The sequence below is a fragment of the Aeromicrobium sp. MLTX1 genome (assembly GCF_046452335.1).
Taxonomy (GTDB): Bacteria; Actinomycetota; Actinomycetes; order Propionibacteriales; family Nocardioidaceae; genus Aeromicrobium.
Map to the genome: position 1 here is coordinate 57,458 of NZ_JBKFDN010000001.1, position 57,671 is coordinate 115,128.

Here is a 57,671-nt window from a genome sequence, read left to right on the forward strand (position 1 = left end):
TCAAGTCGTCTCATCGTTCGTCCTTCTCTGTGGAACTGCACCACGAACAGTCATGGAATGTCGTGTGATGCACATCTCAATTTGATCAGCATGCTGATTGTAGACCAGCATGCTGACATTCTGTCAAGGAGTCCGCGAGAATCCTTTCCTCGCGCCTCGACAGCGACGAGAAAGGCCCGCCCGCCGGTGCAGTTAACCGGCAGACGGGCCAGGGTCACGCGCTCTGAAATGAGGCGGGTAGCCCTGTTGCGACGGCGTCAACGCTCCTTGCGCGAGAGATCCGAGATCTCGCCCTCGACCTGCCGGGCACAGTCCCGAAGCATCGAGTCCAAGTCTGCGATCTGCGCATCAGAAAGCACCTGCGTGATGGTGCTGTTGATGCGATTGACCTCGGGATCCATCAAGGCGAGCGCCGCAAAGCCCTCTTCGGTCGCCCTCAGGGACAACGCTCGTTCGCTCTCCGGATTGGGATCACGGACCACGAATCCGCGGCGTTCGAGCTGGCTCACGATTCGCGTCATGGTCTGAGGACGAACGAAGCAACGCCGAGAGAGTTGAGCCAAGCTGAGGTGAGGACGACTCGCGATGATTCGAAGCGCCGTGTAACTCGAGAGCGTCATGTTCCACTGCTGAAGACGCAGGTTGCCGATTCTGGCGACGGCGCGCTCCAGCCGGACAACGGCGTCCACCACATAGGTTGCCCGATCCATCGCGGGCACGTCATTGGTTGCGCCTTCACTCTCGTCCATCGGTGCCTCCGCCTCCAGCTCTCGGTCACATTGGGCCCTCAACGCCCAGACCTACTCTGTCAGACGGTGGGCCAGCCACGGCGCAGCGCAGGGATTGCTGCGCTGCGCCGCCAGATCACAACTCCTTCTTGACGCGCCGGGCGAAGTCGTCCAACGACGGATCCCACACGCCATCCACGCCAGTGGTCAGCAAGAAGGCGTCCACTCCGAGTTCGACGTACTTGCGCATCGAGTCCAGGACGCGGTCGGGCGTCCCGACCAAAGCGCCAGAGTTCGCAAACCCGCCGAGCAGGCTGACGAGCCGCGTCCAGTAACAGTCGTCGTGCAGCTCCTCATCGGCCGTGGCCAGCTGCCTCTGTCGTCCGACCGAGTTATCCGAGGACGACGATCGCAAGATCGAGCCTGAGCCCTGCGCCTCAAGGATGCTGCGCTCTGCGTACCGCGCCTGCTCCCACGCTTGCTCGTCGGTGTCACCCAGGAATACCCGCAGGCTAAGCGAGAACTTCGGGCGACGACCGTGTCGTTCCGCTGCCTCGGCGACGCGCACGATTCGTTCCCGGGTTCCAGCCAAGGGCTCGCCCCAAAGCATGTAGAGATCGGCATGCTTGGCACCAAACTCCACCGCGTCATCACTCTCGCCGCCCATGAAGATGGGGACCTGCCCCTGGAAGGGCTTCAGCGATTGGCGGATGCCCGCTTCGGTGTAGAAGTCTCCGGCATGGTCAACGGCGGCTTCGGCGGTCCACGCCTCTCGCACCACGTCCAGGTACTCGGTAGCTCGAGCGTAGCGTTCAGCCTTGGGCGAGTAGTCTCCCTCGCGCTGCAGATCCTTGTCCGAGCCACCAACGACCACGTTAATAGCCAGGCGTCCCCCAGAAAGCACGTCCAGTGTGGCGAAGTACCGCGCTGCAGCAGCCGGGTCCATGACGCCAGGGCGGTGCGCGACAATCAGGGAAAGCCGGCTTGTCTTGGCCAACATGTACGGCGCGTAGGCGTGGTTGTGCGGCCACGTCGAGGAGTAGCCGACCAAGAGCCGATCGAGTGAATCTGCCGCCTCGTACGTCTCGGTTCGCCGCACCAACGCCTCGTCGTCGGCGTCACCGACGACCATCGGGTTGTCGACACTGAATACTTCGACCACGTCAAACACTCCTCGTTCATTGGACCTTTGCGCGCCCAGCGCACTCAGGGTTGTAAGCATGCGAATCTAGTCTTAGCATGCTTATACCATCTCAGCAAGGAGCACCATGCCCGTACTCACGATTCCCGAAGCGCACCAACTGGTCAGTCGTTGCATGCAGTCCATCGGTTACCCGGCAAGCGACGCATCAGACATCGCGGACCACCTGATCGACGCCGAGCTTCGTGGCTTCTCCTTTGGCGGCCTCCCCCGTGGGCTGTCGGTGATTGAACGCAGCCTCGCCACTGCGAAGCCGTTCGAAGCCGTCACAGTGTTGAAGGAGACTCCCATTTCGGCAACATTTGATGGCGGCGATCAGGTGGGATATGTCGTCGGCCTGCGGGCCACCGAGACTGCGATCACGAAGGCTTTGGAGCACGGGATCTCGGTCGTGGGCGCTCGAAACACGTGGTACACCGGCATGTTCACCTATTACCTGGAGAAGATCACGGCCGCCGGGCTCGTCGGAATGATCGCGGGTAGCAGCGGTCAGTTCGTCGCCCCGTTCGGCGGATCGGAAGGACGATTCGGAACCAATCCGATCGCGTTCGGATTCCCCTCTGCCGACGATCCGATCATCTGGGACATCGGCACCGCTGCGATCATGTACGGCGAGGTGGTCCTAGCTTCCCGTACGGGACAACCGCTGGCGGAAGGGCTCGCCTACGGCCCCGACGGCCATCCGACAACTGACGCGACAGCGGCTTTGGAGGGAGCCTTCACCGTCTGGGGCGGCCACAAGGGATCGGGGTTGGCCCTGGTGGTCCAGTTGCTCGGCATGATGACCGGCGCCTCCGAAAATCCGGAAGGAGTCAGTGACGTCGGATTCTTCGTTACGGCGGTCGATCCCGAGATTCTCACCTCACGTGAGGAGTACGCCGCCAGGGTCGCTTCGTACGCTGACCAGCTGAGGGCAACCCGTCCGATCGATCCGTCCCGACCCGTACGTGTCCCCTTTGAACGTTCCGCACGCCACCGTCGCGACGCCGTAGCACGAGGGATGATCGAAGTCGAGGACGTCGTCCTCAACGGACTTCTCAAGCACGCCAGCGGTCGACCTTCCTAGCCAACAGTCCGGTCCCAGCACCTCGGCGGAGTTCACCACGACTCCGTCGAGGTTCGCCTCGGACCTACGCCAAGGAACCCCGGACGTGTTCGAACACCAGGCTCGTCTCGGTCAGGGCGAACTCCCCGGAAGCGCTGAGATAATCGACAACGAACCTGCACTATGCATCCGGAGACTCGGCCGAGACCTGAATGAGAAAGTCATTCGCGCCAGCGAGCAAGAAGACGTTCAGAACACCGGGCAGCGCGCCGAGCGTGAGGCCACTCCCCCGATTCCAGCTCGAGCAGAGGGCTGAAGCCGAACCGCGATCATCGCCTGGATCGGAAGCCCGATCGCGGCAGGTTCAATATCAGCCTGAACCCCCGACCTCCAGCGAAATGATCGTCAAAGTCAAGGAACTAGTCGAGTCGGAGTACGGGTGCCTTGTGAGGAGGTCACCCTCTTCCCCTACCTCCACCTGGCTGCGGATCCGGAGTTGACCGCCGCACTGCTCGCATCGAAGGCAACGGGCATTTCCTACGAAACCGTCGAAAGCGCCGGTTCGTTTCCCGTTGTTCGGCCGTTATTCAAGTGTCGTCGACGTTCGGTTCCACCTCGCCATTCCCCACAGAAGTCGGCGGGCGCAGCAACGTCAGAAAAGTCTTCGCGTCGTCTCATGCTGCGGGTTCTGCGCGTTACGCGCAGGTATACGCTGAGCCAGCCGATAGCACGCATCGCACGAGAGCGAGGATCGTCCACGCGATGCCGTATAGCCCGGTGATGCCGAGTTTCATGGGCGTTCCAGAAGAACAGCGGGACGAGTAGATTGCCCCAGCCAGGTCCGCCTTCGACGGTCGGGCCGCAGAAGGCCATCGCGTGCAGGTAGGCGAGTCCGACTCCGAGACCAATAGGGGACGGCCCAGGGACGGCCGCGGGGTGAGCGGAGTCAGGCGACGGCGATGTTGGTGCGCTTAGAAGCGCAGGTACTGGTGGACAGTGACTGTGAGCCAGAACGACAGCACGAGCATGGAGGTCTCTTTCGGGTGCGTTGTGTCTTCACCGTCCGCTCCCCGCCAACGCGTTCGAAACCGACCTGCCGTGATCTGTGGATAAGCCGACTCGAACGGGATCTGTGGTTCACACAGACCTCCCCCGAGACGCGGTTCTCGGGTCTCGGCGCGACTCGAGATCGTCGGCTTCGTCGGCGATGGCGCGGGCGCGTTTGATTGCTTGCCGGGCTCGGACATGGTCGAGTTTCTGCACGTCGGTGCGCACGTCGCCGAGCACGGCATCGGAGTCGGTAGGGTATCTGTCGCGGTAGGCGGCGACGGTGCGCAGTTCTTCGACCCAGCGCTCCCGAGGTGCGCCTTTTTGGGGTGGTGTGCCGAGGCGTCGGAACCAACGCTCGCTGCTGGTGAGCGCGGCTTCGGCCAGAGCAGTCGCTCGGGTCTCGATGAGTTGTTGGCGCTGGGCGAGGGCTTCGGCCATGTCCGGTGCCATCGGTCCGGTGGCTTGCGGGATGATCCCGGCGATGAGTCGGCGATGACCGCGCCGGCGGGCCCGCGCTGGCAACGAACCGGCACGTTTGAGGCGCGAGATGAGGACCGCGCCGACGTCATCCGCGTCATCCAGGGACCGCTGGCCGATGAGTCGGGGAAGTTCGGTTCCGAGGTTCAGTCCGTTGGCCTCGGCGCGGCGCAATTCAGCGGCGAGAGGCCCGAAGGAGTCCGAGGTGAGGACTTCGTCGATCTGGCAAGTAGTGAGACCGGCCCGCTTGAGCAGATCAATCCAGCGGGCCCGTTGGGCGACGACCGCGATCGTCTCGTACTCGGCGGCGAGTTGGGCGATCGAGGCCCAGTGGTCCTGTTGGGCTGCGATCGCCTGGTGGGCGGAGAGCTCGGCGCCGCTGTGCTGCAGCACGCCGCAGAGAACGGACCGGCCGGACACTTCGGACTCTCCGTGCGGCGTGTGGCTCTCGTCAGGTTGGTCGAGGCCGACGTAGGCGGTGTTGGCGTCGCGCCCGCGGGTCATGGAGACGTAGAGGTTCTCGCAGGTCGTCGAGCTGGTGACCACGACGTGGGCGGTGTCGACGGTGACGCCCTGGGCGCGGTGGGCCGTCACGGCGTAACCGAGATCGACGTGCTCGGCGACATACGCCGCAGGCAGGGTGACCGACCCTCCGAGCCGGACGCCGACGCGTTCGACCCGAAGGGAGCCGTCGCGCCCGGCGGCTAGGACGCGCCAACGGTCGCCGTTGCGGACCCACCCACCACGAGCGGGCTGGAGGTGTCGGTCGTTGCTGCGGGTGATGATCAGGTCGCCGGCGGAGGCGTGGGTGCCGTCGCCGAGGCGCACGTCGCGGGCTGTGTCGGTGTCGTCGTCGAGGATGCGTTCGGCGCGGCCGCGGGTGTTCAGTTCGATCATCGAGCCGGTGGATTCGGTGACGAGGATGCTCTCTCGGCCACTCCGGACGTCGGCGCGCCAGGCGAGGTAGGCGGCGTCGATCATCTGTGCCGTGGTGCCTTCACGGACACGGTTGTGGCGGATGTAGGTGCCGAGCACCGACTGACGCCCGAAGCGCAGTTCGAGAGAGGCTCGTCTCTCCCAGTCATGGGTGAAGCGGTGGACCTCGGTGAGTTCCGGAGTGTCGTCCCGGGAGTCGACGAGGAGGCTGAATGCTCCCCCGGCGTCGATCGACTGCAGTTGCGCCCAGTCTCCGACGAGCAGGACCTTCGCGCCGGCGGCTTCGGCCAGTCCGGTGACCCGGTCTAGGGCGAGCGTTCCGGCGAGTGTGGCCTCGTCGATAATGATCAGCTGGCCTGGGTGAAATCGGGTCCTGCCGTGGTCGTTTTCGTGGAGCCATTTGGCGGTGTTCTCACACGCGATGCCCAGGTCGTCGGCGAGGACTTGCGCGGCGACGGCACTGGGTGCCAACCCGACCACGCTGTCCTCGCCGTGCTCTGCTTGCCAGGTGCGTCGTAGCGCGTGCATCGCGGTGGTCTTTCCGGCCCCGGCCGGGCCGATGAGCAGATCGACATGTCGGCCTGAGACGGCGATCTGCGCGAGCGTCTGCGCCTGCTCCTCGCTGAGCCGCGTGCCCCTGGACTTCCGGTGCGCGGGGCGTTCGATCACGTCCAGGCGGACGACGGGTCCGGTCGTATCGCGCGAGCGTGCAAGAAGTCGGTCCTCGGCGGCGAGGAGTTCAGTCGAGGTGTAGATGATCGAGTGGAGGGGCCGGAACCGTGAGGTGCCGTCGTCGCGCGTGAACATCGCCGGGCTCGACGTGAGCTCCGGAGGGGTGATCATCAGCGATCGATGTTCGGCCGCTTCGACGATCAGTCCGACGACCGCTTCGCGATCGGTCGCGCTCGCAAACCGCCATCCCATCGTCTGGCGGGAGGCCTCAGCCCACAGGTTCCAATGCCGCCACGTCGCACGCTTCTCGCTGACCGCGCCGACCACGGTCTCGCCCAGCAAACTGATCACGTCGAGGCTGACGTCATCGGCACGAAGCGTTCGCACCGACATCTGGGGGCCGACGACACGACGGGCCCAGCCCAGAGCGTTTTCAGTCAGGATCTCGTCGGCTCGGGCCCGCCACTCATCGGTCAGGTCGGCCAGCGAGCGGACCTGCTTCTCGGGTCGAGTGGCGAGGGTGGCTTGAGCGCGCAGCCGGATGACGGTCTTCCGTGACGGGCGCTTCCCGTGATGAGCGACATAGTCGTCAATGAGTCGGTCCTTCTCGAGCTCGATCGCGTGGGACCGGCTGGAAAACGCGCGGATGAGTCGCTCCGGCACGAGCGCGAGTTCCCAAGACGGGTTGCGGTCCTTGCCACGCGCGCGTTGCTCCCATTCGATCCCGAACAGGTGGGTGATCCGGTCGGCGAGGACGGCGTTGTAGTGCTCGGACATCGCGACCACACCTGCGTGCAGGGCGCGACTGTCCAGGCTGCGCCATTTCCCGTCGGCCGCGGTCTTGACCTTGTTCGAGATGACGACGTGGGTGTGCAGCTGCGGGTCGCCGAGCCGCGAGTCCCAGTGATCGAACGCGGCCGCGACGATCCCAACGATGTCGGCCTGGGCGACGGCGCCCTGAACCGCTTTCTGTCCCACACGTGTCGTGGCGATCTCCCGCTCGAGCAGGTCCATGACCTCGTCCAGGGCCGCACGGTGCGCCTCGACGATCAGCGCCTGGGTGCCCGCATCCGAAAGGCCCCACAGCACGGACACCGACTTGGGGACGCTGAACGTGACGTCGAAGCCCGCGATCGCGCGGCTCTCGCCTAGTGCTCGTTCTTCGGCTTCGATGCCGGCGATCGCCGCTTCGCGCTGCAACGCCGACAGCCCCGTGCTCAGCGCCGCGATCCGCGATGTCATGCGTTCTCGGACCGAGGCGAAGTTCCGGAACGGAAGGCCGAGCTGCTCCCCGGTGATGGGATCGCGTCCGGCGCCCATCAGCAACGCCAACTGCTCGGCCGCGACCGGGTCCCCGCTGGTCAACGTTTCGTCGCCGAGGGCGTGCAGGCCAGATCCCAGCCATCGTCCGGGCGGCGTCCCCATCTCGGTGTAGTACCGCGTCATCGGGGTGGAGACGGCGCGGTTCCCGTCTCCTGCGACCACGGACTTGAGCAAGTACCTGTAGCCGTCGCCGGCCGACATGACCTTCATCGACACCGTCACGGTGAGCGCACCTCCTGCGCGATGTAGGTGCTCACGATGAACCACAGATCCTGTTTTGGCCGAGTTATCCACAGGTTGCCGCGTACTGAGACCACCTCGGTTGCCAGACGTGTAACCCTCCAAACACCGGTCGCGAACACCCAGGCGGCAGGGGGTGTTCGGAAACCGCGGGACACCTACGCAGCAGGACATCGACTTCGGGAGGCGAAATGATCGATGAGACACAGTTGCATCTGGTCCTGCACCAGTGACTCAATGAATCGTGACGGCGTTCTCGCCGGTCGCTGGTGGTTGCTCCGCGCGCACCCGCCTCGGGCCGGATGCGGAGGGCAGACATCGGGGGCGGTGACGATGACACGCGCAGCACACCTTCTCGCTGCGGTCGGGATCTTGCTGGCCGCGCTGACCGGCTGTTCAGACGACCCTGCGCCGATACCTACCGCCTCGGCCTCACCGACGGTTACGGACGCGACGACAACTCCGCCCACTGAGTCGCAGATCGCAACGACTGCGGCCTCGCGGCTCATCGGCGAGTACTACGCGACCGTCGACGCGCTGAATCAGAACCCGGCGCGATCGATGGGCGAACTCCGACGCGTCGCGACGAGTGGGCAGCTCACCGCGCTGCAGCGAGCGATCGCGACCATGCGTCGCGACCGTGAACGCCAAGTCGGCCACACGCGAGTAGCGGAGATGACGGTCCAGTCGGTAAGCCTGGACAACTCCGACCCGGAAGCCGGCAACGTTCCGACGGTCGTGATCGACGTGTGTTGGGATGTCAGCGGCGCCGACGTCGTGGGACCCAGTGGCGATTCGGTCATCCCGGCGAACCGGCCGGACACCGGATGGACTCGCTACCTCGTCGCGAACTACGACTGGTCCGAGAACCCGGACGGCGCCTGGCGTGTCGCCGGAGGCGAGGACCTCGAGATGACGCCATGTTCACCCGCAGCCTGACCAAGGTCACCGCCCTCGTGGTTCTCCTGGGTTGTGTCACCACCCTTGTCCCTGCCGATGCCGAACCTGAGTGCACCCAGGTCAACCCGGTCAAAGGTGTGTGCTTGACGGTCGTGGAGATTCCCGCCGGGCCCGGAGAGCCCACCGATCCGCCCAAGGACTCGCCGAAGGACTCCGGCTCCGGCGCGAGCTGCTACTGGGACGGGAGAAAGAACGGAATCACCAAGCCACCACCCGGACCAGTGCCGTGCAGCACCGACTTCGGTTATTGGTCCAACGCGTCGAACTGCTACATCCGGTTGACTGACCCGCAGCCTGCTGCCGGTGACCCCGCTTGGCAGGGTCACGAACCCGGTGACGGGAACGTGTACGAATGCTGGCAACCGCAGACGGACCTCCAGGTCCAAATCTGGTCCGCTGCTCCCCCACCCAATTCCGGCGCCGCCCCGACCCCACGGGAAGTCGCCCAACTCGCCATCGACCGGATGAACCTGCGAGCGATCTCCATCGGCATCGTGCCCGAACCAGGTCGCGACCGCATCGGAATCGTCGGCATGCCCGTGTGGATGTGGGTAGCCAACGCCAACGAGAACACCTGGGGTCCGATACGTGCGTCAGCATCGGCGGGCGGGGTGACCGTCACCGCGGTCGCGCGGGTCCACCACATCGAGTGGGACATGGGTGACGGCATGGAGGTGACCTGCCGGAACCCTGGCACCGCTTACCAGGCCGCGTACGGCAAGAAACAGTCGCCGACCTGTGGCCACATCTATGAGCGGGAGAGCGCCGACCAGCCCGGCGACAAGTACACGGTCACCGCTACCTCGACATGGGTCGTGCGCTGGGAAGGAGCCGGACAGAGCGGCACCTTCCGCTTCGGTGGATTGCGGCGCTCGGTTCAGATCGCCGTGGGCGAGGCCCAGGTCCTCGTCCAGTAGTCACATCTCGGGGTGACGTCAATGAACGGGAACACGTTCGCACGGGAACGGCATCGCGACCGCCATCACGAATCGACCTCATCGGCCAGCATGTAGGCCTCCCCGATAGTTCCTCAACGGTGCCGCCGAATCGGCGGCACCGTCTGACCTGCGCAAACGCCGCCGATCGCGTCATCAAGCGCGAGGCCTGAACTTCCTGTCCCCAGCGGCACCGACGCCCTCGGCGAGGAAGCCGAGTTTTCGACGTGCAGCGACTGCGCGGTCGTAGACCGGCGCTCACCGCTCGCGACTCACGTTCATACACCCCACCAATGTGCACCCTGACGAGCGCCGGACGTGCGCGAACACCCATCGGTTGGCCACTGTCCTGGGAGGCCTTCTCCAGTGTTCGCGCAGGTCAGAGGCCGTTCGCAAACTTCCGGCAGAAATCTCCAGGACTCTCCACGCGAACACCCCGAACGCCCCCTTCTGGGGGCAGGAGGAGCGCACGGCACGGCGTCTGGTCGGCCGTTCGCCAGCGGGTACTTGTAGCTGCCCCCTTTTTGCCCAGTAGGGACGGCACGCAGGACCAGGCCTACGGGGCCACCGCGACTCGAGCGGCGACCTGCTGTTGCACCTGGGCATAAACGTCGACGTTCAGCTCGGGTGCAACCCAAAGGGAAAGGACGACGCCAAAGTCGACCCGTTCGCCTCGTAGGCCGCCGGCCTGACCCTTGCAGTTGACCGTCAACTCAAGGTCGGTGCCCTGCCCCACGCCAACAGCCGGGACTACTTCCCACTCGACGTGCTGGAGGGTGCCCCTCTTTGGCTTGTCGCCGACTGCGCCAAGTGCCGTACCAAGATTGCTGAGACCCTTCGGCTTCGAGAACTCCAGCACGGCGCGACGGTACTGCCGATGCCTCCAGTTGACGGGAGACAACCATGCGAGCGTCGCCGTCACTCGTTTGACGCCGCGCGCCTGCAAGCCGTTCGGAAGGGGAAGCGCCAGCGTCCGTGCCTCGTTCTCACCTATGTTGCCTACGAACAGAATGGAGGCTTCGTTGGGGTCACACCCATCAGCGAGGTGCCGGGCGAGAATGCCGTAACCATGAGCGGCGTGCCTCAGGCCGTCGTGCACGATTAGGTCGTCGGGAACGCGCGCCGCGTGCGTAACCATGGCCTTCGTGGCAACTGCGAGTTCCGAACGCGTTAAGTTGCGCCCAGCGAGATCCAGAACCGTGTCGACCGCGCGTGCGGCGGCACGTGAAACCGATGCGGCCGCCGGACTAGTACCAACGGTGAAGGCCTCGCCGCCAGCTGCAGCGGCAACCTTGATTCCCGGCCCAAGGGCCGATTGTGTCGCCGGGTGGATCTCGGTGGCACCACCCACCATCGGCAGCATGAATCGTGAGCGTCCTCCCGGAGCTATCACATCCGGTTTGACCGACCGGTGATGGCCGGAGCCCAGTCCGCTCGTCGGGCTCACAATAAGAGTCCCGTCAGCTGGGTCGAATTGGTAACCAGTGACCGGCACATCGCCGGCTCCGTCGTCGTTAAGTGCGCCAACCGTCACGGCATTGATCGCGTCAGCTGGAGCCAGAAGACTCCGGCGCGGGTTGGTGTGTGCTACGTGTGAGTTGACGGCCGCCGCCCGGTCCGCGCCCGTGAGATCGACCAATGCATCGGTGCCATCAGGCACCGTCAAAGTACCGTGATTCCCAGACGAGACGATGATGACGACTCCGTACCTGACACTCAACCAATCGAGGGTCCTGGCCCAGGACGACACCACGCCGTCGAACGGGGCGGCGGGATCTCCGACGGAGAGATTGACGACCACCACGGAAGGTGCCGTAGCGTCGGTAAATCCGTCGCCCTCGAAGAGTTCGCGGAAGACCCTCCTCATGAGATCCGGGGCCAATTCCGCGGAAGGGAGTTCCTCCCACTTCCCCAAGGTGTCTTGGGCTGGCGTAAGAATGGGACGGACGAGCACCGGGCGGGTCGCAGGGGCCTCGTTGAGGGAGAGGTCCCCCCATACACATACCGACGCCATGGCCGTTCCGTGCCGTCGCAGTCCCGTGTCCACGACGGTTTCGGCGGCCAGATCATCAGGGTCCGTCACGATGATCCGATCACGTAGCAACGCGTGATTTGCCACCGGCACACCGTCGAGGACGCACAGCACAGGGTCACCCGTGGGCGGTGCGGCTGTGGAGGTGCCACTTGGAGCGACTTCGTCGGAGATCGAGTACGACTGGGAGCTGACCCGGAGGTACATGACATGTGCCGACTTCACGGCCGTAAGAGCGTCGTAATCACCTGATGCGAGCGCCTGAAGAACGTCGAGCGGAACAGTGCACTTCATCCCGTGGTAACCAACGTCCGCGATCTGAGCCGCGGAGATTACGCGCCCGCCGCCCAGCTCGATCAGGGCAGTGACATCAGCCTCCGCCTGGTGGCGAGCGGTCTCGGCCCGCCGGTACCAGAGTTCAATCTCAATGGTGTGGTCGCCGGGGAGCATTCCCTTGAGTGCCTCTGCGACGTCACCGGCTCGCACACGGTCCGCGGGACCCCATGGGCGAACATCCTTCAGGTGCTCGAACAACCTCCGCAGGGGCGCATAACCCGTGTCGACCTTTCCAGTGTCCTGCCACTTCCGCCATTGGCGTAGGACATTCGCCTTTGCCTCCTCGCTGACACACACCGCGTGGAGGCACCCGCCGACCGGAAGATCTTGATTCTTCGTGGTTCGCGGGAAATCGGAGTCAGGCTCGTAATCCCGGGCAACATCGATGAGGATCTCCAGCCCAGCACGCACGGCAACGTCGCTCAGGTCTTCACGCTCGTCGATAGCTTCAAACACAACCACCAACTGCGGCTCGCTCGCCCCAAGCGATTGACTCAGAGTCGCCTGTTCGCTGAAGGCGTTGTCGAGATCGGTAAACCGACTCCCGAGGCGCTGACCTTGCGATGCTCGCGACGGCACCTCGACGGTCGCGCTGCCGCCTACATTCGGCTTGTATGTGACAGGAGGCCCGACTTGACCCCACAAGATGGGCCGGTCCGCGTTGAGAACCTCAGCCATTTGAGGCAGGCTTCGCTCGGGCCGCCCAGACTTGAAGAATGCGTTCGGTCACCCGTGCCGGGTCCGCGTCGAACCCGTCGAGAATCTGCCGGCGCTGCACGTCGGTGGCGAAGTCCTGTAGCTCGGCGTAGCTCACGTCTCTGAGACGGTCAGCGATCGTGCGCTCGGACTTCCCGAAGCTAACGCCAGTCCGGGCCGACCAGGCACGGAGCCACTCGACCTTTCCGTCGCGACTTGCCTTCGGCAAAGAGAGGCGCAGTTGCATCCGTCGCCACACGGCTCGATCGAGGAGTTCCGCGTGGTTCGTTGCTGCCACGACGATGACGTGACTTGGGAGCCGATCAACTTGGAGCAGCAGCGAACTCACGACCCGTTTGATCTCGCCTGTTTCGTGTGTGTCCCCGCGTTCCTTCGCAACAGCATCGAATTCGTCGAAGAAAAGTACACATGGCCTGATTCGGACTGCGGAGAAGAGGCTGTCCAGTCGGCTTGCCGTTTCCCCAAGGAACGACCCAATCAAGGCTTCATAGCGAACCGTCAGCAGAGGAACCGCAATCTCCGTCGCTATAGCTTCAGCGAGGGTCGTCTTGCCCGTGCCAGGAGGACCTTCGAGCAAGATGCGGTGTCGCGGCTCGACGCCATGACTGCGAAGAAGGTCTCGGCGGTGATGTTCCTCGATAACGTCGGCGGTCGCTTGCCTGACAGCGGAGGGAAGTACTAGGTCCGTCAGGCGACTCGAGGGTTCGGTCTCATGGAACAATCCCAAGGACTCCTGCGGGCGCGATAGGGGCGACACCGACGAGGCGGGGTTCTTTCGCCTCGTGAGCGCGTCGGCCAACTGTGACGCGAGAACGCCATGCTTCTTCGCGTTCTCTTCGGCAATGAGCGCCTCGGCTGCACGGCGGAACGCAAGCTCGTCTCCCCCAGCGCCGGATTGGACCAGCGCGAGGAGAAGATCACCACGCGCCATTGGTCTTCCTCTCGTCCTGCACAGTTTCGCAGACTCACGCCGCGACACGAGGGAGGGGCGAGCCGGCGTGGGGTTGTCGTCGGGGCCCAGCCTGTCATGGCACGACGACGTCTGCGTGAGAATCCGTCCGCCGGCCAGGTCAGTTGCGTAATACCGCCGCGTAGGACCTCTGTCATTTCAGACAGTCGCAGCAGCGATAACCCCATACCCCGAGCCGACGAGAAGAATGACCCACGAGAAGAGGGACCTGCGGACCCGCCGGAACCTGCGACGAAACTCCGGAGTTTCTATCTCGTCGATCAACTCTCGCACGTCCGCCCGTCGCCGCCAGCGCCGAACCGGATGCCACCACGAGATCTCGCTCCGCAACAGATCGCGAGCTTCCCAATGCCTGATGACCTCCTGCTCATCATCCCGGATCTGAGACAGAGCGATTGCTGCTTGGATGATCGATGCACCAGCAAGGGCGATCGCAGAGAAGATTAGAAAGGTGCTCACGGGCCACAGGGTTCCAGAAACCACCGACAGGCGTAGGGCCACCAGGTCAAGGCCGCGGCGTCGCGCCGTTCAGACACCTAGGCCGTCTGAGCGGGAATGCACTCTCGGCGCACCACTCGCAGCTGATGCTCGCGCAGCAGTCGTGGACTCCGCCGCCGTTCGAACACCAGAGGTCAGTGAGTTGCGCGACATTCCTGTCTCCCGGCCAGTGCCCAGTCTCTGAGATGGTTACTCGCGGGGAAACCCGCTCGCCGTGGAAGTATCCCGGGACGCCGTGAAGACCCCGGCGAGCGGTGCGCTTCCCCCAGACGCGCCGTATGGGGCCCGGAGCGGTCCCCTCCGTCCGCTCCGGGCCTATCCATTCGCACACTTCGACGACGTGCTCCGAAGCCCTGGAGTAGCGTGAAAAGGCGCGGCCCAGGGGAAGGGGCCGCCTGCTCGAAGTTTGGGGACTTCGGAGCACCGGACCGCTTCACCAGACGCAAGTCAGGTGAAGCGGTCTCTGTTCGCGTCGGTGCTCGGTCTCTCAAGGGCAAGAGGCACGAACGAAGCTCAGGGCGAACCGCTTTCCTCATCGATGAGGTCGTCGCGACGCGGCGAAAGAGATTCGAGGATCTCGGCAGTCACCGGATTCACGCGTTCGTCCCGTTCGATGTAGTGCTCCTTCGTAATCGCTGAAGACGTGTGGCCGAGCATCTCGGCCGCGAGCTCGGCACCGCCAGCGCGATCCAGAAATGTCGCCACCGTTCGTCGGAACGAGTGCGGAGTGACGCCCTCGATCCCAACCGTCTCAAGGATCGTGCGCAGACGTCGACGGACGTTGTTCGTCGTCAGCGGCGTGCCATTGCGGGTGAAGAACAGGAGGTGCTCTGGGTCATCGGCCGGCACGTCAGCGAGTCGTTGACGGATCGCCTCGGCCGTGAAGGCCGGCACCGCCATCGTGCGGACTGACTTCGCCGTCTTGGGGTGTGCTTGCCGAAACGTCGGCTGCCGCGGCGGTGACACGATCGTCCCGGACAGGCGGACCGTGGCGGGTCGGCGCGTGACGTCGACATCGCATCGCCTGATCGCCAGGACCTCTCCGATCCGCGCCGACGTCCCGAGCATGACTTCGATGATGAGCTCCAGCTGGCCGTCGGGCTTCGGCCCTGATAGCCCCGCTTCGCGCCGCCAACCCCGAACCGCCGCCCGAATGGCCTCGATCTCCTCGAACGTGGGCGCCGAAGTCTGGCGTGGAGGCTTCCTGAGTCGAGCCGTCTCTCTGACCGGGTTTCGGGCCAGCGCGTCGTACCGCACTGCGAGCCCGAAGGCGAGACTCAGCACCGTCTTGGCCTGCTTGGCCATGCTGTGGCTTCGAGTGGTCGCGAGCTTCTTGAGGAATCGATCCACCCGTCCGGTGCTGATCTCCCGCAGGGCCAGATGCTCGAACGCCGGCAGCACGAGCTGGCGCATGTTTCGCTCATAGAGCGCCCGGGTGTTCGCCGCCAGCTTGCCCTCCAGGTCGAGGTCCTCGAGCCACACCTCGACCAGCTGGCCGAAGGAGCTGTCAGGTGTGAGCTCCGCGTAGGCGTCTCGTCTGGTGCGCGTGGCGATTGACTCCTTGAGTCTCCGCTCAGCGGCTCGCCGCGTCTCCCCCACCGCCGAGATGAAGCGGACCTTGCCGTCGTCGTCGCGGTAACGCGTGCGAGCTTGGATGCGGCCGCTGGCGGTCTGCTGGTAGTTGATGTCGCCGAACGTTCCGACGGCCAGACGCGAGCGAGTCATGACAGACCCCCTGCGGTCAGCGGGTGACGGCGGGGCGGTGCGCCGTGCGTTCTCGCTGCTGCTGAAGCCAGTCGCTGACGTCGCTCACGAAGTACCGGACGTGTCGGCCGATCCGCACGGAGTCCGGTCCCGTTCCGTCCTGACGCCATTTGTACAGCGTCTTGACTGGCAAGCCCAGGTAGGCCGCCAAGTCCTCGATCCCCACCATCGGGTCGAGGCCGTCGATTCTCGTGTTGGTCTCCATACCCCGAAGGTGCGCCGCGCAGGTCGCAGTGCGAACTGGCGAGCAGCGCCGGAACATCGATGGCGACGCAGGAGGCGAGATCGCGCCTCTGGCGCTCAAAGCGTGCAGTAAACGTGCAGTTGATCAAATCTCAAAACTTTCGGGCCCGGAAATCCGTTGGATTTCCGGGCCCGATTGGTAGCGGGGGCAGGATTTGAACCTGCGACCTCTGGGTTATGAGCCCAGCGAGCTACCGAACTGCTCCACCCCGCGTTGCTCAGACAACTCTACCGGAGGGGGTGGAGGGACCCCAAATCGGGGTCCCTCCCCTCCTCGCCGTCCTCAAATGAGGTCGTCGGTCAGGTGGTTCGGCGTGCCGAACCGGTGCGCGGTGATGCTGACGGCCTGCTCGTGGACGAACGGGAGCAGCTCCACGTGGCCGGCCTCGGTGGGGCGTGCAGCCCAGATCGCGAGGTCGGGCTTGCCGCCGGTCTGCTCGGCCACCGTCGAGCGGCTGCCGCCGACGAGGCGGACGCGGCCGTCGGTGAGGCGCGAGGCCATCGCGGTCCACGTGGCGTCGTCCTCGACCAGCACCGAGACGCCGAAGGCGCGCAGGGCGGTGCGGACGGCGTCGGGCACCTCGAACGCGGACGAGACCTGCAGCGGAGCGCCGGACGTGAGGCCCGCGCCGATGACGCGCAGGCCGTCGGCCAGCTGGGCGTCGGCGGCCAGGCGGACGTGCACCCGCGTCGGCACGTGGCGCAGGATGTTCCGCTCGGCGAACAGGCCCGAGACGTCGCGCGCGACGCCGAGCTGCTCACGCCAGGCCACCGCGTCGCTGCTGAAGCCTCGCTCCAGGAACGCGAGGTCCTCGGCCGGCAGGTGCGCCTCGCGGGCCGCCTGCAGCAGTCGCTCGGCGCGCGCGTCGAGGCTCGCCTTGACGGTCGAGCGCGACCGCTCCCACTCGCCGAGGCCGAACAGGTAGTGCGGGCCGCCCGCCTTCGTGCCGGCGCCGATGGCCGACTTCTTCCAGCCGCCGAACGGCTGGCGCTGCACGATCGCGCCGGTCGTGCCGCGGTTGACGTAGAGGTTGCCGGCCTGGACGCCGTCCAGCCACACCGCGATCTCGGCCGGGTCGAGCGCGTGGAGGCCGGCGGTCAGGCCGTAGTCGACCTGGTTCTGGATCTCCAGCGCCTCCTCCAGCGTCTCGGCGGTCATGATGCCCATCACCGGGCCGAAGTACTCGGTCAGGTGCGTGGTCGAGCCGCGCTTCACGCCGACGCGGATGCCGGGCGACCACAGCTGTCCGGCGTCGTCCAGCTTCCTCGGCTCGACGAGCCACCGCTCCCCCGCGTCGAGCTGGGTCAGTCCGCGCAGCAGCTTGCCGCTCGCGGGCTCGATCAGCGGGCCCATCTGCGTCTGCGGGTCCGACGGCCAGCCGACCGTCAGGGACGTCACGGCGTCGACGAGCTGCTCACGGAAGCGCTTCGACGTGGCGACCGAGCCGACCAGGATCACCAGCGACGACGCCGAGCACTTCTGGCCCGCGTGGCCGAAGCCCGACGCGGCGATGTCCTTCGCGGCGAGGTCGAAGTCGGCCGACGGCGTGACGACGATGGCGTTCTTGCCGCTCGTCTCGGCCAGCAGCGGCAGGTCGGGACGGAAGCTGCGGAACAGCTCGGCCGTCTCGTAGGCGCCCGTCAGGATCAGCCGGTCGACGCGCGGGTCGGACACGAGACGCTGGCCGAGGTCGGACTCCTCCACGTGCACGAGCCTCAGCACCTCACGCGGCACGCCGGCCTCCCACAGCGCCTCGACCATCACCGAGCCGCAACGCGCGGCCTGCGGCGCCGGCTTGATGACGACGGCGGAGCCGGCGGCCAGGGCAGCGAGCGTGGAGCCCGCCGGGATCGCCACGGGGAAGTTCCACGGCGGGGTCACGACGGTCAGCCGCGACGGTACGAACGTGGCGCCGTCCACCGAGTCCAGCTGGCGCGCGAGGTGCGCGTAGTAGCGCGCGAAGTCGATCGCCTCGGACACCTCGGGGTCGCCCTGGTCGAGCGTCTTGCCCGCCTCGGACGCCATGACCTCGAGCAGGTCGGCGCGACGCTGCTCCAGGCGGAGTGCGGCGCGCTCGAGGATCTCGGCGCGCTCGGCGGCCGGACGGCGGCCCCACGTCTCGCCCTCGACGACGGCACCGGCGACGATCGCCTCGAGGGCGTCGGCGTCGGTCACGGTGTGCTCGGCGACGAGGTCCTTGCCGAGGGCGGAGTCGGCGACCTTCGCGAGGATCTGGCGACCCCACGAGCGGTTCGCCGGCAGCGACGGGTCGGTGTCAGGGGTGTTCTCGAACGGGGCGCCGACGGGCGTCTCCTCCACCGAGGCCAGGCGGTTCTGCTGGCGGTTCGGCGCGGGCACCGAGTCGTCGAGGTCGGCCAGCGAGGCCAGGAAGCGGTGCTGCTCCCGCTCGAACAGCTCGCTGCTGTCGTTCAGCTCGAACACGGCGGACATGAAGTTGTCGTGGCTCGCGCCCTCCTCGAGCCGGCGGATCAGGTAGGCGATCGCGACGTCGAAGTCCTTCGGGTGCACGACCGGCGTGTACAGCAGCAGGCCGCCGACGTCGCGGCGCACGACCTCGGCCTGGCTCTGCGCCATGCCCAGCAGCATCTCGATCTCGACGCCGTCGCGGACCCCGCGCTCGCCGGCGAGCAGCCACGCGTGGGCGAGGTCGAACAGGTTGTGGCCGGCCACGCCGATGCGCACGTTCCGGATGCGGTCGGGGTGCATCGACCAGTCCAGGACGCGCTTGTAGTTCGTGTCCGACTCCTGCTTCGACGACCACGTCGCGAGCGGCCAGCCGTGCAGCGAGGCGTCGACGCGCTCCATCGGCAGGTTCGCGCCCTTCACGACGCGCACCTTGATGCCCGCGCCGCCGCGGGCCCGACGCGCCGCCGACCACTCCTGGAGCTGGATCATCGCGCGCATCGAGTCGGGCAGGTAGGCCTGCAGCACGATCCCGGCCTCGAGGTCCTCCAGGCCGGGCGTGTCGAGGATCTTGGTGAAGACCGCGATCGTCAGGTCGAGGTCGTGGTACTCCTCCATGTCGAGGTTGATGAACTTCGGCGTCGCGGCGGCTGCGGCCTGGCGGTACAGCGGCATGAGGTTCTCGGCGACGTGGTCGACGGCCTCGTCGAACGCCCACGGCGAGTGCGGCGGCACGGTGGACGACACCTTGATCGACACGTAGTCGACGTCGGGGCGCGCCAGCAGGTCGTGCGTGCCCTTCAGGCGGCGGGCGGCCTCGCGCTCGCCGAGCACGGCCTCGCCCAGCAGGTTGATGTTGAGGCGCACGCCCTCGCCGCGAATCTTGGCGATGCTGCGACCGAGCTTCGCATCGGTCGCGTCGACGATGAGGTGGCCCACGAGGGAGCGCAGCGCGCGCTGCACGACCGGGATGACCAAGCGCGGCACGAAGCGGCCGGCGAACGCGCCGAGACGCACGGCGTTGCGCAGGTGCCACGGCAGGAAGGCCGGCACGTCCGAGGCGAGCACGGCGAAGTTCCTCGCCGCGATCCTCGGGTCCTCCGGACGGATCACGCCGTCGATGAAGCCGACGGTGAAGTCCAGGCCCTTCGGGTCCTTCAGCAGACCGGCGAGCTGCTCGCCCGCCTTGTCCGCGGGCACCCGGGCCGCTTCGGCGAGCCAGCGGTGTACGAGCGCGACCGACTCCTGGGCGAGCGCGTCGGTCGGTGGGGAAGCGAGATCGGGGGTCATGCCGCCAGTCTGAGTCGCCCAGCCGTTAAGGTAAAGCGATCTTTTGTGACGGGTATCGGTCAGAATCAGTGAAGGATGAACATGCTCGACGTACGCCGCCTCCGCCTCCTGCGCGAGCTGCAGATCCGGGGCACCCTGGCCAGTGTCGCGGCCGCCCTGCACCAGAGTCCGTCGTCGGTCTCGCAGCAGCTCTCGCTGCTCGAGCAGGAGGTCGGCGTCGAGCTGCTGAGGAAGGTCGGGCGCCGCGTCCAGCTGACCCCGCAGGCCGAGATCCTGGTCGAGCACACGTCGGCGGTCCTGGAGCGACTGGAGCTGGCCGAGTCCGACCTGGCGGCCTCCCTCGACGAGGCCACGGGCACGTTCCGGCTCGCCGTGTTCCAGTCCGTCGCGCTGGCGCTGATGCCCGCGACACTGTCGATCCTGGAGACCGAGCACCCGCGGCTGCGCGTCACGATGACGCAGCGTGAGCCCGAGTCGGCCCTGTACGAGACCTGGGCGCGCGAGTTCGACCTCGTCATCGCCGAGAAGTACCCCGGCCACAACACGCCGTGGCACCCCGAGCTGGACGCCGTCGACCTCACGACGGACGAGGTCCGCCTCGCCGTGCCGCCCGAGGGCAGCCGGTTCGGCGAGATCACGTCGATCGCGGAAGCCGCGCAGGCGCCGTGGGTCATGGAGCCGCCCGGAGTCGCCTCGCGCCACTTCGCCGAGCAGGCCTGCCGGGTCGCCGGCTTCGAGCCCGACGTCCGCTACGAGACCGCCGACCTGCAGGCCCAGATCAGCCTCATCGAGTCGGGCCACGCCGTGGCGCTGCTGCCCGACCTGCTGTGGCAGAACCGCACGCCGCCGGTCACGCTGCACCGGCTGGCGGGCCGGCCGCACCGCACGATCTTCACCTCGGCGCGCCGAGCCTCGGCCCACTCCCCCGGCGTCACGGCCACCCGCCAGTCACTGTCGCGCGCCGTGGCGGAGGGCCGCGCCTGACTCAGAGGTTCATGCAGAGGCGGCGTGCGTCGAAGATCGCCGCGTGCACGCCGCGGTTCGAGACGGCGTCGCCGATCCGGTAGAGCTCGAAGCCGCCGTCCACCTGCACGACCCGCTGGCGCTCGCCCTTCGCGAACGCATCGAGATCGACCTGGCCGCGGTTGGCCGAGCGCTCGCGCAGCTCGTCGTAGACCTCGCTGATCGCGACGGTGCCCTGCTCGACCACGACGAGGTCGGCGCGCTTCTCGATGCGCTCCCCGGAGTAGTCGTTGGCGAAGGTGGCCACCAGCTCGGCGCCCTCCTTGCGCACGCCCTGCAGGACGAGGTCGGGCGAGATCGTGACGCCGCCGTGGTAGAGCATCTTCATGAAGTCGGGGCGGACGGTGTGCACGACGTCGAGGCCGACCTCGGCGTCCGCCGTCACCAGCTCGATCCGGTTGCCCCGGCCCACCAGGTGCTCGACCGCCGACAGCGCGTGCTCGTCGCCGTGCTCGTCGTAGACCAGCACGGTCCTGCCCGTCACGGGGGCCCGTCCGAGGACGTCGGCGCTGGACACCACGTGCCGCTCGCCACCCTCGGGCAGCGTCGGGTCGGCCATGCCGCCGGTGGCCACGATCACGACGTCGGGGTCCTGCGCCAGCACGTCGGCGCCGTCCACGTAGGTGCCCGTCTTCAGCGTCGCCCCGGCCAGGCGGGCCTCGGCGGCCAGCCACTCGGAGATCGAGCGCTTCTCGGACTGGCGGTGCACCTTCGACATCGGGATCACCTGACCACCGAGGGTGTCGGACGCCTCGAACAGGATGACCTCGTGACCGCGCTCGGCACTGGCCCGAGCCGCCTCCAGTCCTGCGGGGCCACCGCCCACCACGACCACCTTGCGGCGCTCCGAGGACGGCGTGATGAGCTGCGGGATCGTCGCCTCGCGGCCGGTCGCGGGGTTGTGGATGCAGAAGGTCTCGGTGTGCAGGCAGAAGCTCGCGCCCACGCAGGGGCGCACGCGATCCTCCTCGCCGCGCTGGATCTTGTTGACGATGTGGGGGTCGGCGATGTGCGCGCGCGTCATGCCCACGAGGTCGACGTAGCCCTCGCGCAGAGCGTGACGCGCGGTGGCCAGGTCGGCCACGCGCCCGGCGTGGAACACCGGCACCGAGACGGCCTCGCGGATCCGACCGGCCACCGGCAGGTGCGCGCCCAGCTCCCGCCCGGTCGGCGGCATGATGTCGGCGAGCTCCTTGTGCGTGAAGCCTCCGCCGTACATCACGTTGAGGAAGTCCACGTGGCCCGATGCCACGGCGATCCGCGCGATCTCGGTCGCGTCGTCGGGCTCGATGCCGCCCTTGACGCCCTCGTCGCCGGGCAGGCGCAGGCCCACGAGGTAGTCGGTGCCGACCTCGGCGCGCACGGCGTCGAGCACCTCGAGCATGAAGCGCACGCGGTTCTCCAGCGCGCCGCCGTAGCGGTCGTCGCGCAGGTTCGAGCGGGGCGCGAGGAACTGGTCGAGAAGGTGACCGGCCAGGCCGGCGATCTCCACGCCGTCGAGTCCGCCCTGCTGCGCGCGGCGCGCCGCCGCGGCGTAGTCGGCGATCACCCGGGAGAAGTCGAAGTCCTCCATCGGCTTGGGGTAGCTGCGGTGCGCCCGCTCGCGGATGCCCGACGGGCTGAGCGTGGGCAGCCACGGACCCGACGTGTCGCGGCCGCGACGACCCAGGTGCGTCAGCTGCACCATGGTCGCGGCGCCGTGCTGGTGCACCCGGCGGGCCACGTCCTCGTAGAACGGCAGCACCGCGTCCGAGCTCGCGTCGATCGAGCCGAACGACGTCTCGGAGTCGGCCGACACGAAGCTCGAGCCGCCGAACATCGTCAGGCCGATCCCGCCCTTGGCCTTCTCCTCCTGGTACAGCGCGTACCGCAGCCCGGGTCCGTCCTCGCCCACGTAGCCCGCCGGCGCATGGGCCGAGCTGAAGATGCGGTTCTTCAGCGTCAATCCCTTGAGGACGAAGGGTTCGAGCAGCGGATCGGACATGGGGGGCCTTCCGGGTGGGGAGGTGAAGGAGGGAGCGGAGTACCGGGGCCGGGTCGTTCGGGGGCACGACCCGGCCCCGGTGGTCAGGGGTGACGCGGGGTGGGCGTCAGTCCGTGATGAGGGACTCGTCGGAGATGCCGGCGTCCTCGAGGTTCTTCTTCAGGTCGCCCGACGAGGCGTAGGTCGCCACGGTCTGGTTCACGGCGTCGCGCAGGCCGGTGTTGCCCTTGCTGATCATCACGCCGGTCGCGGGGACGGCCGTCGTCATCTCGATCTTCGGCGTCTCCTTCATGACCAGGTTCTTCAGCTTCGCCGGGTTGCCGTCGGCCTTCATGTAGCCGGCGACGGCGCCCTCGGTGAACAGGCCCGCGTCGATGCGGCCGGCCTTGAGGTCGTCGTAGACGGCCTGCTCGCTCTGGTAGAGCTTCACGTTGTCGGCGCCGAGCGCCTTCTGCGCGTCACCGGTGAACACGTAGCCCGTCGTCGAGCCGACCTTCTTGCCCTCGAGCTGCTCGATCGTGTCCCAGCCGTCCTTCGACGTGATCGACAGCATCGAGTAGTACACCGGGTCGGAGAGCTCGTACTTGGCCTCGCGCTCCTCGTTGAAGGTCCACGAGCCGGCCGACAGGTCCGCCTTGCCCGAGTCGAGCGCGCTCACCACCCCGGGGAACGAGGTGCTCTGGATCTTCAGCTCGAGGCACAGGTCGGCGGCGATGTCCTTGATCAGCTCGCCGTCGATGCCGGTCGGCTGGCCGTCCTTCGCGCCGATGTAGGGCGGGAACTCGGCGATGGCCGCGGTGAGGGTGCCCTCCTTGATCGTCTCGACGGTGGCGATCGGCTCGCAGTCGGCGGCCACCGTGGAGGGGGCGTCGTCCGAGCCGCAGGCGGCCAGGGCCGAGAGGCTGACGGCGGCGCCGAGCGCCAGGCCGAACGTACGGGTGATGCGCTTCATGGTTCTCCTTGGGGGGATTTCAGGCCGGCAGGACAGCCGGTCCGGACTTGTCGCGCCGCAGCACGTGGATCAGGGCGGAGGCGGTGATGGACACGGCGGCGTAGAACGCGCCGGCCACCAGGAACACCGTCAGGTAGTCGAACGTGACCGCGCCGATCCCGTAGGCACGGGCGAGCAGCTCGGGCACGCCGATCGCGAAGCCGATCGAGGTGTACTGGAAGATCAGGACCGCGAACGAGATGACGGGCAGCTTCACGGTGCGCAGCGCCTGCGGGACGATGACGTACCGCAGCTCGTGCCACCCGGTCAGGCCCAGGCTGCGCGCCGCCTCGCGCTGGCCCCGCGGGACGTCGAGGATGCCCACGCGGAAGATCTCCGACGTGTAGGCGGCCGCGCTCACCGACAGGCCGAGCACGAGCGCGGGACCCGCGTCGAGCACGATGTCGACCGACGGCAGGCCGAAGTAGATGAGGTACACCACGACCAGCAGCGGCAGCCCGCGGAGCAGCTCGACGACGGTGAGCGTCGCGTAGCGCACGGCGCGGCTCGGAGCGGTGCCGAGCAGGCCGAGGACGAAGCCCAGCGGCAGGGCGATGAGGATCGAGAGCAGGGCGTACCAGGCGCTCAGCTTCAGGCCGCCGAGCAGGGTCATGAGGTCGTCGGAGGTCATGCCGCACTCCTTCGTCGCAGGGACGCGTCCAGCCACCGCGACGACGCGGCGATCGGGAGGCTGAGCACGAGGTAGACGGCGCCGGCGACCAGGAACGCCGCCAGCGCGGGCTGTCCGCCGTTCGCGAGGTTGAGCGCCTTGAAGGACACGTCGCTCACGCCGATCACCGAGGCGAACGCCGACTCCTTGAGCAGGCCGATCGCGTAGGTGGCCGAGGGCGCCATCGCGACGGCGATGCCCTGCGGCGCGATGATCCGCCAGAACAGCTGCGAGCGCTTGAGGCCGAGCGCCTGCGCGGCCTCCCACTGCCCGACCGGCACGCTGAGCAGCGCCGCGCGGTAGTTCTCCGCGACGTAGGCCGTCGCGACGAGCGTCAGGGCGATGATCGCCGTGGGGATCGGCTCGGAGCCGGTGATGTTCGCGAGTCCGTAGAACAGCAGCAGCATCCACGCGATGACGGGCACGCCGCGAACGATCTCGACGTAGGTCGTGCCGATCCAGCGCAGCGGCGCGATCCGCGACACCCGCATGAGGGCCACGGGGAAGCCGAGGACGAGCGCGATCGCCATCGAGACCACCGTCAGCATGACCGTGATGCCGACGCCCTCGAGCACGGTCGGGACGATGACGCCCCAGTCGGCGTTCACTGCTCGGCCACCGCTTCGAGGAATCGTCGCGTCACGGCGTGCTGGGGGTCGGTGAAGAGCTGGTCGGGGTGCGACTGCTCGACGATTGACCCGTGCGCCAGCACGGCGACCTGGTCGGCGACCTTGCGCGCGAAGCCCATCGCGTGGGTGACCACGATCATCGTCGTGCCCTGGTCGGCGAGCTCGCGCATCACGGCGAGCACCTCCTGGCCGACCTCGGGGTCGAGCGCGGAGGTCGGCTCGTCGAACAGCATGACGACGGGGTCGAGCGCGAGGGCGCGGGCGATCGCGATGCGCTGCTGCTGGCCGCCCGAGCACTGGGTGGGCTTCGCGTCGGCCTTGCCGGCCAGGCCCACGCGGTCGAGCAGCCTCATCGCGACCTCCTTCGCCTCGTCGGCGGGTCGGTCGAGCACGAGCTCCTGCGCGAGGGTCACGTTGCGCAGCACGGACAGGTGCGGGAAGAGGTGGAAGCCCTGGAACACCATGCCGGTGCGCCGGCGGACGGCGAGCAGCTCGGCCTTGGTCGGGCGGTCGGGCTGCTTCGCCACGGGCTGGCCCGTGATCGAGATCGTGCCCGCGCTCGGCGTCTCGAGGTAGTTGATGCAGCGCAGCAGCGTGCTCTTGCCGGCGCCGCTGGGGCCGATCAGGGCGACGACCTCGCCCGGGTGCACGTCCAGGTCGATGTCGTCGAGCACGACGTGGTCGCCGTACGCCTTGGTCAGGCCACGGATGCTCACCAGAGGCGTCCCGCCCGAGGTGGTGTCGTGCTCTGCTCGTCGATCGTTCACGCGTCGTGCTCCCGTTGGTCGAGGACAGTTCGCCCAACGTACGGATGTTGAGACACGCGTCTCATCACGCAGACGTTCAGAATCGGCGGACCCGCGTTGGGACAGACGTTCAAAGCCGCCGGCGGGCTGCACACGTGTGCAGAGGCGGGGCCCCCGACCTTGAACGCCTGCACCTGCCGTGGGGGCCGCCGCGGGAACTAGCGTCGCTGTCATGACGAACGACGTGCGCACGTCCGGGCTGGATCTCTCGGGCCGGGTCGTGGTCGTCACGGGGGCCGCCGGCGGGATCGGCTGGACCACGTGCCTGACCCTGGCCGAGGCGGGAGCCTCCGTGGTCGCGCTCGCGCGCCGGGTGGCCGAGGCCCCCGGCCCGGGCCACGCGCTGCCGGTCGGCGCCGGCGAGGTCTGGTCCGAGGAGGCCGACGTCACCGACACGGCCTCGGTGGCGCGCGCGGTGGACGCCGCGATGCTCCGCTACGGCCGCATCGACGGCCTCTTCGCGAACGCCGGCGTCCTCTACCCGGGCGAGACCGTGACGGGCGACGACCGCCACTGGCACGACACGATCGCCGTGAACCTGACCGGCGTCTGGAACACGGTGCGCGCGGTGGCGCCCGCGATCCAGGCCGGCGGCGAGGGCGGCTCGATCGTCGTCAACAGCTCGGTCAACGGCGACCGCGCGATCCCCGGCTGGTCGGCGTACACCGCCAGCAAGTTCGGCGTGATCGGCCTCGCGGGCTCGCTCGCGCAGGAGCTCGGTCCCGAGCGCATCCGCGTCAACTGCGTCCTGCCGACCTCGGTGGACACGCCCATGATCAACAACCCGGCGCACACGTCGCGCATGGGCGGCGACCAGCAGCAGGCGCTCTACCGCTCGGGTCACGCCCTGCCGGTCGGCTGGATCGAGGCGCAGGACGTCGCCAACGCGGTGCTGTGGCTGATGTCCGACAGCTCGCGGTTCGTGACCGGAGTGTCGCTACCGATCGATGCGGGGTACCTGGTGAAGTCCCCGGGCGCCCACGACCTCTGAGACCACGCGCTCCGAGCTCACGTGGGTCTGCTGGCCCGAGTCGCGCAGGCGCATGACCGCGAGGCCGACCTGCAGGGTCATCCGGTCGGCGCCGTCCTTCAGCGACAGGCCCGAGATCGTCTCGGCGCGCTGGAGCCGGTAGTAGACCGTGCCGCGGCTGATCGACAGCACCTGGCACGTGTCGGGGACGCTGCAGCCGGTGGCGAAGTACGCGTCGAGCGTCTCGGCCAGGAACGGGGACTCCTCGAGGAGGCTCGCCACGCCCGGCGGGATCGCGTCGTCGAGCAGCTCGTCGGGGATGGACACCACCGCGCGCAGTGCGCCGAGGTCGCTCCACGACTGGATCCGCGGGAGGTGGTCGAACGCCGTGAGGGCGCGTACGGCGAGGCGGGCCTGGCGGAAGCTCGCCGAGGCCTCGTAGAGGTTCGCCACGGGGTCGCCGATGCCGATGACGACCGAGCCGGGCGCGTCGATCTCGTTCTCGGTGACCTGCTTGGCGTGCTCGGCCACCCGCTCGATCGCGCCGCGGCGCGTGACGGTCTCGGGCGGCAGCAGCAGCACCGCGCGGCGCTGGTCGACGAAGCGCCAGACCTCGCCGGGCACCGCGCGCGGCAGCGGCCCGTCGAGCACGCTGATCGGCAGGTTCCGTGCGTCGACGTCGCCCGCCAGGCTCATGACGAGGACCGCCACGGGACCCTGCGGGTAGCCCGCCACGTCGTACAGCCAGCCGGCGGTGTCGAGATGGCCACGGCGGTTGCTCAGGAGAAGATCGCGCACGCTCGAGGCGCGGTCGCGCAGTCGCGACGTGCGCCGGTGGATCGTCTCGGCGATCTGCTCGGCGTGGTCCTCGATCTCGTCGATGTCCGCCTTCGGCACCGTGCTGCCGTGCTCGTCGATGACCCAGATGTAGCCGTAGGTGCGGCCGCTCCAGCGCGCGGGAACGACCCAGCGCGCCGACACGCCCTTCTCGACGTCCTCCGGCGTGTGCACCGCGCCCTTCATCGTGGGACGGACGCCGAGGGCGGCGTAGTACTCCAGCGAGCTGCGCGGCGCGGCGCGTCCCAGCAGGGACTCGCGGCGCATCCAGTCCACGGTCAGCGGGTGCGGACCGGCCGCCAGGGTGGCCAGCGCGGTGTCCGAGATCCCCACGGGCGCGCCGAGCCGAATGGTCAGCTCATCGGCGAGATCCTGCAGGACGGACATGCTTCCAGTATGAATCTCGAGGTGTGAGGTCCCACCTGCGGCCCTAGCGTCGAGACATGGCCACCATCGCGAAGAACATCGTCGACACCCTCGAGGCCAACGGGGTCCAGCGGGTCTACGGCATCCCCGGCGACTCCCTCAACGGCTTCACCGACGCGTTGCGGACGTCGGGCGTCGAGTGGGTCCAGGTCCGCCACGAGGAGGCCGCCGCCTTCGCCGCCGCCGGCGAGGCGGCCACCACGGGACGGCTCGCCGTGTGCGCGGGCAGCTGCGGCCCGGGCAACCTCCACCTCATCAACGGCCTCTACGACGCCAACCGCTCGCGCGTGCCGGTGCTGGCCATCGCGGCGCACATCCCGACCTCCGAGATCGGCACCACCTACTTCCAGGAGACGCACCCGCAGGAGCTGTTCCGCGAGTGCAGCGTCTACGTCGAGCACGTCTCGAGCCCCTCCCAGATGCCGCGCATGATGCGCATCGCCATGCAGACCGCGATCGAGAAGCAGGGCGTGGCCGTGCTGGTCGTCCCCGGCGACATCGCGCTGATGGAGGCGCAGGACGACGCCATCACGGTCCTGCGCCCGTCGGAGTCGCGCGTCATCCCGTCCGACGCCGAGCTGCAGCGCGCGGCCCATCTGCTGAACGCCGGCGACAAGGTCACGATCCTCGCCGGGGCGGGCTGCGCCGGTGCCCACGACGAGCTCGTCACGATCGCCGACCACCTGGCCGCGCCGGTCGTGCATGCCCTGCGCGGCAAGGAGCACGTCGAGTGGGAGAACCCCTACGACGTCGGCATGACCGGCCTCCTCGGCTTCGCCTCGGGCTACCGCGCCATCGAGGCGTGCGACGTCCTGCTCATGCTCGGGACCGACTTCCCCTACCCGGACTTCTTCCCGCCGAAGGCGAAGATCGTCCAGATCGACGTGCGCGGCGAGCAGATCGGCCGGCGGACCCCAGTGGAGCTCGGCCTCGTCGGCACGGTGCGCGACACGGTGCAGGCGCTGCTGCCGCTGCTGAACCGGGAGTCGGAGCTCGACCACCTCGAGGACTCGCGCAAGCACTATCTCAAGACCCGCGAGAAGCTCGACGACCTCGCCACTCCCGTGAAGAAGGGACGAGCCCAGCACCCGCAGTTCGTCGCCCGTGCGATCGACGAGGCGGCCGCCGAGGACGCCGTCTTCCTGCCGGACGTGGGCTCCCCCGTCATGTGGGCCGCGCGCTACCTGCACATGAACGGTCGCCGCCGGCTGATCGGCTCGTTCAGCCACGGCTCGATGGCCAATGCCGTCTCGCAGGCGATCGGCGTGCAGGCCGCGCACCCGGGACGCCAGGTGGTCGCCCTGTCCGGCGACGGCGGCCTGACGATGATGCTCGGCGAGCTCATCACGCTCGTGCAGGAGGAGCTGCCGGTGAAGGTCGTCGTCTTCGAGAACAGCTCGCTGAACTTCGTGGAGCTGGAGATGAAGGCCGCCGGCTTCGTCAACTGGGGCACGGGCCTGCAGAACCCCGACTTCGCCGAGGTCGCCCGGGCCATCGGCATGCACGGCGCCCGCGTCGAGCGGTCGGAGGACCTCACCCCCGCGCTCGAGGAGGCCTTCGCGCACGACGGTCCCGCGCTGGTCAACGTCATCACCGAGCGACAGGAGGTGACGATCCCGCCGTCGGTCAAGGCCTCGCAGCTCAAGGGCTTCTCGCTCTACGCCCTGCGCACGGTGATGTCCGGCCGCGGCGACGAGATCATCGATCTCGCGAAGGCCAACCTCCGCCAGGTGCTCTGAGCGGACCTAGGCTCGGCACATGAGCGAGGAACGCGCGATCGCCGCCCTGGACGCCGCGGGCGTCGCCCACACCGTCACCCGCCACGGGCAGGTGGGCTCGCTCGCCGAGGCCGCCGCCGCCCGCGGGGTCGACCCCGACCGCATCGTCAAGACGCTCGTCGTCCGCCGCTCCGGAGACGAGTACCTGTTCGTCCTCGTGCCCGGCGACCGCCAGATCAGCTGGCCCAAGCTGCGCGCCCTGCTGGGCGTCTCGCGACTCTCGATGCCGCCGGCCGAGGACGCCTTCGCGGCGACGGGCTACGAGCGCGGCACCATCACGCCGTTCGGCGCGAGCCACGCCTGGCCCGTCATCGCCGACGAGACCGTGCAGGGCACGATCTCGCTGGGCGCGGGCGCGCACGGAGTGGCCGTGACCGTGGAGGCCGCCGACGTGATCGCCGCGCTGGACGCGACGGTCGCCGACGTCACCGACTCCCCCACCGCCTGAGCGGCGGGGGCGGCGGCGATCACTCGCCGAGGAGTCGCTGCGCGGCCTCGAGGGCGTCGGCCATCGAGTCGATGCGGGCCTGGTACGTGGCCAGGTCGCCGTCCTCGAGCGCGGCCTGCGCCTGGTCGTAGAAGCGCGACGCGTCGGTCAGGTACTGCTCGGCCGTCTTCGTCTCGCCGCCGGCGTCACCACCGGCGTCACCGTCCGGCGCCGGCTCCTCCGCCGGGGGCGTGCTGTTCGGCTCGAGCCCGAGCGCGGATCGCAGCGCCTCGTCGAGGGTCTGGCCCACGCCCACGCCGTCGCCGAACGTGGCGGTGATGAGCTGGAGCACCGGGTACGAGCCCTCGCCCACGCGCTGGATGTAGATCGGCTGCACGTAGAGCATGGCGCCGCCGACCGGCAGGGTCAGCAGGTTGCCGCGCAGGATCCTGGTGTTCTGCGACTGCTCGTACTGCAGCAGCGCCGCACGCACGCCGGCGTCGGACTCGAACTGGGCCGCGATCTGGTTCGGGCCGCCGACGCGCGTGTCGCTCGGCAGCTCGAGGATCTGCACCTTGCCGTAGTTCTCGGTGTCGGACGCCTCGGAGTTCACGCTCATGAACGACGCCAGGTTCTGCCGGTTGTTGGGCAGGTAGACGCTGGTCAGGCTGAAGCGCGAGGCCTCCTCGCCGGGACGGCTCATCGAGAGGTAGTACGGGGGCTGCTTCGTGTTGCCGGAGGCCGAGGGGTCCTCGGGGATCTTCCAGCGCTCGCCGTCCTCGTAGAACGTCTGGGCGTTGGTCACGTGGTAGCGGCTGAGCACGTCGCGCTGCACCTTGAACAGGTCCACGGGGTAGCGCAGGTGCTGCAGCAGCGACTCGCTGATCTCGGACTTCGGCTCGACGACGTCGGGGAACACCTTGGACCACGTCTTGAGGATCGGGTCCTCCGTGTCCCACTCGTAGAGCTTCACGGTGCCGTCGTACGCGTCCACGACCGCCTTGACCGAGTTGCGCATGTAGTTGACCTGGTCGGTCGGCAGCGCGATCTGGCTGGCGCCGTCGGTGAGCGTGTCGCTGGTGGCCTCGTTGAGCGAGCGCGACTCCGAGTAGGGGTAGGAGTTGCTCGTCGTGTAGCCGTCGACGATCCACACGACCCGGCCGTCGACGACCGCGGGGTAGGTGTCGCCGTCCAGCGTCAGCCACGGGGCGACCTTGCGGACGCGATCGCGCGGGTGACGGTCGTAGATGATCTTGGAGTTGCTGTTGACGCGGTCGGACAGCACGATCTTCGGCTCGGCGAACTTGAACGCGTAGAGCACCTGGCGGAACAGCGAGCCCATCTCCACGCCGCCCTTGCCGTCGTACGTGTTGGCGGTGGAGTCGCCGTCGGTGCCGTCGCCCTCGTCGGAGCCGCCGCCGCGCGGCGTGTCGACCTCGATCGGGTTGGCGCCGTCGGGACGGCCCACGATCGAGTACGACGGCGACTTCTCGCCGAAGTAGATCCGCGGGGCGTCCTCGAATTCGAGCTCGCCGGTGGGCGGGATGTCCTTGGCGACCCACACGGGCTCGCCCTGCGAGCCGCGCTTGTTGCCGTACGCGGCGATCACGCCGTAGCCGTGGGTGTAGACGGTGTGGTCGTTCGACCACGTGCGCTGCGTGGACTGCAGGCCGTCGAGGTCGACCTCGCGCGCCGCGATGATGACGTCCTGCGGCTGCGGGTCGTCGCCGATGGCGTAGCGGTCGACGTCGAGCGTGCTCTGCACCGTGTAGTAGCCGCGCACCTGCTGCAGCTGCTGGAACGCCGGCGAGATGAGCGTGGGGTCGAGCAGTCGGGTGCTGACGCGGGACTCGGCCGACGCGTTGAGCTCCTGCGGGGTCAGCTCGGTCTTGGCCGAGTAGTCGGCCGTCTCGACGTCGGAGACGCCGAACGCCTCGCGCGTGCCGTCGATGTTCTTCTCCAGGTACGGGCCCTCGCGGTCGGGCTCGGACGGGTTGACCTGGAACTGCTGCATGATCGCGGGCCAGGCCGCACCGATCAGCAGCGAGGTCAGGAACCAAAGGCCCAGGCCCAGCGCGGGCAGGGTCCACGAGCGCAGGAAGATCGTGGAGAAGAACATCAGGGCGCACAGGATCGCCACGACCATGAGGATGTTCTTGGCGGGGATCTCGGCGTTGGCGGCGGTGTAGGTGATGCCGTCGAACAGGCCGGACGTGTCGTACGACAGCGCGTAGCGGTCGAGCCAGTAGTTGGCGGCGCGCACGAGCATCGCGAGGCCGACGAGGACCGCGACCTGCACCTGCGCGGCGCGGCTGAAGCTCGGGCCCTTGTTGCCCAGGCGGATGCCGCCGAAGACGTAGTGGACGAAGACCACGGCGATGGCCGAGATCAGCAGCAGCGCGAAGACGAACGAGACGATGAACTGCAGCCACGGCATGTCGAAGACGTAGAAGCCCACGTCCTTGCCGAAGTGCGGGTCCTTCGTGCCGAACGGCTCGCCGTTGCGCCACAGCTGGAAGGTCTCCCAGCGGCTGCTGCCGATGATGCCGGAGAAGAAGCCGACGAACGCCGAGACCGCGATGAGCGCCCACTTCGCGATGGGCGTGATCGCCATGCGGTAGCGGGCGGCCGGGTCGTCGCGACGCAGGCCGAGCGGGTTCGGCCGGTTGCGGTGCGCGAGCCAGACGTTGGCGCCGACGACGAGCGCGCCGAACAGGGCGAACACCACGAAGAGCGTCGAGCGCGTCAGCAGGACGGTGGTGAAGACGCCCTGGAAGTCGACCGACCCGTACCAGAGCCGCTCGGTCCACAGGCTCACGAACAGCGAGCCCAGGACCAGCAGGGCCGCCAGCGTGACGATGGTCGGGATCAGCACCCTCCGCCCGCGGTCGGAACGCGGTTCAGGCTCGCGTCGAGGGGGTGTCGATCCGAAGATGTCGCTCACGGTGCTCCTGGCTCACAGCAGTGTGGGTCTGGTGGCGCAAGCCTACGGGGTGTGGAAGAACCGCGGACTCAGGCGTCGTCCGCCAGCGTCCCGGCGACGAGATCGGTCAGCCCCGGGACGAGCTCCGGGCCCTCGATCAGCGGCGCGTCCTCGGGCACCCGCGGACGCACCGCGACGTGTGCCGCGCCCTCGCGCAGCACCGCCGCGACGATGCGCATCTCCTGGCGGTCCGGGTGCTGCGCGGCGTACTCCGCGGCGGCCGCGGGGTCGTCCGGGAGGTCGTCCTCGGCCTCGGCGGGCAGCGTCAGCCGCTCCATCACTACGGCGCAGCCGTCGACCTCCTCGGGCCAGCCGATCTCGGTCAGCAGGTCCTCGACCTGGCGGTCGGCCGGCAGCTCCTGCTCGATCGGCGTGTAGGAGTCGGGCGCGCCGAGCTCGTCGGTGAGCTCGGGCTGCGCGGCGAGCAGGTCGCCCGTCAGCACGAGGGCGAACAGCCGCGGCGGCTGGTCCCAGCCGCCGTCGTTGACGTGCGCCTCGATCTCGAGCGCGGCCCGGCGCACGGGCGAGTCCTCCCCCATGCCACCCCCGCTCACGGTCAGCTTCGGATCACTCACAGCTCGCCACCTCCGCCTTCGGGTCCTTCGCGAGCGTGCCCAGCGCATCGATCGCGTCCTGCAGCGTGGCCACCTTGACCAGCGTCATGCCGAAGTCGTCCCCCTCGGCCGCCTCGCGGCAGTTGGCCGCCGGCACGAGGAAGATGTCGGCCCCGGCCTCCGCGGCCCCGGCCATCTTCTGGCGGACGCCGCCGATCGAGCCGACGGTGCCCTCAGGATCGATCGTGCCCGTTCCGGCCACGTTCTGCCCGCCGGTGAGGGCGCCGGGCGTGAGGGAGTCGTAGATCGCCAGCGCGAACATCGTGCCGGCGCTCGGCCCGCCGACGCGGTCGCCGATGTGGTTCTCGATGTCGATCGGGAACTCGAACGTGGAGCCGACGGCGATGCCGACGCGCGCCTGGTCGGGGTCGTCGTCCATTGCGGTCGTGCGGATCGTGACGGTGCCGTCCTTGCCGTCGCGCCGGTAGCCGATCGTGACGTCGTCGCCCGGCTCGCGGTCGCCGACCGCCTGGCCGACGGCCTCCTGCGAGGCGACCTTCTCGCCGTCCACGGTGAGGATGAGGTCGTCGACCTCCAGCTTCCCCTGCGCGGGGCCGTCCTCGACGATGGCTGACACCTTCGGCACCTCGGGGACCGTCATCCCCGCGGCCCGCAGCGCCGCGGCCCGCGAGGCGTCCTGGGAGCTGGCCAGCTGGGCTGCGCCCTCGGCCGTGGACTGCTCGTTCGTCTGGTGGTCGGGGTAGACGAAGTCGTGCGGGACGACGTTGACGTCGGGGTCGAGCCAGCCCTCGATCGCTCCGGCCAGCGACATGCGCGACTCGGCGCGGGTGACCGAGACGGTCGTGAAGTCGAGGCGCCCATCGGTGGGATAGGTGCGGACGTCGTCGCCGAAGGTGAGCATCGGGGTGCCGTCCAGCTCGCCGAGCGTGTTGAACACCGGACCGGGCCGCATCGTCACGAAGGGCACCGGCAGGAACGCCACGAGGCACGTCAGCACCGTCACGACGGACAGGCCCACGGAGAGGGTGAGGGTGCGGCGGCTCAGGCGCAGCGGAGATGACACACCGACACCCTAGAGCCGGGCGGGAAACGCCGGGGCACGCCTCAGGACGGAGCGCCTAGGCTGGCCCCATGGCCGAGGAACCGCGCGAGGACCCCCAGAACCCCTTCAAGGGCACGCCCCTGGAGGGCCTGTTCGGACAGATGGGCGCAGGTCAGTTCGACCTCAACCAGATGATGTCCCAGATGCAGCGGATGTTCGAGCCGCACGAGGGCACCGTGAACTACCAGCTCGCCGCCGACGTGGCCCGCCACGCGGTGGCCGCCGAGGGCGAGGACCCGAGCCCCCACAGCGGCCAGACCGGTGCCGTCGCCGACGCCGGACGGCTGGCCGAGATGTGGCTCGACAAGGCCACCGACGTGCCCGCCGCCGCCACGTCCGCGCTGGCGTGGAGCCGCGCCGAGTGGGTCGAGCACACGATGCCCACGTGGCAGGTCATGGTCGAGCCCGTGGCCCAGCACGTCGTCGCCTCCATGGCCGACGCGATGCCGCCCGAGGCCAAGGCGATGGCCGGCCCCCTGCTCGGCATGCTCAACCAGGCCGGCGGCGCGATGTTCGGCCAGCAGATCGGCTCGGCCATCGGCGCCCTCGCCACCGAGGTCCTCTCCTCCACCGAGGTCGGACTGCCGCTCGGCCCCGAGCACACGGCGGCCGTGCTGCCGCACAACGTCTCGGCCTTCGCCACCGACCTCGAGGCCAGCCAGTCCGACGTGCTGCTCTACGTGATGCTGCGCGAGGCCGCCCACCACCGTCTCTACGCGCACGCCACCTGGCTGCGCGGCGCCGTGCTCGGCGCGATCGAGGACTTCGCCCGCGGCATCCGCATCGACGTCGGCGCGATCGAGGAGCAGATGCGCTCGATCGACCCCGGCAACCCCGAGGCGATGCAGGAGGCCCTGTCGGGCGGACTTCTCGACCCCGCGCCCACGCCCGAGCAGGAGCGCGCCAAGGAGCGCCTCGAGCTGCTGCTGGCCCTCATCGAGGGCTGGGTCGACGAGGTCGTCACCCAGGCCACCGCGGGCGTCATGCCCGCCGCTCCCGCGCTGTCGGAGGCGATGCGTCGCCGTCGCGCCACGGGCGGCCCCGCCGAGGACACGTTCGCCTCGCTCGTCGGGCTCGAGCTGCGACCCCGCCGCCTGCGCGACGCCGCCAACCTGTGGTCGGCCCTGCGCGACCGTCGCGGCGCCGAGGCGCGCGACGCGGTGTGGAGCCACCCCGACCTGCTGCCTACGTCGGCCGACCTCGATGACCCGCTGGGCTTCTGCGAGAAGCAGACCGCGGAACTGAGCGACGCCGACTTCGACGCCGCCCTGCAGGAGCTGCTGTCGTCCGACGGTCCGGGCGACGCGGACGAGACTCCCGACGACCGCCCGTGAGCCTGACCGACGACATCCGCGACGTCCTCGCACGCTGGTCCGCGCCGTCGGCCGAGCAGGACGACCTGCGCGCCCTCTTCGCCGCGTACGCCGACTCCCATGACGAGCCCGGCGCGCGCGCCTGCGCGCCCGACCATGTGACCGCGAGCGCGCTCGTCGTCTCGGCCGAGCACGACCGTGTGGCCCTCGTGCTGCACCCGAAGTTCGACCGCTGGCTCCAGACGGGCGGTCACTGCGAGTCCGCCGACGTGACTCTCGCCGAGGCAGCCCGCCGCGAGGCCGAGGAGGAGACCGGCATCGCCGGGATCGCCATCGATCCCGAGCCGGTGCTGCTGTCGCGCCACCCGGTGCGCTGCCACGAGGGCGGCCACCACCTCGACGTGCAGTTCGTGGCGGTGGCGCCTGTGGGCGCCGAGCCGCAGTGCTCGGACGAGTCCGACGACGTGCGCTGGTTTGCGCTCGACGCGCTGCCCGAGCCGACCGACGACTCGGTCAGGGCTCTCGTCGACGCTGCCAGGTCACGCCTTCGAGGAACCCCATCGCCTCGTCCATCCGCGGGTGTCGCCTGACGATCGCGTCGAACCGCGGGCCGTGGCCCGAGACGACGAGGTGCGTCAGCTCGTGCACCAGCACGGCGTCGACGACGTGGTCGGGCATGTCCTGGAGCCGGTGCGACAGCCGGATGGTGCGGTCGACCGGCGTGCACGAGCCCCAGCGGGTGTTCTGGTTGGTGACCCAGCGGACCGACGCGGGCTCGGGGGCCTCGGGCACGTAGCGGGCCGCGAGCTCGGCCGCGCGACGGGCGAGCGCCTCGTCGGAGCGCGGCGCCCGGCGGCTCTGCTCCCGCGCGTCGAGCTTCGCGACCATCTCGTCCACGGCCCGTCGCTCCTCGCGCGCGGACATGGTCGCGGGGATCATCACGATCGTCAGATCGCCCTCGCGGCGCGCCGAGACGGTGCGGGTCCTGCGGGCGCTGCGGCGCACCTCGATCCGGGGCATGGAGACCAACCTAGACGGCTGTCCACACGAACCCCACACCCTCCGTCGGCGTTCCCCACACGATGTGCACAGGTTCATCCACAGGCGGTGGACAGAGATCCGAAATACCCATTGACCGAGCCCCGGGAGTCGGCCTACCTTGAGCGCAGTCGAAGCCCCGCTCCGACGCGCAAGGGGAAGGCGCGCCGGGTGGGGCTTCGCCCTTGCTTGCCGCCTCTTTGCGCCGTTTTGCGCCTAGGCTGAGCGTGACCTGTGCCACATTCGGCGGCACACATCGGCAAGGAGGCCGCTATGGCGGAGACATGGACCGGCGAGTTCTACTGCGTGAAGTGCAAGGACAAGCGCGAGACCAGTGGCGAAGTCCAGGTCAGCGAGAAGGGCACCCGCATGGCCAAGGGTGTGTGCCCCGTGTGCGGGACGAAGCTCAACCGCATCCTCGGCAAGGCCTGAGCATCGCGGTGGGGGCGGACCGCCGCCCCCACCGCCGCTCCTTCTCCCCTGTGGATCGCCGGGGCGCGCGGCGGTGGACGTCGGCCACGATGGCCCGATGGCGCCCTCTCCGATCCGCGGTCCCCGGCTCCTCCCGGGCGCCCTGCTGCTGCGTCGCGACGCCCGCACGCTCCTGATCGGCACCAGTCCCGGCGTCCCCGTCCGCGACCGGCCGGGTCTGGCGCGCGTCCTGCGCCTCCTCGACGGCTCGCTGCCGCTGTCCGTCCTCACCGATCTCGTGGCGCGCGACGTGCCCGAGTTCGCCGGCGACCTCCATGCCACCCTGCGCGAGCTCCGTGCCTCGGGCGCCGTCCTCGATCCCGCCCCGGCACCTTCCGGCCCGCGGGTGGCGGTGCGCCACGACCGCTCCACGCCCGACGTCGCGGCGCTGCTGATCGACGCGCTGGGGCCGGCGCCCGCCGAGCCCGACCTCGAGATCCTCCTCAGCGCGGGCGAGCCCGGCCGCTCCACGATGGAGCACCTCGTGGGCGCCGGGATCGCGCACCTGCCGGTGGTGCTCGACGAGCGACGCGTGCGGATCGGCCCACTCGTCGTACCCGGTGTCACGCCGTGCCTCGGATGCCACGACGCGCACCGCGCTGCGGCGGATCCGGGCTGGCGGGCCCTCGTCCCGCAGTTCGAGCGAGGTCGCCTGCTCGCGTGCGGGCTCACACCAGGCGTGCTGTTCCGGGCGACCGTCGAGGTGCTGCACCAGGTCGACTGCCTGCGGGACGGGAGCCGCCCGCCGGCCCTCGGACGGGTCGTGTCGGTGGCCTCTGCGCACGACGTCCCCGAGGTCGAGGACGTCCCGTTCGCCATCGACTGCGCGTGCCGGCTGCTCGCCGCGTGACCGGTCGGATGCGGCGGGCGCCACTATCCTGACCACGTGGCCGACACCGACCCGGACGACGCTCCCGACACTCCCCTGACCGGCAGTGCCCTGCGACGCGGGGCCCGCCTGGCCAGCCTCCCCGCCGGCTTCGCGGCCCGCACGACCTGGGGCATCGGACGCCGACTCGTCGGCGCTCCCGCCGCCGCGGTGATGACCGACGTCCAGCGCCGCACCGCCGACCAGGTGTTCTCCGTCCTCGGGCAGCTCAAGGGCGGCGCGATGAAGTTCGGCCAGGCACTGAGCATCTTCGAGGCCGCGCTGCCCGAGGAGGTCATCGCCCCGTACCGCGAGGCGCTGACGAAGCTCCAGGACGCGGCGCCGCCCATGGGATCGCCCACCGTCAAGCGCGTCATGGTGCGCGAGTTCGGTCCCGACTGGCCCGAGCGCTTCCCGGACTTCGAGATGACGCCGGCCGCGGCCGCCTCGATCGGACAGGTGCACCGCAGTGGCTTCGTCGCCGAGCCGGGCGCGGAGCCGGTCGAGGTCGCCGTCAAGCTGCAGTACCCCGGCGCCGCCGAGGCACTGAACTCCGACCTGCGTCAGATCGGCCGGCTGGCGCGGCTGCTCGGCACGATGATGCCGGGCGTCGACGTGAAGGCGCTCGTGCGCGAGCTGCAGGAGCGGGTCGCCGAGGAGCTCGACTACTCGCTCGAGGCCGACGCGCAGGCGCGGTTCGCCGAGGCGTTCGCCGACGATCCGAACATCGTCGTGCCGCGACCGCTCGCGCACACCGAGCGTGCCTTGGTGACCACGTGGCTGCCCGGTGACCGCTCGCTGGCCGACGTGATCACCGACGGCACCCCCGAGGAGCGCGACCGGCTCGGCGAGACCTACGTGCGCTTCCTGTTCGAGGGGCCGGCGCGCGCGGGCCTGCTGCACGCCGACCCGCACCCGGGCAACTTCCGCGTGCTGCCCGACGGGCGACTCGGCGTGGTGGACTACGGCGCCGTCGCGCGGCTGCCCGACGGGCTGCCCGCGCCGATGGGCCCGCTGCTGCGGGCCGCCGCCGACGGCGACTACGTCACGGTGGCCGAGGGCCTGCGCCGCGAGGGCTTCGTGCGCCAGGGCAGCAACGTCGACCCCGACGTGCTGGCTCGCTACCTCGGTCCAATCGTGGAGCCCGTGGCGGTCGAGGCGTTCACCTTCGACCGCGACTGGCTGCGCAGGCAGGGCCAGCGCCTGTCGTCGCCGGGTGCCGAGGGCATGGGCACCGCGCTCAAGCTCACCGTCCCGCCGAGCTACCTGCTGATCCACCGCGTGTGGGCCGGCGGCGTGGGCGTGCTGTGCCAGCTGGGCGCCACGGCGCGCTTCCGCGGCATCGTGGCGGACTCGCTGCCGGGCTTCGACGCCGCCTGAGCCTCAGGAGTCGGCGACCACCGCGAGGACGTCGCCGCCGTACTTCTCCAGCTTGGACTGACCGACGCCCGAGACCTGCAGGAGCTGGTCGCCGCTGCTGGGTCGCAGCGCCGCGATGGCCTTGAGCGTGGCGTCGTTGAAGACGGTGAACGCCGGCTTGCTCTCCTCCTGCGAGACCTCCTTGCGCCACGCGCGCAGGCGCTCGAACAGCGCCTCGTCGTAGTCGAGGTCGGGCGTGGGCAGCTTGACCTTGCGCTTGGGCGCGCGCGAGACCTGGACCTCTTCGGGCAGGAGGCGGTCAAGGAACCGGCTGGGCTTGCGGCGCGCCTGTCCGCCCGCCTTGCGCGCGGCCGACCACGACACCATGAGGTGGCGCCGGGCGCGGGTGAGGCCGACGTAGAACAGCCGGCGCTCCTCCTCGACCGAGGCGGGGTCGTCCATGGTGGCGACGTACGGCAGCGTGCCCTCCTGCGCGCCGGCGAGGAAGACGGCGTCCCACTCCAGGCCCTTGGCGGCGTGGAAGGTGGACAGCGTGACGCCGTCGGTGGACGGGGCGTGCGCCTGGTCGGCGCGGCGGTCGAGGTCGGCCACGAGGGCGGCGAGGTCGGCCTGCGGCTGCTCCTGCGCCAGGTCGACGGCCATCGTGTGGATCGCCTGCAGCGACTCCCAGCGGTCGCGCACGGCGCCGCGGCCCTCGGGCGGGGTCTCGGAGAAGTCCATCGCCGCGAGCACGGCGCGGACGTCGTCGGCCAGCGAGCCGGACCCCTCCCCCGCGTGGGCCGAGCCGCGCAGCAGGGTGACCGCCTGGCGCACCTCGGGCCGCTGGAAGAAGCCCGTGCCACCGCGCATCGAGTACGGGATCTGGAGGCGACCGATGGCCTCCTCGTAGACCTCGGACTGGGCGTTGATCCGGTAGAGCACGGCCATCTCGCGGTAGGGCACGCCCTGACGGTGCAGCGCGACGATGCGGTCGGCGATCGCGTCGGCCTCGGCGGGCTCGTCGGCGAACGGACGGTAGTCGACGGCGGGGCCGGGCGAGTTCTGCGACTGCAGCCGCACGCCGAGGGTGACCGAGGGGCCGCGGCCGGCGAACACCTCGTTGGCGGCGGCGACGATCTGCGGCGTGGAGCGGTAGTTCCGGACGAGCTCGATGCGGGGGGCGTCGGGGAACCGGCGCGTGGTGAAGTCGCCCAGGATCGTGGCCGAGGCGCCGGCGAACGTGTAGATCGTCTGGCGCGGGTCGCCGACCACGCACACCTCGTCGCGGCCGCCGAGCCACAGGTCGAGCAGCGTGGACTGGAGCGGGTTGACGTCCTGGAACTCGTCGACGACGAACCACTTGTACTGGCGGCGGATCTCGGCCGCGATGGCCGGATCGTCGGCGAGGATCGCGGCGGTGATGAGGAGGATGTCCTCCATGTCGATGCGGCCGCGGTCGCGCTTGACCTGCTCGTAGGCGCGCAGCACGGCGCCGACCTCGCCCGGGTCGATGTCGCCGACGGTGCGCTGGCGGCGGATCGCCTCGGCGCCGTAGTCGTCGGGGCGGACGTTGGAGACCTTGGCCCACTCGACCTCGGCCGACAGGTCGCGCAGCAGCGCCTGGTCGGCACGCACGCCCACCTGGCGCGCGGCCTCGGCGACGAAGGCGAACTTGGACTCGAGGATCTGCGGGAACTCGGTGCCGTAGACGCGCGGCCAGAAGTAGCGCGCCTGGCGCAGGGCGGCGGAGTGGAACGTGCGGGCCTGCACGCCCGCGGCACCGAGGGTGCGCAGACGCTCGCGCATCTCGCCCGCCGCCTTGACCGTGAACGTGACGGCGAGGACCTCGGTGGGCTTGTAGACGCCCGTGGCGGTGCCGTAGGCGATGCGGTGGGTGATGGCCCGGGTCTTGCCGGTGCCGGCGCCCGCGATGACGCACAGCGGGCCCCTCAGCGTGGTCGCGACCTCGCGCTGCTCGGGGTCGAGTCCGTTGAGCAGGTCGTCGGCGTCAGACATGGTCTCCCAGATCGCGTGCGGGGGTGGGCAGCGACCAGCGTAGCCCCGGCCGGCGACACGATCGGCGGTCGCACACAGGCCGCCCGGGAATGGGAGGATCAGCGGGCACGTTGACCATGACAGAAGCAATCGATCGACCGAGAGGGTCCCGATGTCCGACGCATCGTTCGTCCTGTACTCCACGCCGTGGTGCGGCTACTGCCACCGCCTCAAGTCGCAGCTGCAGCGCGAGGGCATCGAGTTCACCGAGGTCGACATCGAGCAGGATCCGGACTCGGCCCTGATCGTCGAGCAGGCCAACGGCGGCAACCAGACCGTTCCCACGCTCGTCTTCCCCGACGGCACCGCCCTCACGAACCCCTCGGTCGCGCAGGTCAAGGCGCAGCTCGGGGCCTGAGTTTCCGAAGTGCCCCGGCGCCTACCAGGCGCCGGGGAGCTCACCGCCGTACCACTGCTCGACGAGCCAGCGCGAGATCGAGACCTTCGGCGGCGGCAGCACGACCTGCTCGGACTCGACCGCGGCGAGCAGCTCCTCGCGGGTGAACCAACGCGCCTCGGCGATCTCCTTGGGATCGAGCACGAGGTCGGTGGTCTCGGCGACGGCGTTGAAGCCGAGCATGAGGCTCTGCGGGAACGGCCACGGCTGACTGCCGAGGTAGCTCGCGCGCTCCACCTGCACGCCGACCTCCTCGGCCACCTCGCGGCGCACCGCGTCCTCGAGAGTCTCGCCCGGCTCGACGAAGCCCGCGAGCGTGGAGAAGCGGCCCTCGGGCCAGTTCGGGTTCCGCGCCAGCAGCGCGCGGTCGTCGGCATCGGTGACCAGCATGATCACGGCGGGATCGGTGCGCGGGTAGTGCTCGGTGCCGCACGACGGGCAGATGCGCAGGTGGCCCGCCTGGGCGCTGTAGAGGTACTCGCCGCAGCGCGAGCAGTAGGTGTGCGACTGCAGCCAGCGCGCCAGGCCGACCGCGTGGATCGCCAGCGAGAGCTCGTCGGGGTCGAGCAGCGGCGCCAGCACCCGGACGCTCACGGGGCTCAGCTCGCGCGGGACCCGCTGCACCGCCACGGCCGCGTGGCGCGTGCCGTTCTGGTCGCCGAGCAGGATCCACTCGCCGTCGGGCGCCTCGTCGACCGGCACCCACCGCAGCGCGGGTCCGTCGACCGTGGCCACGTGCTCGCCGCCCAGGACCAGCACCCGCGTGCCGGGGGTCCGCCACAGCTCATCGCTGCCTCGCAGGTTTCCCGCTCGGTCGTGCCGGGCCCGTTCGAACGCGAAATCCACGCCTCACCGTAACCCGAGCCGCGTCTCGAGCGCCGCACGCTCGGGCAGGTCGTCGAACGTGTGCGACTGCCCGAGGCGGACGTAGTGGAACGTGCCCACGACCTGACGCGGGTCGAGGTCGTGCATCTCGGCCCACGCCAGGCGGTAGAGCGCGAGCTGGAGCGGGTCGGCGTCGGGCGTGCGGTTGGTCTTCCAGTCGACGACCTCGAAGCCCTGGGTCCCGTCGGCGAGCTCGGTGGCGAAGACGGCGTCGATCCGTCCGATCACCTGCTGGCCCCCGAGGCGCAGCGTGAACGGCGCCTCGATCGCGACGGGCTCGCGACCGGCGAACGGTCCGGACTCGAACGCCTCCTTGAGCGCCTCGAGGTCGGACTCGTCCATCACCTCGGCGTCGCCGCGGCCGGGCAGCTCGTCGGGGTCGAGCAGCGTCTGCTGTCCGTAGCGGGCCTCGATCCAGGCGTGGAACCGCGTGCCGAAGCGGGCCGCCGCCGAGGGCTGACGCGGCATCGGCCGCGCGAGCGCCCGCACGAAGGCCTCCTCGTCCTCGGCCAGCGCGAGGACGGACGTGGCCGACAGCGAGGCCGGGAGCTCGACGTGGACGGCCCGCTCGGCACGGGCGCGGGCCTCCTCCAGCAGCAGGTCGAGGTCGGTGCGCAGCTCGGCGAGGCGCTCGTCGCCCTCGACCGGAGGCGCCTCCTCCGCGTCGAGATGGCGGCGGACGGCGTCGGCGAGCTCGCGGCGGCGGTCGAACGAGGTGAGCGCGACAGGCCACGGCACGGTCTGGTCGACCAGGTGCGGGTTCTGGTCGTCGTCGGCCGGCGGCTCGGCCCACACGACGGGGTCGATCCCGCGCTGCGCCAGCCAGTCGCGGACGTCGACGAGGAACTGCGACTCGGCGCGCGGACGGAGCTGGGTGCGACCCCAGCGGTGGCCGCTGACGTGCAGGCCGCGCCTGGCGCGCGTGAACGCGACGTAGGCCAGCCGGATCTCCTCCATCAGCGCGTCGCGGCGGGTGTCGTCCTCGAACGCCTTCTTCGCGGGGCTGGTGAACTCGGCGACCTGCGGGACGAAGTCGACGTCGCCGCGCAGCGGGGCGGGCAGCGCCTTGGCGACGGTGGGCCAGCGCGAGCGCCCGCGGCCGGACGGGAAGACCGTGCCGGACACGAACGGCACGAAGACCTCCTCGAACTCCAGGCCCTTCGCGCGGTGGATCGTCAGCAGCTTGATCGAGTCGGCGTCGGACGGAGCGCTGAGCTCCATGCCCTCGTTGTACTCGCGCTCGGCGTCGAGGTGGGCGAGCAGGCCCGGCAGCGAGGCGTAGCGGTCGTGCTGGGCGTAGTCGCCGATCGCGTCGATCAGCAGCGCGAGGTTGTCGGTGGGCACGCCCGCGACCGGCAGCTCGACGTCGAGGTCGAGCTCGGTGACGACGCGGCGGGCGAGGTCGAGCAGCGGCTCGTGCGCGTGACGACGCAGCCGCCGCAGCATCGCGGCCAGGTCGGCGAACCGGGCACGCGCCTCGTCGGAGTAGGCGGCGTCGCCCGGGTCCTCGATGGCCTCGGCCAGCGAGACGATCTCGGTGGGGTCGACGCCCGTGGTGGCCTCGTCGAGCGCCGCCTGCAGGAGAGCATCGGGGTCGCTGGGGTCGACCTCTCCGCCGTCGCGCCACTGGCGGCCGAGCTCGGCGGCGCGACGACCCAGCAGGGCGAGGTCGCGCTCGCCGATCCGCCAGCGCACGCCGGTGAGCAGGCGCAGGACGGCCGGGTTGGCCGTGACGTCGTCGAGGACCGCCAGCACGGACAGCACGTCGACGACCTCGGGCTGCTGGAGCAAGCCGGTCAGGCCCACGATCTCGACGGGCAGGCCCCGCGAGCGCAGCGCCCGCACGATCTCGGGGTTCTCGTTGGTGGTGCGCACCAGGACGGCGATCTCACGGCGCTCGACGCCCCGCTCGACCGAGTCGACGACGAGGTCCACGAGCGCCTCGATCTCCTCGGCGACGCCCTGGTGCAGCGCGACCGACACCTCGCCCGACGGGTTCTCGGGCGCGGCCTTCAGCGGCGTGACGATCTCGGCGACGCCGGGTGAGCCGTAGTAGTCGCGCGCGACGTGGCCGGCGAGGTCGATGATCTCGGGCGCGCAGCGGCGGGTGACGTCGAGGCTGAACAGTCGGCCCTTCGCGCCGCCCGCACCCGGGAAGTCGTCGAGGAACGCCGTGAGGTTGCCCGAGGCGGCGCCGCGCCAGCCGTAGATGCCCTGGGCCGGGTCGCCGACGGCGCTGATGGGCCGGCCCGCGAACAAGGCCTGCAGCAGGTCGCGCTGGGCGACCGAGGTGTCCTGGTACTCGTCGAGCAGCACGACGTCGAAGCGCTCGCGCAGGACCTGCTGGACCTCGGGCAGGGTGGCCAGCTGGGCGCCCCAGGCCATCTGGTCGGAGAAGTCCATGACGCCCGCATCGGCCTTGGCGGCGCGGTACTCGTCGACGAGGTCGGCCAGCTCGTCGCGCTTGAGGCAGGCCGCGACGATCTCCTCGTGCCACTTGAGCTGCTTCTCGGCGGACTGGGCGCGCTCGATCGTGGCGCGGTCGAACTCGCGGAGCTCGTCGGTCGTGACGAGGTGCTCCGACAGCTGGCCGTCGAGCTCGAGCAGGTCGCCGATGACGGTGGGCAGCCAGGCCGAGACGTGGCGCAGCGGGCCCTCGTGACGGCGGGCGGTGCGGGCCGCGATCTGGAAGCGGGTGGCGTCGGCGAGCACGCGCAGGTCGGGCTCGATCCCCATCCGCAGGCCGTGCTCGGCGATGAGGGTGCCGGCGAACGCGTGGTAGGTGGAGACGGTCGGCTCGCCGAACTCGGAGAAGTCGCCGACGAGCTCGAGCGACTCGCGCACGCGGCCGGCCAGCTCGGCCGCGGCCTTCGACGTGAAGGTCAGGCCCAGCAGCCGGTCGGGCGCGTAGCCGAGGTGACCGACGAGCCACACGACGCGGGCGGCCATCACCGCGGTCTTGCCGGCTCCGGCGCCGGCGATGATCGCCTGCGGCTGCGCGGGGTCGGCGGTGATCGCGGCCAGCTGCGCCTCGCTGAAGGGGATGCCGAGCACCTCGCGCAGGTGGTCGGTGTCGCGCACGAGCGGTGTCACTCGACACCTCCGATCGTGGGACCGGTGAGCACGGGGCACAGCGTGCGGAAGTCGCAGAAGCCGCAGTGGTCGTTGGGCCGGGCCACGAGGCGCTCGTCGCGGACCGTGCGGGCCGACTCGGCCAGCAGGTCGAGGGCGAAGAACGCCTCGTCGGGCGCGGGCGAGGCCTGCGGCTGCACCTTGGGCGAGTCGGGGTCCTTCGCGCCGGACGGGGTGCGCAGCTGGACGAGCTCGGCGCCGCCCGAGCGGGCCTCCTCGACGCCGAGCGAGGCGACGGCGCCGTGCTCGACGGCGACCTGGTAGATCCCCAGCTGCGCGTGCTCGGCGATCTTGCGCGGACCGGGCGCGTTGCGGCTGGTCTTGAAGTCGACGACGTGCACGTGCCCCTGGGCGTCGATCTCGACCCGGTCCATCGAGCCGCGCAGCAGCACCTCCTCGCCGCCCACGACGAGCGTGGTGGTGAAGGAGTGCTCGGCCGCGAGCGGCGTGCGCGGGTTGGCGCGGTGCCAGCGCGCGAAGCGGGTGAGGGTCTCGTGCGCGGCCTGACGCTCGCGCTCGCCCAGCCAGGCCGCCTGGTGGTCGAGCCGGTGCCAGACCTCGTCGAGGCGTGCCGCCATCGCGACCTCGTCGGGCTCGACGCCGCGCTGGACGACATCGGCCGCGAGGGCGTGGACGATCGAGCCGAAGCCCTGGGCCGAGGTGGACGCGGACTCGCCGTGCGCCTCGCGCCCGAGGAACCAGCGCAGCGAGCACGCCGTGATCCCCTCGACCGCAGAGCCCGACAGGGCGAGCGGCTGGGCCGCCGGACGCCAGGGCGACTCGGCCTGCGTGGGCGCGGCGAGGCCCCACCAGCGGGCGGGGTCGGCGGCGCGCGTGAGGGCGAGGTCGGCGCGGACGATCTCGGCGAGCATCGCGGCGGCCTCGTCGCGCACCGACTCGTCGTCGGACTGCTCGCCGATGCGGCGCAGCTCGGCCACGACACCGCGCAGCGAGACGGGACGGGCGGGACGGCCCAGCGGCAGGTCGGCGTCGACGCCGAAGCCCGCGGCGATCAGCTCGGTGACGAAGCGCGAGGGCTGGTCGCCGTCATCGGTGGGCGTCTGCACGGCGGTGACCACGAGGCGGCTCGTGGCGCGGGTGCACGCGACGTAGAACAGCCGCCGCTCCTCGCGCAGCTGCTCGCCGCGAGCACCCGGACCGACCGGTCCGTCAAGGTGCTCCGAGCGCAGCAGGCTGCCGCGCGAGCGCAGGTCGGGCCAGCGGTCGGACTGGACGCCGGCGACGACGACGAGTGGCCACTCAAGGCCCTTCGAGCGGTGCGCGGTCATGAGCCGGACGGCATCGGGTCGGGCGGCGCTGGTCTCGAGCTGGTCGGCCGGGATCTGCTGGGCGCGCAGCTCGGCGACGAAGTTGACGGTGTCGCGACGGCGACCGCCCTCCTCGGCCCGCGCGGCGTGCCGGAACAGCGCGCACACCGCGTCGAGGTCGCGGTCGGCGTGGACCCGGCCCTCGACGGTGCCCCACTGCTCGCGCAGGCGCGCGGGCCACCGGGTGCCGTCCCACAGCAGCCACAGCGCCTGCTCAGGCGGCTCTCCCCGGCGCAGCACGGCCGCGGCCCGCCCCAGCAGGGCCGCAAGGTCGCGCGCGGCGCCGACCGCGTCGGCGGTCGAGGGGTCGGAGGTCTCGACGCCCAACGCGGTCGGATCGTGCAGGGAGGCGGCGACGAGCTCGCTCGAGGGGGTCTCGGGGTCGCGCCGGCGCAGCGCGCGACCGAGCCGCCGCATCGCCGGTCCGTCGAGACCCGCGAGCGGACCCGTCAGCAGCGCCTCGGCCATCTCGGAGTCGAGCGGCTCCTCGCGAGCGATCCGATCGGCCGCCTCCAGCGCCAGCAGCAGGGTGCGGACGGCCGGCTGCGCGACGAGCGGCACCTCGTCGCCCGCGACCTCGACCGGCACGCCGGCCGGACCGAGGATGCGCTGGAGACGCGTGAGGTCGGCGCCCGTGCGCACGAGCACGGCCATGTCGGACCACGCGAGTCCGTCGTCGAGGTGGGCCCGACGCAGCACGCCCGCGATGTGCTCGGCCTCGGCCGTGGCCGAGGCGTACGTGACGACCTCGACCTGGCCCTCCTCCCGGGCGGCCGAGTGCAGGTTGCGGTGCTGGGCGGCGGCCTTGGCGTCGAGCCCGGGCGGGACCGGAGGGCTGCCGAGCGCGATGCCCGCCGCGGCCAGGATGCGCGGCCCGAAGCGACGCGTGGTGGTGAGGGCGACGGTGGGCGCCGGACGGTCGGCCGCACCGAACTGCTGGGGGAACCGCGTGATCGCACTCGGGTCGGCGCCGCGGAAGCCGTAGATCGCCTGGTCGTGGTCGCCGACGACCACGAGGTCGCGCCCGTCGCCGGCGAGGTCGTGCAGCAGCCGCACCTGGAGCGGATCGGTGTCCTGGTACTCGTCCACCACGACGAGGCGGTACCGGTCGCGCAGCGCACGGCGGTGGTCGAGGTCGCCGGCGATCGCGGCCGCACGCGTGACGAGGTCGGTGTAGTCCGTGCGGTTCTGGAAGTCGATGACCTGGTGGTACTCCTCGATCGCGTCGGCGACGCGGGCCCACTCGGGCCGCTCGCGCGTGGCGGCGAGGGCGCGCAGGTCGTCGGGACCGAGCCCGCGGGTGACCGCGGCCGCCATGAACGACTGGAGCTCGGCCGCGAGACCGCGGGTGCCGAGCGCCTCGCGCAGCGACTCGGGCCAGGTCGACGGGTCGTGCCCGCCGAGCAGATCGGCCACGACCGCGTCGCGGGTGGGCGCGGTCATCAGCTCGGGCGGGGCCGCGAACGCCTCGGGGTCGCTGAACTCGCGGACGAGGGCGTAGCAGAACGCGTGGAAGGTCATCGCCGGAACCGTGCCCGACGTCGCCGACAGCCGGCGGCCGATGCGGTCGCGCAGCTCGCCCGCGGCCTTGCGGCTGAAGGTCAGGACGAGGATCTGCTCGGGCGTGAGCTCGCCCGACTCGATGCGGTCGACGACGACCTCGACGAGCGTGGTGGTCTTGCCGGTTCCCGGCCCCGCGAGGACCAGCAGCGGACCGCCGCGGTGGTCGACGACGGAGCGCTGCGACGCGTCGAGCGCGGGCGCGTCGGCGCGCACGGGCTCGGGCCGCTGCAGGACGAACTCGGGTGGCACACGCCCATGGAACCAGACCCCGCCGACACTCCTCGGGAGCCGGGGAGGGTCAGAAATCCGGCGCGAGCGCGTCCTTCACGATGACGCGGCCGTTGCGGACGGGCGTGCGCTCGTCGCGCCAGTGCTGCTGGGCGTCGATCACGAGGTGGGCCGGCAGGGAGCCGTCGGCGCGCACGACGCGCCACCACGGGACGCCGTGTCCCTCGAGCGACATGACGCGCCCGACCTGGCGCGCGCCGCCGCGCCCGAGCCGCTCGGCGATCAGGCCGTAGGTGGCGACGCACCCCGGCGGGATCTGCTCGACGACCTCGAGGACGGCCTCGGTGAACTCCTCGTCCATGGCCCCGATCCTGTCAGCAGGACCGGGGCCACGACGAGCGGTCAGTAGTTGGGCTGGCTCGGGTCGATCTGGTTGACCCAGGCCACGACGCCGCCGCCGACGTGCACGGCGTCGGAGTAGCCGGCGCCCTTGAGCACCGCGAGGGCCTCGGCCGAGCGCACGCCCGACTTGCAGTGCAGGACGACCTGCTTGTCCTGCGGCAGCTGGTCGAAGGCCCGGCCGGCGAGGACCTCGCCCTTGGGGATCAGGACCGATCCGGGGATGCGGTTGATCTCGTACTCGTTCGGCTCGCGCACGTCGACCAGGACGAAGTCACGGCCGCCGTCGCCGCGCTCCTTGAGCCAGCTCTCGAGCGTGGCGACCGAGATCGTCGAGTCGGCGGCGGCGTCGGCGGCCTCGTCGCTGATCGCACCGCAGAACGCCTCGTAGTCGCCCAGCAGCTCGGTCGGCAGCACGCCGTTCGGGTCGCGACGGACCTTGAGCGTCGTGTACCGCATCTCGAGCGCGTCGTAGACCATGAGGCGGCCGATGAGGGGATCGCCGATGCCGGTGATCAGCTTGATGGCCTCGGTGACCATGATCGAGCCGATCGAGGCGCACAGGACGCCCAGCACGCCGCCCTCGGCGCACGAGGGGACCATGCCCGGCGGCGGCGGCTCGGGATAGAGGTCGCGGTACTGCGGACCCTCCTGCGCCCAGAAGACCGACACCTGGCCCTCGAAGCGGTAGATCGAGCCCCACACGTACGGCTTGTTGAGGATGACGGCCGCGTCGTTCACGAGGTAGCGCGTCGCGAAGTTGTCGGTGCCGTCGAGGATCAGGTCGTACTGGCTGAAGATGTCCAGCACGTTGTCGTTGTCGAGGCGCACGTTGTGCGTGATGACGTTGACGTAGGGGTTGGCCTCCGCGACCGCCTCCGCGGCGCTCTGCACCTTCGGCTTGTCGATGTCGGACTGGCCGTGGATGATCTGGCGCTGCAGGTTGGACTCGTCGACGACGTCGTCGTCGATGATGCCCAGCGTGCCGACGCCGGCGGCGGCCAGGTACAGCAACGCGGGGCTGCCGAGGCCGCCCGCGCCGATGACGAGGACCTTCGCGTTCTTGAGGCGCTTCTGTCCCGTCATCCCGACGTCGGGGATGATCAGGTGACGGCTGTACCGACGGACTTCGTCGATCGTCAGTTCGTCGGCGGGCTCGACCAGGGGCGCGACCACGGGCTTCTCCTTCGATTGCGGGGCTCACCGGGCTCAACCCGGCGCCGACGACCATTGTTCCCGCCCGGTCCCAGCATGTGGCGGCCCGTCCGCTGGGTGGACAGCCCGCCACACGGCCCGCAACGCCCCGCTGCAAGCGACCGGTGGGTAACCGACCGCTAGGGTTGAGGCGTGACCCAGACCCCTGAGGCTCGGCCCCGCGCGGGGCGGCTGCCGCGCACCGCTCGGCGGGCCCAACTGCTCGACGTGGCCCTCGACGTGTTCGTCGAGCAGGGCTACCACGCGGCCTCGATGGACGAGATCGCCGAGCGCGCCGGCGTCTCCAAGCCCGTCCTCTACCAGCACTTCCCCGGCAAGCTCGACCTCTACACCGCGCTGATCTCCTCGGCCGTCGACACGGTGATCGAGGGCGTGCGCGAGGCACTCGCGTCCACGCAGGACAACCGCGAGCGCGTCCAGGCCAGCATGCGCCTGTGGTACGACAGCGTCGCCGACCAGGAGAAGGCGTTCCGCCTCGTCTTCGAGTCCGACCTCACCAGCGACCCCGAGGTCCGCGAGCTGGTCGACCGGGTCACCTCCGAGTCCGCCGCGGCGATCGCCGACGTGATCGTCGAGGACACCGGCCTGTCGCAGGGCGCCGCCGAGCTGCTCGCCGCCGGCCTCGTCGGCATGGGCCACGTCGGCGCCCGCGCCTGGCTGTCCGGCGCGTCGGGCCTGTCGCGCGACGACGCCGTCACACTCGCCTCGACTCTCGCCTGGCGCGGGATCGGCGGGTTCCCCAAGCCCACCACCCAAGGAGATGAGTGACCGTGGAGGTCAAGATCGGCGTGCAGAACGCCGCCCGTGAGCTGTCCGTCGACACCGACGTCGAGCCCGACAAGGTGCTGGCGACCCTGAACGACGCCCTCAAGGACGACTCGCTGTTCACCCTGACCGACAGCAAGGGCCACACCGTGGCCGTGCCGGCCGACAAGGTCGCCTACCTGTACTTCAACGCCGACAGCGGCCGCAAGGTCGGCTTCGGCCTCACCAGCGCCTGAGCCTGCGCCCGCCTCAGGCGTCCAGCCCGAGGCGGGCCATGCGCTCGGCATGGGCCTCGGTGATGCGCGTGAACATGCGCCCGATCGAGGCCAGGTCGAAGCCGCCCGGTCGATCCGCGGCACCGACCACCACGGCCGTCAGCACGTCGCGCTCGGCCACCACCATCTGGGCCTGGCTGAGCGCCTCGCCCATGAGCCGGCGGCCCCACAGCGCGAGCCGTCCCGCCACGCGCGGGTCCGCCGCGATCGCCTCGCGCACCTGGTCGACGACGAACTCGCTGTTGCCCGTCTGGCTCATCGTCTCCAGCACCAACTGGCGGGTGTCGGCGTCGAGGAACGCCGCGATCTCGCGGTAGAAGTCGGCCGCCAGCCCGTCGCCCACGTAGGCCTTCAGCAGGCCCTCGAGCCAGTCCGACGGCTCGGTCTTGCCGTGGAACCGGCTGAACGTGGTGCGGAACGAGTCCATCACCGCGTAGGGGTCCTCCCCCAGCTCGACGAGACGGTCGCGCAGCTGCACGAAGTGGCTCCACTCCGAGGCGGCCATCGTCTGGATCGCGACCTTGGTGCGCAGGTCGGGCGCCTCCTGGGCGTCCTGGTTGAGCTGCTCCACGGCACTGAGCTCGCCGTAGCTGAGCAGCGCCAGCAGCTCGACCACGCCGGCGCGGTAGTCGGGGTCGTCGAGGGGTCCACCGGTGGGCGCATCGGAGCTCATGATCGGGACTGTAGCGCGGCGTCCGCCCGGCTCCGGGCACGCGCCGTTAGACTGGAGGGGTATTCGCCGATCCTGTCGCCACAGGATCCAAGCCATTTCAGATCCGCTGACAGTAGATCGCGCACAGAAACCAGAGCAGACCCCTGACTACCTTCACCGAACTGGGCGTCATGCCCGAGATCGCCGACGCCCTCGCCGACAAGGGCATCAACGAGGCCTTCCCCATCCAGGAGATGACCCTCTCGGTCGCCCTCGTGGGCACGGACCTCATCGGACAGGCCCGCACCGGCACCGGCAAGACGCTGGCCTTCTCCATCCCCGTCATCCAGCGCACCGTGGCGCCGCACGACCCCGACTACGACCAGCTGGTCGAGCCGGGCAAGCCGCAGGCCCTCATCGTCGCGCCGACGCGTGAGCTCGCGATCCAGGTCGCCGGCGACGTCGCCACGGCCTCGAAGAACCGCGGCACGCGCAACCTGACCATCTACGGCGGCGTGCCCTACGAGCCGCAGCTCGAGGCCCTCGAGGCCGGCGTCGACATCGTCGTCGGCACCCCGGGCCGCATCCTCGACCTCGTCAACCGCGGCGCGCTCGACATCAGCCACGTCAAGTCGCTCGTCCTCGACGAGGCCGACGAGATGCTCGACCTGGGCTTCCTGCCCGACGTCGAGTCGATCCTCGCGCGAACGCCCGAGACCCGCCAGACGATGCTGTTCAGCGCGACGATGCCGTCGTCGATCGTCACCCTGGCGCGCAAGCACATGCGCCACCCGATGAACATCCGCGCCGAGTCGGCCGAGGCCGGCCAGACCGTGCCCGCCACGAGCCAGTTCGTGTGGCAGGCGCACGACATGGACAAGCCCGAGGTCGTCGCCCGCATCCTGCAGGCCGACGACGTCGAGCGCGTCGTGATCTTCACGCGCACCAAGCGCCAGGCGCAGCGCGTGGCCGACGACCTGGCCGACCGCGGCTTCCCGGCCTCGCCGCTGCACGGCGACATGGCCCAGAAGGCCCGCGAGAAGGCGCTCGACGGCTTCCGCGAGGGCAAGGTCAGCATCCTGGTGGCCACCGACGTCGCCGCCCGTGGCATCGACGTGGCCAACATCAGCCACGTCATCAACTACACGTGCCCCGAGGACGACAAGACCTACGTGCACCGCATCGGCCGCACCGGTCGCGCCGGCGCCACGGGCACCGCGGTCACGTTCGTCGACTGGGCCGACATCCAGCGCTGGAAGCTCATCAACAAGGCGCTCGACCTGCCCTACGACGAGCCGCAGGAGACGTACTCCACGTCGGACCACCTGTTCCACGACCTCGGCATCGACCGCAACGTCAAGGGTCGCCTCAAGCCGCCGGCGCCGAAGGAGCCCCGCTCCGAGGGTGGCCGCGACGGCCAGAAGCGCGACGGCGAGCGTCGTGACGGGGGCAGCCGCAACCGCAGCCGCAGCCGTCAGCGCACGCGCGGCGGCAAGCCGGTCGAGGGCGCCGAGCGTCCCGCCGCCGAGACGGCCTCCGCGCCGTCGGGCGAGGAGCAGCCGGCCGGCGAGGGTCAGGCGCGTCGCCGTCGCCGTCGCCGCCGTCCCTCCGGCGGTCAGCCCTCCGGCTCCACCCCCGCCTCCGCGTCCTGACGCGAGCACGAATCGACTCCCCGGCCACCTGGTGGTCGGGGAGTCGTTCTTCCTAGGCCGTGACGACGACCGGGGTGCCGTCGGGCGCCCAGTCCCAGAGGTACTTCGCGTCCGACTTCTCCTGGCGGATGCAGCCCGCCGACAGCGCCTGGCCCAGCTGCTCGATCGTCTGCTCGGGCTTGCCGTTGTTGTAGACCGGGATCGAGTGGAAGCCGATGGGCGCGTTCTGGCCGGTCGTGAACTGCACGAAGTACTCCATCGTGCCGGTGTAGTCGAAGCTCGTGGCGTGCCGCGTGCGCGACTGCACGGCGTAGCTGCCCGGCTGGAGGTTGTCGAAGCGACTGCCCGAGACCAGGTAGGTGCGGTCGACGGTCTCGTCGGCCTCGATGAGCCACACGCGCTGGTCGGACTGGTCGAACACGATGCGGCGGCCCTCACCCGAGTTGGCGGGGGGCGGCGGGCTGGCCTTCTCGCGCTCCGCCTTCTTCTCCGCCTTCGCGGCAGCGATCTGCTGGGCCTTCAGAGCCTCGTCCGCGGCAGACTGCGCCTGTGTGGTGCCGGCGGTGATCACGGGAGCCACGGTCTCGACGACGGTGGCGCCGGTGCCGGCGGTGGCGGAGGTCGCGGGCTCGCGCACGAGCGAGACCGCGGAGACGGTGGCGGTGAGCGCCACGGCGCCGACGAGCGCGGCGACGCGGCCGAGACGGACACGGGGCGGGGAAGCCATGTCCTCCACGGTAGGCGCGACCTTGCGCCGATGGCCGACTTCGCGCGGTGTGCGCGTGGCGGACTCGCCGGGCCCGTCCGGTGCGGTCATCGGGCTCCGACCAGGACGCGGGCCACGGCGCGGTAGGCGTCGGCCCCCTTGTGGGTGCGCGAGGTGCTGAGGATCGAGCGCCCGATCGCGGGCGCCTCCGCGAAGCGGATCGTCTTGGGGATCGGCGGCTCGAGGACCTCGAGGTCGTAGGTGTCGCCGATCGCCGCCAGCACGTTGCGCGCGTGCGCGGTGCGGCCGTCGTACATCGTGGCCAGCACGCCGCGGATCACCAGATCGGGATTGATGAACTGGCGCACGTCGTGGATGGTGTCGAGCAGCTGGCCGACGCCGCGGTGCGAGAGCGTCTCGGCCTGCAGCGGGATGACCACCTCGTCGGCGGCCGACAGCGCGCCCACCGTGAGCACGCCCAGCGCGGGCGGGCAGTCCAGCAGGATCCAGTCGTAGTCGTCGGCGATCTTGGCCAGCGCGACCCGCAGCCGCTGCTCGCGGCCGGTGCGGGTGACGAGGTTCTCCTCGGCCTCGGCCAGCGCGATGTTCGCCGGCAGCAGGTCGAGGCCCTCCTCGGTGGTGACGATCGCGTCGCCGGCGGGCGCCTTGCCCAGCAGCACCTCGGCGATCGTGACGTCGAGCTCCTCGGGATCGATGCCGAGGGAGAACGTGAGGCTGCCCTGGGGATCGAGGTCGACCAGGAGCACCCGCTGGCGCTCCTCGAGGAGCGCGGCACCGAGCGACGCGACGCTGGTGGTCTTGGCGACGCCGCCCTTCTGGTTGGCGAGGGCCACGGTGGTGGTCACGCGGCAATTGTGCCATCGACGGGCGCCCGCGGGGCCGCGGACGAGCGCGCGTCCGCCACGTGAACCCGTGCGCTGCCTAGCGTGGCGGCATGGACGACGTGGTGACCGTGCGCGGCCTCGTGAAGACCTTCGGATCGTTCCGGGCGCTCGACGCGTTCGACCTCACCGTCCGCGCGGGCGAGGTGCACGGCTTCCTCGGCCCGAACGGGGCCGGCAAGTCCACCGCGATCCGCTGCCTGCTGGGTCTGCTGCGCCACGACGCCGGCACCGCGACGGTGCTCGGTCTCGACCCGTGGCGCGACACGGTCGCCCTGCACCGGCGACTGGCGTACGTGCCCGGCGACGTGGTCCTGTGGCCGAACCTGACGGGCGGCGAGATCGTCGACCTGATGCTGCGCACCCGCGGCTTCGAGCCGCGTCGCACGCGCCGGGACGAGCTGGTCGACGCGTTCGAGCTCGACACCACGAAGCGCGCCCGCGCGTACTCGAAGGGCAACCGGCAGAAGGTGGCGCTGATCGCGGCGCTGGCGGCACCCAGCGACCTGCTGCTCCTCGACGAGCCGACGTCCGGCCTCGACCCGCTGATGGAGCAGGTGTTCCTCGGCTGCGTGGCCGAGCACCGCGCGGCCGGGTCGACCGTCCTGCTGTCGAGCCACGTCCTCGGCGAGGTCGAGCGACTGGCCGACAGCGTCACGATCATCAGGGAGGGCCGGACCGTGGAGAGTGGCGCGCTGGCGGACCTGCGCCACCTGCGCCGCAGCCGCGTGACGGCGACCGTCGCCCGGCCCGAGGCGGTCGCGGGGCTGCGGCTCGACGGCGTGCACGACGTCCGCGTCGACGGACGCACCGTGTCGTGCACCGTGGACGCCGAGGCGATGACGCCGTTGCTGGGCGCGCTGGCCCGGGCGCAGGTCGAGTCGCTCACCAGCACCCCGCCGACGCTGGAGGAGCTGTTCCTCGACGCCTACCAGTCCACGTCAGCCGAGCCGGCCCGATGAGCGAGGCACTGGCCGGTGCGCCCACGCTGCTGCGGCTGGCCGTGCGACGCGACCGGTGGTCGATCCCCGCGTGGCTGGCGGTGCTGACGCTCGTGTGCGGCACGTCGGCCGCGGTCACGCCGGATCTCTATCCCACCGAGGCAGACCGCGTCGCCGCGGCGGCCGGGCTCAACGCGAGCGCCGGGATCGTCGCCCTCTACGGGCCCGTCCTCGACCCCACGAGCCTGGGCGAGCTCGCGATGACCAAGATGACCGTCACGTACTCGGTCCTGGTCGCCGTGATGACGCTGTTCCTCGTGCGCCGGCACACCCGCACGGAGGAGGAGACCGGCCGTGCCGAGCTGCTCGGCGGCGCCGGTGTCGGGCGACTCGCGCCACTGGCCACCGCGCTCGGACTGGCCGCCGCCGTGTCCGTCGTCCTCGGGGCGCTGGTCGCCGTGACCAACACGCTCGCCGGCCTTCC

At 70.1% G+C, this 57,671-nt stretch carries 45 protein-coding genes and 1 tRNA gene (1 of these 46 cut by a window edge); 18 read left to right on the plus strand and 28 right to left on the minus strand.

What is annotated here, in order from left to right:
• Window positions 1-257 precede the first annotated feature (257 nt).
• Entirely contained in the window at window positions 258-749 is a 492-nt protein-coding gene (locus ACK99Q_RS00280; protein ID WP_410184263.1) for a MarR family winged helix-turn-helix transcriptional regulator, read from the minus strand.
• Between the two features lie 115 nt (window positions 750-864).
• The gene (locus ACK99Q_RS00285; RefSeq protein WP_410184264.1) at window positions 865-1,890 is read right to left on the minus strand and encodes an LLM class flavin-dependent oxidoreductase; all 1,026 of its coding nucleotides are present in this window, start codon (window positions 1,888-1,890) and stop codon (window positions 865-867) included.
• A gap of 106 nt (window positions 1,891-1,996) precedes the next feature.
• Between ACK99Q_RS00285 and ACK99Q_RS00290 the strand changes: the two genes are divergently transcribed.
• Window positions 1,997-2,995, plus strand: coding sequence for an Ldh family oxidoreductase (locus tag ACK99Q_RS00290; RefSeq protein WP_410184265.1), 999 nt, complete (start codon window positions 1,997-1,999; stop codon window positions 2,993-2,995).
• Window positions 2,996-4,111: 1,116 nt separating this feature from the next.
• On the opposite strand, the gene mobF is transcribed toward ACK99Q_RS00290, so the two are convergent.
• The gene (gene mobF / locus ACK99Q_RS00295) at window positions 4,112-7,654 is read right to left on the minus strand and encodes a MobF family relaxase (protein WP_410184266.1); all 3,543 of its coding nucleotides are present in this window, start codon (window positions 7,652-7,654) and stop codon (window positions 4,112-4,114) included.
• Window positions 7,655-8,044: 390 nt separating this feature from the next.
• Here mobF and ACK99Q_RS00300 point away from each other — a divergent pair, with 390 nt between their 5' ends.
• Together ACK99Q_RS00300 and ACK99Q_RS00305 are read left to right on the plus strand one after the other, a co-directional pair.
• Complete coding sequence (locus ACK99Q_RS00300; RefSeq protein ID WP_410184267.1) at window positions 8,045-8,611, plus strand: hypothetical protein; 567 nt, start codon at window positions 8,045-8,047, stop codon at window positions 8,609-8,611.
• Window positions 8,593-9,549 carry a hypothetical protein gene (locus ACK99Q_RS00305; protein ID WP_410184268.1) on the plus strand — a complete coding sequence of 319 codons (957 nt, stop codon included), beginning with the start codon at window positions 8,593-8,595 and terminating at the stop codon, window positions 9,547-9,549. The genes ACK99Q_RS00300 and ACK99Q_RS00305 overlap by 19 nt, the downstream gene beginning before the upstream one ends.
• Window positions 9,550-10,123: 574 nt before the next feature.
• Here ACK99Q_RS00305 and ACK99Q_RS00310 read toward each other — a convergent pair.
• From ACK99Q_RS00310 to ACK99Q_RS00335, 6 genes are all read right to left on the minus strand, one after another.
• Window positions 10,124-12,613: a S8 family peptidase gene (locus tag ACK99Q_RS00310; RefSeq protein ID WP_410184269.1), complete on the minus strand. Its 2,490-nt coding sequence runs from the start codon at window positions 12,611-12,613 to the stop codon at window positions 10,124-10,126.
• On the minus strand, window positions 12,606-13,583 hold the full coding sequence (locus ACK99Q_RS00315) for an AAA family ATPase (RefSeq protein WP_410184270.1): 978 nt from the start codon (window positions 13,581-13,583) through the stop codon (window positions 12,606-12,608). The genes ACK99Q_RS00310 and ACK99Q_RS00315 overlap by 8 nt, the downstream gene beginning before the upstream one ends.
• Window positions 13,584-14,633: 1,050 nt before the next feature.
• Window positions 14,634-15,845, minus strand: a complete 1,212-nt coding sequence (locus tag ACK99Q_RS00320) for a tyrosine-type recombinase/integrase (RefSeq protein ID WP_410184271.1) — start codon at window positions 15,843-15,845, stop codon at window positions 14,634-14,636.
• A gap of 16 nt (window positions 15,846-15,861) precedes the next feature.
• A complete protein-coding gene (locus ACK99Q_RS00325; protein ID WP_410184272.1) occupies window positions 15,862-16,089 on the minus strand; it encodes a helix-turn-helix transcriptional regulator in 228 nt (75 codons plus the stop codon).
• A 175-nt stretch (window positions 16,090-16,264) separates the two neighbouring features.
• Window positions 16,265-16,341: transfer RNA gene (locus ACK99Q_RS00330), tRNA-Met, on the minus strand.
• Between the two features lie 69 nt (window positions 16,342-16,410).
• Window positions 16,411-19,842 (minus strand): bifunctional proline dehydrogenase/L-glutamate gamma-semialdehyde dehydrogenase, encoded by a 3,432-nt coding sequence (locus ACK99Q_RS00335; protein ID WP_410184273.1) that lies wholly within the window; start codon window positions 19,840-19,842, stop codon window positions 16,411-16,413.
• Between the two features lie 81 nt (window positions 19,843-19,923).
• On the opposite strand from ACK99Q_RS00335, the gene ACK99Q_RS00340 reads away from it, so the two are divergent.
• Window positions 19,924-20,826 (plus strand): LysR substrate-binding domain-containing protein, encoded by a 903-nt coding sequence (locus ACK99Q_RS00340; RefSeq protein WP_410184274.1) that lies wholly within the window; start codon window positions 19,924-19,926, stop codon window positions 20,824-20,826.
• Between the two features lies 1 nt (window position 20,827).
• Here the strand turns inward: ACK99Q_RS00340 and ACK99Q_RS00345 are convergent, their stop codons facing one another.
• From ACK99Q_RS00345 to ACK99Q_RS00365, 5 genes are all read right to left on the minus strand, one after another.
• Entirely contained in the window at window positions 20,828-22,849 is a 2,022-nt protein-coding gene (locus ACK99Q_RS00345) for an FAD-dependent oxidoreductase (protein WP_410184275.1), read from the minus strand.
• A gap of 106 nt (window positions 22,850-22,955) precedes the next feature.
• On the minus strand, window positions 22,956-23,801 hold the full coding sequence (locus ACK99Q_RS00350; protein ID WP_410184276.1) for a substrate-binding periplasmic protein: 846 nt from the start codon (window positions 23,799-23,801) through the stop codon (window positions 22,956-22,958).
• A gap of 19 nt (window positions 23,802-23,820) precedes the next feature.
• The gene (locus ACK99Q_RS00355; protein WP_410184277.1) at window positions 23,821-24,471 is read right to left on the minus strand and encodes an amino acid ABC transporter permease; all 651 of its coding nucleotides are present in this window, start codon (window positions 24,469-24,471) and stop codon (window positions 23,821-23,823) included.
• A complete protein-coding gene (locus ACK99Q_RS00360; RefSeq protein ID WP_410184278.1) occupies window positions 24,468-25,118 on the minus strand; it encodes an amino acid ABC transporter permease in 651 nt (216 codons plus the stop codon). Before ACK99Q_RS00360 ends, ACK99Q_RS00355 begins: the two co-directional genes overlap by 4 nt.
• Window positions 25,115-25,906, minus strand: coding sequence for an amino acid ABC transporter ATP-binding protein (locus ACK99Q_RS00365; protein ID WP_410184279.1), 792 nt, complete (start codon window positions 25,904-25,906; stop codon window positions 25,115-25,117). Before ACK99Q_RS00365 ends, ACK99Q_RS00360 begins: the two co-directional genes overlap by 4 nt.
• A gap of 211 nt (window positions 25,907-26,117) precedes the next feature.
• Between ACK99Q_RS00365 and ACK99Q_RS00370 the strand changes: the two genes are divergently transcribed.
• Window positions 26,118-26,936: an SDR family oxidoreductase gene (locus ACK99Q_RS00370; RefSeq protein ID WP_410184280.1), complete on the plus strand. Its 819-nt coding sequence runs from the start codon at window positions 26,118-26,120 to the stop codon at window positions 26,934-26,936.
• Here the strand turns inward: ACK99Q_RS00370 and ACK99Q_RS00375 are convergent.
• Complete coding sequence (locus tag ACK99Q_RS00375; protein WP_410184281.1) at window positions 26,883-28,139, minus strand: PucR family transcriptional regulator; 1,257 nt, start codon at window positions 28,137-28,139, stop codon at window positions 26,883-26,885. The two genes, ACK99Q_RS00370 and ACK99Q_RS00375, sit on opposite strands and share 54 nt — an antisense overlap.
• Before the next feature lie 56 nt (window positions 28,140-28,195).
• Here ACK99Q_RS00375 and poxB point away from each other — a divergent pair, with 56 nt between their 5' ends.
• Both poxB and ACK99Q_RS00385 read left to right on the plus strand, forming a co-directional pair.
• A complete protein-coding gene (gene poxB / locus ACK99Q_RS00380) occupies window positions 28,196-29,917 on the plus strand; it encodes a ubiquinone-dependent pyruvate dehydrogenase (protein ID WP_410184282.1) in 1,722 nt (573 codons plus the stop codon).
• Between the two features lie 19 nt (window positions 29,918-29,936).
• Window positions 29,937-30,404, plus strand: a complete 468-nt coding sequence (locus ACK99Q_RS00385; protein ID WP_410184283.1) for an aminoacyl-tRNA deacylase — start codon at window positions 29,937-29,939, stop codon at window positions 30,402-30,404.
• 19 nt (window positions 30,405-30,423) lie between these two features.
• Here the strand turns inward: ACK99Q_RS00385 and ACK99Q_RS00390 are convergent, their stop codons facing one another.
• From ACK99Q_RS00390 to ACK99Q_RS00400, 3 genes are all read right to left on the minus strand, one after another.
• On the minus strand, window positions 30,424-33,258 hold the full coding sequence (locus ACK99Q_RS00390; protein ID WP_410184284.1) for a UPF0182 family protein: 2,835 nt from the start codon (window positions 33,256-33,258) through the stop codon (window positions 30,424-30,426).
• A gap of 137 nt (window positions 33,259-33,395) precedes the next feature.
• The gene (locus ACK99Q_RS00395) at window positions 33,396-33,941 is read right to left on the minus strand and encodes a PPA1309 family protein (protein ID WP_410184285.1); all 546 of its coding nucleotides are present in this window, start codon (window positions 33,939-33,941) and stop codon (window positions 33,396-33,398) included.
• Window positions 33,934-35,004, minus strand: coding sequence for a PDZ domain-containing protein (locus ACK99Q_RS00400; RefSeq protein ID WP_410184286.1), 1,071 nt, complete (start codon window positions 35,002-35,004; stop codon window positions 33,934-33,936). The genes ACK99Q_RS00395 and ACK99Q_RS00400 overlap by 8 nt, the downstream gene beginning before the upstream one ends.
• Window positions 35,005-35,072: 68 nt before the next feature.
• On the opposite strand from ACK99Q_RS00400, the gene ACK99Q_RS00405 reads away from it, so the two are divergent.
• Together ACK99Q_RS00405 and ACK99Q_RS00410 are read left to right on the plus strand one after the other, a co-directional pair.
• Window positions 35,073-36,377 carry a zinc-dependent metalloprotease gene (locus tag ACK99Q_RS00405; RefSeq protein ID WP_410184287.1) on the plus strand — a complete coding sequence of 435 codons (1,305 nt, stop codon included), beginning with the start codon at window positions 35,073-35,075 and terminating at the stop codon, window positions 36,375-36,377.
• The gene (locus tag ACK99Q_RS00410; protein ID WP_410184288.1) at window positions 36,374-36,946 is read left to right on the plus strand and encodes an NUDIX hydrolase; all 573 of its coding nucleotides are present in this window, start codon (window positions 36,374-36,376) and stop codon (window positions 36,944-36,946) included. Before ACK99Q_RS00405 ends, ACK99Q_RS00410 begins: the two co-directional genes overlap by 4 nt.
• On the opposite strand, the gene ACK99Q_RS00415 is transcribed toward ACK99Q_RS00410, so the two are convergent.
• Window positions 36,870-37,376, minus strand: a complete 507-nt coding sequence (locus ACK99Q_RS00415) for a M48 family metallopeptidase (protein ID WP_410184289.1) — start codon at window positions 37,374-37,376, stop codon at window positions 36,870-36,872. The two genes, ACK99Q_RS00410 and ACK99Q_RS00415, sit on opposite strands and share 77 nt — an antisense overlap.
• 291 nt (window positions 37,377-37,667) lie before the next feature.
• Here ACK99Q_RS00415 and ACK99Q_RS00420 point away from each other — a divergent pair, with 291 nt between their 5' ends.
• From ACK99Q_RS00420 to ACK99Q_RS00430, 3 genes are all read left to right on the plus strand, one after another.
• Window positions 37,668-37,826 carry a DUF5679 domain-containing protein gene (locus ACK99Q_RS00420; protein WP_179425886.1) on the plus strand — a complete coding sequence of 53 codons (159 nt, stop codon included), beginning with the start codon at window positions 37,668-37,670 and terminating at the stop codon, window positions 37,824-37,826.
• A 97-nt stretch (window positions 37,827-37,923) separates the two neighbouring features.
• A complete protein-coding gene (locus ACK99Q_RS00425; RefSeq protein ID WP_410184290.1) occupies window positions 37,924-38,715 on the plus strand; it encodes a hypothetical protein in 792 nt (263 codons plus the stop codon).
• A 36-nt stretch (window positions 38,716-38,751) separates the two neighbouring features.
• Window positions 38,752-40,113 (plus strand): ABC1 kinase family protein, encoded by a 1,362-nt coding sequence (locus tag ACK99Q_RS00430; protein WP_410184291.1) that lies wholly within the window; start codon window positions 38,752-38,754, stop codon window positions 40,111-40,113.
• A 3-nt stretch (window positions 40,114-40,116) separates the two neighbouring features.
• Here the strand turns inward: ACK99Q_RS00430 and ACK99Q_RS00435 are convergent, their stop codons facing one another.
• Window positions 40,117-42,108: an ATP-dependent helicase gene (locus ACK99Q_RS00435; RefSeq protein WP_410184292.1), complete on the minus strand. Its 1,992-nt coding sequence runs from the start codon at window positions 42,106-42,108 to the stop codon at window positions 40,117-40,119.
• A gap of 151 nt (window positions 42,109-42,259) precedes the next feature.
• Between ACK99Q_RS00435 and ACK99Q_RS00440 the strand changes: the two genes are divergently transcribed.
• Window positions 42,260-42,505, plus strand: a complete 246-nt coding sequence (locus ACK99Q_RS00440) for a mycoredoxin (protein ID WP_410184293.1) — start codon at window positions 42,260-42,262, stop codon at window positions 42,503-42,505.
• Between the two features lie 21 nt (window positions 42,506-42,526).
• Here the strand turns inward: ACK99Q_RS00440 and nudC are convergent, their stop codons facing one another.
• From nudC to moeZ, 5 genes are read right to left on the minus strand one after another with little or no spacing between them, the layout of a single operon-like run.
• Window positions 42,527-43,390 carry an NAD(+) diphosphatase gene (gene nudC / locus ACK99Q_RS00445; RefSeq protein ID WP_410184294.1) on the minus strand — a complete coding sequence of 288 codons (864 nt, stop codon included), beginning with the start codon at window positions 43,388-43,390 and terminating at the stop codon, window positions 42,527-42,529.
• 3 nt (window positions 43,391-43,393) lie between these two features.
• Window positions 43,394-46,522, minus strand: coding sequence for a UvrD-helicase domain-containing protein (locus tag ACK99Q_RS00450; protein WP_410184295.1), 3,129 nt, complete (start codon window positions 46,520-46,522; stop codon window positions 43,394-43,396).
• The gene (locus tag ACK99Q_RS00455; protein WP_410184296.1) at window positions 46,519-49,701 is read right to left on the minus strand and encodes an ATP-dependent helicase; all 3,183 of its coding nucleotides are present in this window, start codon (window positions 49,699-49,701) and stop codon (window positions 46,519-46,521) included. The genes ACK99Q_RS00450 and ACK99Q_RS00455 overlap by 4 nt, the downstream gene beginning before the upstream one ends.
• Window positions 49,702-49,750: 49 nt before the next feature.
• Window positions 49,751-50,041: an MGMT family protein gene (locus ACK99Q_RS00460; protein ID WP_410184297.1), complete on the minus strand. Its 291-nt coding sequence runs from the start codon at window positions 50,039-50,041 to the stop codon at window positions 49,751-49,753.
• A 41-nt stretch (window positions 50,042-50,082) separates the two neighbouring features.
• Entirely contained in the window at window positions 50,083-51,255 is a 1,173-nt protein-coding gene (gene moeZ / locus ACK99Q_RS00465; RefSeq protein WP_410184298.1) for an adenylyltransferase/sulfurtransferase MoeZ, read from the minus strand.
• A gap of 171 nt (window positions 51,256-51,426) precedes the next feature.
• On the opposite strand from moeZ, the gene ACK99Q_RS00470 reads away from it, so the two are divergent.
• Together ACK99Q_RS00470 and ACK99Q_RS00475 are read left to right on the plus strand one after the other, a co-directional pair.
• Window positions 51,427-52,062: a TetR/AcrR family transcriptional regulator gene (locus ACK99Q_RS00470; RefSeq protein ID WP_410184299.1), complete on the plus strand. Its 636-nt coding sequence runs from the start codon at window positions 51,427-51,429 to the stop codon at window positions 52,060-52,062.
• Window positions 52,059-52,295, plus strand: coding sequence for a DUF3107 domain-containing protein (locus tag ACK99Q_RS00475; RefSeq protein ID WP_410184300.1), 237 nt, complete (start codon window positions 52,059-52,061; stop codon window positions 52,293-52,295). Before ACK99Q_RS00470 ends, ACK99Q_RS00475 begins: the two co-directional genes overlap by 4 nt.
• A gap of 13 nt (window positions 52,296-52,308) precedes the next feature.
• On the opposite strand, the gene ACK99Q_RS00480 is transcribed toward ACK99Q_RS00475, so the two are convergent.
• Window positions 52,309-53,007, minus strand: a complete 699-nt coding sequence (locus tag ACK99Q_RS00480; protein WP_410184301.1) for a ferritin-like fold-containing protein — start codon at window positions 53,005-53,007, stop codon at window positions 52,309-52,311.
• A gap of 170 nt (window positions 53,008-53,177) precedes the next feature.
• On the opposite strand from ACK99Q_RS00480, the gene ACK99Q_RS00485 reads away from it, so the two are divergent.
• Window positions 53,178-54,638 carry a DEAD/DEAH box helicase gene (locus ACK99Q_RS00485; protein ID WP_410184302.1) on the plus strand — a complete coding sequence of 487 codons (1,461 nt, stop codon included), beginning with the start codon at window positions 53,178-53,180 and terminating at the stop codon, window positions 54,636-54,638.
• A gap of 52 nt (window positions 54,639-54,690) precedes the next feature.
• On the opposite strand, the gene ACK99Q_RS00490 is transcribed toward ACK99Q_RS00485, so the two are convergent.
• Together ACK99Q_RS00490 and ACK99Q_RS00495 are read right to left on the minus strand one after the other, a co-directional pair.
• On the minus strand, window positions 54,691-55,365 hold the full coding sequence (locus ACK99Q_RS00490) for a L,D-transpeptidase (RefSeq protein ID WP_410184303.1): 675 nt from the start codon (window positions 55,363-55,365) through the stop codon (window positions 54,691-54,693).
• Window positions 55,366-55,451: 86 nt separating this feature from the next.
• A complete protein-coding gene (locus ACK99Q_RS00495) occupies window positions 55,452-56,210 on the minus strand; it encodes a ParA family protein (RefSeq protein ID WP_410184304.1) in 759 nt (252 codons plus the stop codon).
• An 89-nt stretch (window positions 56,211-56,299) separates the two neighbouring features.
• On the opposite strand from ACK99Q_RS00495, the gene ACK99Q_RS00500 reads away from it, so the two are divergent.
• Together ACK99Q_RS00500 and ACK99Q_RS00505 are read left to right on the plus strand one after the other, a co-directional pair.
• Window positions 56,300-57,208, plus strand: a complete 909-nt coding sequence (locus tag ACK99Q_RS00500; protein ID WP_410184305.1) for an ATP-binding cassette domain-containing protein — start codon at window positions 56,300-56,302, stop codon at window positions 57,206-57,208.
• Window positions 57,205-57,671: the 5' portion of an ABC transporter permease gene (locus tag ACK99Q_RS00505; RefSeq protein ID WP_410184306.1), read on the plus strand. 1,114 nt of this gene lie beyond the right edge of the window; only the first 467 of its 1,581 coding nucleotides appear in the window; it begins with the start codon at window positions 57,205-57,207; the stop codon falls past the right edge of the window. Before ACK99Q_RS00500 ends, ACK99Q_RS00505 begins: the two co-directional genes overlap by 4 nt.

What these genes read in the sequence shown, in the direction of transcription:
- ACK99Q_RS00500 (WP_410184305.1), top strand. Translation starts at nt 56,300, where the DNA reads ATGGACGACGTGGTGACCGTGCGCGGCCTCGTGAAGACCTTCGGATCG.
- ACK99Q_RS00425 (WP_410184290.1), top strand. Translation starts at nt 37,924, where the DNA reads ATGGCGCCCTCTCCGATCCGCGGTCCCCGGCTCCTCCCGGGCGCCCTG.
- ACK99Q_RS00305 (WP_410184268.1), top strand. Translation starts at nt 8,593, where the DNA reads ATGTTCACCCGCAGCCTGACCAAGGTCACCGCCCTCGTGGTTCTCCTG.
- ACK99Q_RS00315 (WP_410184270.1), bottom strand. Translation starts at nt 13,583, where the DNA reads ATGGCGCGTGGTGATCTTCTCCTCGCGCTGGTCCAATCCGGCGCTGGG.
- ACK99Q_RS00335 (WP_410184273.1), bottom strand. Translation starts at nt 19,842, where the DNA reads ATGACCCCCGATCTCGCTTCCCCACCGACCGACGCGCTCGCCCAGGAG.
- ACK99Q_RS00460 (WP_410184297.1), bottom strand. Translation starts at nt 50,041, where the DNA reads ATGGACGAGGAGTTCACCGAGGCCGTCCTCGAGGTCGTCGAGCAGATC.
- ACK99Q_RS00415 (WP_410184289.1), bottom strand. Translation starts at nt 37,376, where the DNA reads ATGCCCCGGATCGAGGTGCGCCGCAGCGCCCGCAGGACCCGCACCGTC.
- ACK99Q_RS00280 (WP_410184263.1), bottom strand. Translation starts at nt 749, where the DNA reads ATGGACGAGAGTGAAGGCGCAACCAATGACGTGCCCGCGATGGATCGG.
- ACK99Q_RS00350 (WP_410184276.1), bottom strand. Translation starts at nt 23,801, where the DNA reads ATGAAGCGCATCACCCGTACGTTCGGCCTGGCGCTCGGCGCCGCCGTC.
- ACK99Q_RS00420 (WP_179425886.1), top strand. Translation starts at nt 37,668, where the DNA reads ATGGCGGAGACATGGACCGGCGAGTTCTACTGCGTGAAGTGCAAGGAC.
- ACK99Q_RS00375 (WP_410184281.1), bottom strand. Translation starts at nt 28,139, where the DNA reads ATGTCCGTCCTGCAGGATCTCGCCGATGAGCTGACCATTCGGCTCGGC.
- ACK99Q_RS00490 (WP_410184303.1), bottom strand. Translation starts at nt 55,365, where the DNA reads ATGGCTTCCCCGCCCCGTGTCCGTCTCGGCCGCGTCGCCGCGCTCGTC.
- ACK99Q_RS00320 (WP_410184271.1), bottom strand. Translation starts at nt 15,845, where the DNA reads ATGACTCGCTCGCGTCTGGCCGTCGGAACGTTCGGCGACATCAACTAC.
- ACK99Q_RS00345 (WP_410184275.1), bottom strand. Translation starts at nt 22,849, where the DNA reads ATGTCCGATCCGCTGCTCGAACCCTTCGTCCTCAAGGGATTGACGCTG.
- ACK99Q_RS00385 (WP_410184283.1), top strand. Translation starts at nt 29,937, where the DNA reads ATGAGCGAGGAACGCGCGATCGCCGCCCTGGACGCCGCGGGCGTCGCC.
- ACK99Q_RS00340 (WP_410184274.1), top strand. Translation starts at nt 19,924, where the DNA reads ATGCTCGACGTACGCCGCCTCCGCCTCCTGCGCGAGCTGCAGATCCGG.
- ACK99Q_RS00405 (WP_410184287.1), top strand. Translation starts at nt 35,073, where the DNA reads ATGGCCGAGGAACCGCGCGAGGACCCCCAGAACCCCTTCAAGGGCACG.
- ACK99Q_RS00355 (WP_410184277.1), bottom strand. Translation starts at nt 24,471, where the DNA reads ATGACCTCCGACGACCTCATGACCCTGCTCGGCGGCCTGAAGCTGAGC.
- ACK99Q_RS00440 (WP_410184293.1), top strand. Translation starts at nt 42,260, where the DNA reads ATGTCCGACGCATCGTTCGTCCTGTACTCCACGCCGTGGTGCGGCTAC.
- ACK99Q_RS00370 (WP_410184280.1), top strand. Translation starts at nt 26,118, where the DNA reads ATGACGAACGACGTGCGCACGTCCGGGCTGGATCTCTCGGGCCGGGTC.
- poxB (WP_410184282.1), top strand. Translation starts at nt 28,196, where the DNA reads ATGGCCACCATCGCGAAGAACATCGTCGACACCCTCGAGGCCAACGGG.
- ACK99Q_RS00290 (WP_410184265.1), top strand. Translation starts at nt 1,997, where the DNA reads ATGCCCGTACTCACGATTCCCGAAGCGCACCAACTGGTCAGTCGTTGC.
- ACK99Q_RS00325 (WP_410184272.1), bottom strand. Translation starts at nt 16,089, where the DNA reads ATGGAGACCAACACGAGAATCGACGGCCTCGACCCGATGGTGGGGATC.
- ACK99Q_RS00310 (WP_410184269.1), bottom strand. Translation starts at nt 12,613, where the DNA reads ATGGCTGAGGTTCTCAACGCGGACCGGCCCATCTTGTGGGGTCAAGTC.
- ACK99Q_RS00435 (WP_410184292.1), bottom strand. Translation starts at nt 42,108, where the DNA reads ATGTCTGACGCCGACGACCTGCTCAACGGACTCGACCCCGAGCAGCGC.
- ACK99Q_RS00485 (WP_410184302.1), top strand. Translation starts at nt 53,178, where the DNA reads ATGCCCGAGATCGCCGACGCCCTCGCCGACAAGGGCATCAACGAGGCC.
- ACK99Q_RS00480 (WP_410184301.1), bottom strand. Translation starts at nt 53,007, where the DNA reads ATGAGCTCCGATGCGCCCACCGGTGGACCCCTCGACGACCCCGACTAC.